We start from the raw sequence: 57,671 nt of genomic DNA, 5'->3' as shown, positions 1-57,671 counted from the left end.
GGGCCTGTTCCAGAAGCTGGAAGGCAAGGGTATCAAGGGCCTGGCCTACTGGGATAACGGCATGAAGGTGATGACGGCCAACCGGCCGCTGCACAAGGTGGCGGACTTCCGGGCGCTGAAGATGCGCATCCAGTCCTCCAAGGTGTTGGACGAGCAGTTCCGGGCATTGAAGGCCAATCCTCAGGTGCTGGCGTTTTCCGAGGTGTACCAGGCCATGCAGACCGGGGTGGTGGATGGCAGCGAGAACACGCCCTCCAATGTCTACACGCAGAAGATGCATGAGGTGCAGTCCAACCTGACCGTGTCCGATCATGGATATATCGGTTACGCCGTGATCGTCAACAAGAAGTTCTGGGAGGCCTTGCCGGCCGATGTGCGCGGCCAGCTCGAAGGGGCCATGAAGGAAGCCACGGTCTACGCCAATACCATCGCCCAGAAGGAAAATGACGATGCCCTGGCCGCCATCAAGGCCAGCGGCAAGACCAAGGTCTACACCCTTTCCGAACAGGAGAAGGCCGAGTGGCGCCGCGCACTGCTGCCGGTGCACAAGAGCATGGCCTCACGGGTGGGGCAGGACCTGATCGATGCGATCTACAAGGAAAGCGAAGCTGCCGGCGTCAAGATGAACTGATTGCATTGCCCCATCCCGTTCGGGATGGACCTGCGCACCGGGCGGCCTGCAGCAATGCAGGCCGTTTTGCTTGGGGGACGGTGATTCCGGCCAGTCTATTTCTTCTTGCGATTGACGACGTAGTTCTCGGCAGCCGTGACGGCATTCTGCAAGGCTTCCATCTTGGAGTTGCCTGGCTTGAAGTCGCCGAATTCGTGGGTGGTGCGATCCGGGAAGTCGATATGGACGAACGCCGTCCACTTGCCGTCAGTACGTAATACCGGGGTCAGCTTGATGGTGGCGTCGAGATACTTGCACGCTATTGCGCCTAGAGTGGTGGACATCTTGCTTTGAAGCGGGGCGGCAGCCGAATCAAGGGGGAGCCGACGCCTGCAGTTTGTGGTGGCGAATCAAGTCACGAATGATGCCACAGCCTGACCATTCCTGCCGTGCAGCAGAGCAGGCCTTTAAACCGTTTTACGAGTGATGCGGCGAGGGCAGGGCGCTCGTGGGGAATTACGCCCCGCCTCCGGCCTTGTTGGTCGGGGCTGCACGCCGCATCAATACGCGAGTCAGGCAGCTGCCAGCAGCAGGTCCAGGTTCTGTACGGCGGCGCCCGATGCCCCCTTGCCCAGATTGTCGAACACCGCGCACAGCAGGATGTGCCCTTCGGCCGGGTTGCCGAATACGCCCAGGGTCATGTCATTGCTGCCGTTGTGGCGGGTCGGATCAAGCTGGACCGTGGCGGCGCTCTGTTCGGCATCCAGTACCTTGACGTGGCGCGCCCCGGCGTAGTGGCGCTGCAGTGCGGCGCGCAACGACTCCAGGCTGGCACCAGCCGGCAGCAGGCGAGTCTGCAGTGCGATGGAGAGCACGATGCCCTGGCGGAAGGCGCCATAGGCGGGCAGGAAGATCGGCCGTTGCGTCAATCCGGCGTGCAGCTGCATTTCCGGCGGATGCTTGTGCTGCAGGCCCAGGCCGTACAGCACGAAGGGTGCGGCGCTGGCGGCCTCCGGTCCTTCGTATTGCTCTACCTGCGGCCGACCGCCACCGGAGTAACCGGAGACGGCGTGGATGCTCAGCGGGTAGTCGGCCGGTACCAGTCCGGCTTGTACCAGCGGGCGCAGCAGCGCGATGGCGCCGGTCGGATAGCAACCGGGGTTGCTGATGCGGTGGGCGTTGGCAATGGCCTGGGGCTGTTCCGGTGTCATCTCGGGGAAGCCATACACCCAGCCCGGGCTGGTGCGATGGGCCGAGCTGGCATCGATGACGCGCACGCGAGGGTTCTCGATCAGCGCCACGGCTTCGCGGGCCGCAGCGTCGGGCAGGCACAGCAGGGCGATGTCGGCGCTGTTGATGGCTTCGGCGCGCCGCTGCGCATCCTTGCGCTCGGCTGCCGGCAGGGTCAGGATGCGCAGGTCCTTGCGGTCGCGCAGGCGTTCGTGGATCAGGAGACCGGTGGTGCCTTGGTCGCCGTCGATGAAGATCAGAGGAGGGTTGCTCATGGTGTACTCCGGTCAGCTGCAAGCAGTGGGCGCGCCCGGATGGAAGCGGTGGCGAGGGACTTCGCCCTGGCCCTGGCATGGCGCGGGAATGCCGATGCCTTGCATGGTGCGACAAAACGTATAATTGGAAAAGTTGAATATCGCAAATAGATCGTTCAGTTTTACTGAAGGTGCGGTGTTCGTTCCTGTTGCTGTTTCCACTGTCGTTGCTGATGCCGGAGCCATTTCATGCGTGAACTCAACCTGGATCGTCTGCGTACCCTGGTCGCCATCGCCGACCTGGGTTCCTTCGCCGCTGCGGCGCGCACCCTGAACCTGGCACCGCCCACGGTGAGCCTGCACATCAGCGAACTGGAAGCGCGCATCGGCGCGCCCTTGCTGCTGCGCCAGCGCAGCCAGGTGCGGCCATCGGGCATCGGCGCCACGCTGGTGGCGCGGGCGCGGCAGTTGCTGGCGGCGGCCGATCAGGCGCTGGAAGAAGTGCAGCGGCAGGTGCAGGGCCTGGCCGGACGGGTGCGCCTGGGAGCCTCCACCGGCGCCATTGCCTATCTGTTGCCGCAGGTGCTGGAACGTCTGGGGCAGCAACATCCGGGCATCGATGTGCAGGTGCGCATCCTGACCTCGCAGGAGACGCTGGCGCAACTGGTGGAAGGGACGCTGGACATCGGCCTGGTGGCCCTGCCGCAGGCCCCGGTGGGCGGCCTGACGGTCAAGCCCTGGCGGCGCGACCCGGTGATGGCCTTCCTGCCAGCGGCGTGGCAGGTGCCAAGGGTGGTGACGCCGTCCTGGCTGGCGGCGCAGCCGCTGATCCTGAATGCGCCCGAGACGCGGCTCTCGCGCCTGACCACGGAATGGTTCGCCAGCGGCGGGGAGCATCCATTGCCGCGCATCGAACTCAATTTCAACGATGCCATCAAGAGCCTGGTGGCGGCCGGTTATGGCGCCACCCTGCTGCCGCACGAAGCCGGTGCCCAGGGCCGTGCTGTGCCGCCGGACCCGCGCATCGTGATGCGCCCGCTGCGCCCGGCGCTATGGCGGCCCTTGGGCATCGCCCATCGCGCCGGCCCGCCGGAACCAGCTACGCGCCACGTACTGGAGGCGCTGTGGGAGCTCAAGCAGCTCAGTGCGCGCTCCTGATGGGTGGTGTCAGTCCCCCGAGGGGGCGGTGGGTGTGGTCGGTGTAGCGGGTGTAGCTGGTGTAGCTGGTGCAGTCAGTGTCGACAATGCCTGCCGTTGCCGGCCCTCGCTATCGAAATTGTCGGGCTGCAGCCAGCAGTGGAAAGCCTGGTGCAGCTGCGGCCACTGGCCGTCGATGATGGAGAACCATGCGGTATCGCGACTGCGACCGCGATACACCACCGCTTGCCGGAAGATGCCCTCGAAACAGAAGCCCAGCCGCTGCGCCGCCCGGCGCGAAGGCCCATTGAGGCTGTCGCACTTCCATTCGTAGCGGCGATAACCGAGATCTTCGAAGACATGGCGCATCAGCAGATAATGCGCTTCGGTGGCCACGCGGCTGCGCTTGAGCCGCGGCGAGAAGGCGATGTGGCCGACTTCGATCACGCCGTGTGCCGGTTCGATGCGCATCAGGGCCATGCTGCCCAGGGCCCGTCCAGTGGCCTGGTCGATCACTACGTAATGCAGCGGGTCCTGGCTGGCCTGCATCAGTTCGGCCTGGTGCAGGTAGCTGGCCTCATCCGGGAAGGGGCCGCTCATCATGTAGGTCCAGTCGCGGCCATCGGTGGCCTCGGCGAAGGCGGCATACAGTGCTGCCCCGTGGCGGGCGACATCGATACGCTCCAGCCGGCAGTAGCGTCCCTGCAGGGTCTGTACGGACGGCCGAGGACGCGCCTGCCAGTCGGGCAGGGCGGGGCCGATGTCCTGCTGGTATTCGTTGCGGCGGGTGGCGGTGGAGTGGTTCACGTTGGCATCCAGGTGGGAGAGAGAAGCTCCACGATAGCGCTTTCGTGGCATCATCAGAAGTGCCAAAGACCACACATTTGATGGGGCCACGAAACCTGGCCGTGATGACTGCAATGACTGTGACGACATCTTCCGTTTCCCTGCTGAGCACGCCATTGGACCTGGACGCTGGCGCGGGCTCACGCCAGCAGCAACTGCTGGCCCGCTTCAAGCGCGCCATTCTCGATGGGCAACTGCCGCCGGGCAGTCGCCTGCCTGCCACCCGCAGCCTGTGCGCGGAGTTGCAGGTAGCGCGCAATACCGTGCTGGCGGTGTACGAACAACTGGTGGCCGAAGGCTATGCCCGCGCCGATCGCCAGGGGACCCGTGTAGCCGCGCTGGCGGGGACGGCGACCCGGTTCGTCCAGCCATCTCGCCCGGACAGCACACGCCAGTCGCACCGCGTGTCGACCATGACGCCCACGCGCGACGCCGGGGACCGGACCCTGCCGCTCACGCCGGGTATGCCGGCGCTGAACCGTTTTCCGCTCAATGCCTGGCTGCGCGCCCAGGAGCGAGCCCTGAAGCGGGCCGGGCCGATGGCGCTGGCGTATGGCGATCCGCTGGGCGAGCCGGCCCTGCGCGAGGCCATTGCGCAATATCTGCGGGTGGCGCGGGGTGTGCGCTGCGAGGCGGCCCAGGTGGTGCTGACCGAGGGCGCGCAGGGGGCCTTGTCCTTGTGTGTGCGTTTGTTCGCCAACCCCGGCGAGCGCGCCTGGCTGGAAGATCCGGGCTATGGCGGCGTACGCGCTGCCTTCCATGCCGGCGACCTGAAGATCCGGTCGATGCCGGTCGATGGCGAGGGCATCGTCATTCCTGCGCGCGCCTGGCGCAGTCCGCCGCGATTGGTGCATGTGACGCCATCCCATCAATATCCGACCGGCGCGGTGCTGTCCTTGCCGCGCCGGCTGGAACTGATCGCCCGGGCGCGCGAGTGCGGGGCCTGGATCATCGAGGACGACTACGACAGCGAGTTCCGGCACCGCGGCCACCCGGTGCCGGCCATGCAGGGGCTGGTGCCGGATGCCCCCGTGTTGTATGTGGGCACCTTCAGCAAGACCTTGTTCCCGGGGCTGCGCATCGGTTTCCTGGTGCTGCCGCAATCGGCGGGTGCGGGGGCCTGGCCGGCACTGGCGGAGTTGCTGCGCGGTGGGCATCGGCTGGAGCAGCTGGCGCTGGCCGAATTCATGGCCGGCGGCCAGTTCGCGCGTCATCTGGGCCGCATGCGGCGCCTCTATCGCGAACGCCAGCAGGCGCTGCGCGAGGCCTTGCAGGCACATCTGCCCGGGGTTGAGGTATGGGGCGGCGATAGCGGTCTGCACCTGACGGTGCGCTTGCCGCTGGACTGGCAGGATACCGTCGTCAGCACGGCGGCGCGGGCGGCGGGGATGAATGTGGGGGCCTTGTCTTCGTTTTCGGCACTGCCGCGCCAGGCTGCCAGCAATGGCCTGGTGATCGGGTATGGCAATACTTCTTCGGAGCAGTTTGCGCCGCTGATCCGGCGTCTGGCGCAGGTGTTGCGCCGCGCCGGCAAGGGATAGGTGATCAGAAGGGTTCTGGCTGATGCAGACGTTGCTGCACGCACTGGGTGACCAGTTCCATGTAATCGTTGGCACGTTGCGGCTTGGCGGCGTACCAGATGCGGCTGTCCTGTTCGCGGGCGAAATCGCTGGACAGGGGCGCAGCGGTAAACAAGACCAGGGGGATGTGCGCCAGCGTCTGGTAGACGCACAGCGTGCGCAGCAGCTCGTAGCCTTCGGTGCCGGGGAAGCTGCGCGGGTCCAGCAGAATCAGCGTAGGCAGGTCGCGGGCGCGGCACAGGGCTTGCGTAAGCAGGGAGGCATTGGCCAGTTCGGCATCGTCGAACCATTCGAACTGGCAGGGCAGCTGGTTGCGCCAGAGCGTGAAGCGGGCCATTTCGATGGCATCGAGGTCGGCATCGATGACGAGGATGCGGGGCAGGTGATGGGTCAGGGACATGGCGGCCTCCTTGGCGAGATGTGCTGGTATGGGCTCATCTTAGGAGGGGCCGGCGACCGTGGGTATCAGGGGCTTCCTGATGCCGGCTTGCCTGGATAGCGTGGATGCGCGAGGCCTGTGCGGGAGGACTGGCCTGAAGGTTGATCAGGCCTGGATGATCAGGTCGATGGAGCTGTCACTCAGGCCTGTTCGCTGGCGCTGCTCTCGAACTGGCGACTGTATTCGGCACGGCGTGCCTGGTCGGATTCGATCAGCAGGCGGTAGCGGGTTTCCGACACGCGCCGTTGCAGCACGGCCGCATAACGCTCGCGCTGCAGCCATTCGATGATCACCGAGGCGGTGACCACGATGATGGTGTAGACCAGGATCATGAAGACGTCCTTGTCGTTGAGGCCGTCCATCGTATAGAAGGGCTTGCGGAAGAAGAACATGGCCGTGGGGATGCTGATGGCCAGCAACCCCAGCGAATACACACAGCCGAACAGGTAGCTCATGACGATGCAGTTGACGGCGAAGAACACCATCGACAGCGCCTCGTCCACGAAGGGCGCCAGTGCATAGCGCAAGCCGAAGGCCGCAACGAATCCGAACGCGCTGACATACAGCGGGCGGAAGCCTTGCGGACGCCAGCTCTTGGCGTTCTTCAATTTGATCAGGCTCATGAGGGCTTTGGCAGGGTGGTGCGTCGTGTCCATCTTCGTTTACATTGCGCGGTCGCGCAATATGCTCATGTTAAGAATCCAGTCTTTCAAAAGGCTGACCAGGCTCGTTTTTTCAAGGCAAGGTCAGCCCTGTTGTATCGGCGCAGCAGGCCCTAGTGACGGCGATCCTTGAGCGGCGAGGAATGGCCCAGGTACTTGCGGCTCAGTTCGTTGCCGTGGATCTCGATGCTGCGCTTGATGAACATCACGGTCTCGTTGGTAACGATTTCGCGCTCATTGTCCACGGTGATGATGTGATAGCAATCGCCCAGCCAGATCACCTTGCGGACCTCGGCATTGATGTGTTGCAGGATCACCTCGGCATTGCGCGGGGAAGCGGTTTCGTCGTCGATGGAATGGATGATCAGGGTGTCGGTACGCACCAACGGCAGCGATTTGCGCACGAAGGCGATCATGCGCAGCGCGGCGCGCAGGTGGCGGGCCGGGATGGAAGCGGCGCCGACGGCGGCCACGCCATCCTTTTCCAGGGCGGCGGCGACGCGGCGGCGCATCTCGTAGTTCTTGATGCCGTAGGGTTCGCTTTCCTTGTAGGACCAGTTGCGAAAGCCCATCTCATAGACCACGGTCAATAGCTTCCAGTACCAGGGCACCGACCAGCCGTCGTATTGCAGCACCGGCGAGAGCAGCACCACGGAAAGCAGGTCCTTGCTGCGGGCGGCCACCGCCAGGGCTAGCGTGGCGCCCATGGAAAGGCCGCACAGCGAGACCGTCCTGAATTCTTCCTTGAGCCGGGCCACGCGGCTTTCGACCACGGCGCACCAGGCTTCCCAGTCGGGTGAGACGCGCGGATTGGTCAGCGCGGCGGAGTAGTTGTCGATGGTCAGCGGGATGACGGTGCAGCCGGCTTTCTTGAGCTGCTTGGGGATCGAGCCCATTTCGAGCTGGGAACCGCACAGGCCATGCAGCAGGATGACCGCATGATCCTTGTGGGGACCGCCGTGGCGGTCATCGTTGCGGGCCTCGGAGACCAGCGTGCTGCTGTCGGTGGATGACTGTGAGTCCATAAATCTTCAAACGCATTCGCGCCGGTCTGGCGCGTCTTGGCGAATCGTTCGCCCCCCGTTCAATACGAGTAAGCGGGCCGACGCTTGTCGCGTTCTGTTTTCCCGAGTACCAATTCCGCTGCCATCCTGGCGGTAAGTTTTTGCGGAAGTCTAACTGCCGGCGCCAAATGTTTCCAGCGTTTATCAAGAACATTCTTACTGTGCCGGCTGAGGGGAGCCAGGTCTTGCCAACCGGCAGGAATATTTCCGAATCATGACACGTTAACGTCATAACACTGCTGTTGGTGCACAACACTTGCCTTTTGGTTCACTATTATTTTCCAATGGGCAACAATAGTTGGCAAATGTACGAAGGTGCAGGTTTTTGACCGACAAGAAAAAGCCCCTCGCACCGGAGTGCGAAGGGCTGGCTGATGAGACGGAGTGATCAGGGGAGTCGGATCAGCCGCGACCTTCCAGATGGCCGTTGACCACGCGTACCTGGTCGCCGACGCGCCAGTTTTCATTGCTCTGGGGGAAGCTGCGGGTCTTGCCGTTTTCCATGCGCACGTCGACCACATAGCTGGTGGTGGCGCGCACGTTCTTTTCCACTTCATTGCCGGCATAGCCACCGCCGACCGCGCCGGCGATGGTGGCCAGGGTACGACCGGTACCGCCGCCGATCTGATTACCCAGCAGGCCGCCGACCACGGCACCACCGGCGATGCCGACGCCGCTGGTGGGGGCGGCATGGCGCACGGCGCGCACGCCGACCACTTCACCGCAGCTATTGCAGATCGCCGGGGCGCGCTGTACTGCGGGCGCTGCAGCCTGGGTCGGATAGGCCGATTGCTGCGGTTGATAGGACGGGGCGCGCTGGGCTTGCTGCTGTGCGGTCAGGGCATTGGCGGGTGCGCCGGGGGCTTGCGCGTTCTGATCCAGCGCCGCCAGTTGCTGCGGGGAATTCTCGCTCTTGGAGTTGGGCAGCAGGCCGGTCATGGCGGCCACGCCGATGAGGCTGACCAGGATCACGGCCACGGCGGCGCCAGCCATCAGCGGATGCAGGCGGCCGGAGGATGTCTTGGCGACGGCGTTGTTGCCGGTATTCAGGGGTTGTGTGTTGTTGGTTTCCATGATGACCTCTGTAGTTGTTCTGTTGTCGTTGAAGATTGGATGACTGGATTATGGAGTGGTCATCGGCCAAAAAAAATCCCGATTCTGTGTCAGTTGTAAAAACTTGTAATGTGGCAAAAACGGCCCGGGAGGCGGGTTTGCGGGATGACAACAGCCATCGCGCCACACAGGAGCGCAGCGGAAAGGGAAGATGGGCGCGGGGAGGGGAGCAAGCCAGGGGAGTGCGGCAGCAGCAGGCGGGCAGGATGCCTGTGAGGCAGAAATGGAAAGGGGACGGCGATGTCGCCGTCCCCTGGACGTCAATGCGGGGTGTCAGCCGACAGGCTTCAATCCTCGGCGATCAGTCTTCGCGACGCAGGTGCGGGAACAGGATCACGTCACGGATATTGGGCGAATCGGTGATCAGCATCATCAGACGGTCGATGCCGATGCCGCAGCCGCCGGCCGGGGGCATGCCGTATTCCAGGGCGCGGATGTAGTCGGCGTCGTAGTACATGGCTTCCTCGTCGCCGGCATCCTTGGCGGCCACCTGGGCCTGGAAGCGGGCGGCCTGGTCTTCGGCGTCGTTCAACTCGGAAAAACCGTTCGCAATTTCACGACCGGTGATGAACAGTTCGAAGCGCTCGGTAATGCCGGCCACCGTGTCCGATGCGCGCGCCAGCGGCGAGACTTCGACCGGGTAGTCGATGATGTAGGTCGGGTTCCACAGCTGCGACTCGGCGGTCTCTTCGAACAGCGCCAGTTGCAGAGCGCCGATGCCGGCGCCGGCCAGCGGGGCCTGGTCGGTCTTGACGCCGAACTTCTTCAGTTCGGTGCGCAGGAAGTCGATGTCGGCCAGTTGCTCGGCGGTGTAGTTGGGTGCGTACTTGAGGATGGCACCGGTGATGGTCAGGCGGTCGAAGGGCTTGGACAGGTCCAGCTCGCGGCCCTGGTAGGTCAGCACGGCGGTGCCGTGGGCATCGATGGCGGCCTGGCGGATCACCTGTTCGGTGAAGCCCATCAGCCACTGGTAATCCACGTAGGCGGCGTAGAACTCCATCATCGTGAATTCAGGGTTGTGACGCGGCGAGACGCCTTCATTGCGGAAGTTGCGGTTGATCTCGAAGACGCGCTCGAAACCGCCCACCACCAGGCGCTTCAAGTACAGCTCGGGGGCGATGCGCATGAACATCTGCATGTCCAGCGCGTTGTGGTGGGTGATGAAGGGCTTGGCCGCGGCGCCGCCCGGGATCGGGTGCAGCATCGGAGTTTCCACTTCCATGAAACCGTTGGTTTCCATGAAGCGGCGGATCGACGACATCGCGGCAGTACGGGCCTTGAAGGTACGGCGGGTCTCCTCGCTCATGATCAGGTCGACGTAGCGCTGGCGGTACTTCATTTCCTGATCGGCCAGGCCGTGGAACTTGTCGGGCAGCGGGCGCAGCGACTTGGTGATCAACTTCAACTTGGTGACCTTGACCGACAGCTCGCCGGTCTTGGTCTTGAACAGCGTGCCTTCGGCACCCAGGATGTCGCCCAGGTCGTAATGCTTGAAGGCGGCCATGGCTTCTTCGCCGGTGACGTCACGGGTCACGTAGAGCTGGATGCGGCCATCGGCGCGCACGCCAGAGGCATCCTGCAGGGTGGCGAAGGCCGCCTTGCCCATGACCCGCTTCAACATCATGCGGCCGGCCACGGTGACGGTCACCGGTTCGGCTTCCAGCGCTTCGTTCTCGAAGCCGTCGTATTGCGCGTGCAGATCCGCGGCATTGTTGGCCGGGCGGAAATCGTTGGGGAAGGCGATACCCTGCTCGCGGATGGCGGCCAGCTTGGCGCGGCGCTCGGCGATGATGCTGTTCTCGTCGGCTGCCGGCTGGGCGGCGGGGGTGTTTTGCGTGGTCATGGTTGGAATTCTTGAGGTTTGAACGGTAGCTCAGTCAGCAACCGGCCGCGCAAGGACTGCGCGGCCGGCGTGGATCAGACGCCCTGTTTCAGCGAGGCTGCGATGAAGTCGTCGATGTCGCCATCGAGCACGGCCTTGGTGTTGCCGGTTTCGAAGTTGGTGCGCAGGTCCTTGATGCGGGACTGGTCCAGCACATAGGAACGGATCTGGTGGCCCCACCCGACGTCGGTCTTGGAGTCTTCCAGCTTCTGCTGCTCGCTCATGCGCTTGCGCAGTTCCAGTTCGAACAGCTTGGCGCGCAGCATGTCCCAGGCTTCGGCACGGTTGCGGTGCTGGCTGCGGTCGTTCTGGCATTGCACGACGATGCCCGACGGGGCGTGCGTCAGGCGCACGGCGGAGTCGGTCTTGTTGATGTGCTGACCACCGGCGCCGGAGGCGCGGTAGGTATCGACGCGCACGTCGGCCGGGTTGATCTCGATCTCGAAGGAATCATCCACCTCAGGGTAGACGAAGAGGCTGGAGAACGAGGTATGGCGGCCATTGGACGAGTCGAACGGCGACTTGCGCACCAGGCGGTGCACGCCGGTCTCGGTACGCAGGAAGCCATAGGCGTAGTCGCCCTCGACCTTGATGGTGGCGGTCTTGATGCCGGCCACTTCACCGTCGGACTGTTCCATGATCTCGGCCTTGAAGCCCTTGCGCTCGCAATAGCGCAGATACTGGCGCAGCAGCATGGAGGCCCAGTCCTGGGCTTCGGTACCGCCGGCGCCGGCCTGGATGTCGATGAAGCAGTTGTTGGCGTCCATGGGGCCGCTGAACATGCGGCGGAATTCCATCTCTTCCACCAGCTTCTTCAGGTTCTCGGCATCGGCCTCGATGGCGACGATGGTGTCCTCGTCCTTTTCCTCGCGCGCCATCTCGAAGAGGTCGCGGGCATCGTTCAACTCGCTGTCGATCTTGATGAGAGTGTGGACGATCGCTTCCAGCGATTTCTTTTCCTTGCCGAGGTCCTGGGCCCGCTTCTGGTCGTTCCAGACGTTGGGGTCTTCCAGTTCGGCGTTGACTTGCTCGAGTTTCTCCGACTTTACATCGAAGTCAAAGATACCTCCGTAGCTCGGTGGCGCGGGTGGCCAGGTCGTCGAGCAGGGATTGGAGGGAATTGAGGCGTTCTGCTTCCATGATGGGTTCTTTTGCGATCAAACCTCACATTATACAAGAGGAGCAAGCGAGTTTCATCCCCGTCACGCGCCTGTCATTTTCGCTCGCTACCATCGGCGCGCTTGTTTTACTGACAAAAACCTGACGGTGGCGCACGGCGCTGCCCGATACCTGCCAGCCCCTACCGGAGAATCTTCGATGAGACAGCCTGCCGCCACGTCCCTCCCTTCCACCGTCGACCAGCCGCAAGCCGGTCGCCGCAGCCTGTTGAAGGCCATGACAGCCGCGCCGCTGCTGCCGCTGGCCGGTGGCCTGTCGGCCTCGGCCCTGCTGGCGGCATGCGCCACGCCCGGTGCCGGCAAGCCCTTCGCCTCGGCGCGTTTTACCGGCATGCCGGCACCCACCCTGGACAATCCGGCCGCCATGGCCTCCACCACCGTTGGTTCGGCCCTGGAGGTAACGTTTGCCGATGGCAGCAAGCAAAGCTACAAGCTGGCCTATCAGCCCTTCTTCATGACCGGCGACATGGTGCCGGACGGCCGTGGTGGCAGCATCCTGGCCGGCGGTTATCTGGACATCAACAACCAGCCCATCATCGACCGCTCGCTGCCCGGCCGTGAACGCCAGTTCTTCTCGGACTGCCCGGACGGCTCGTCGCTGCTGACCGTGCCGGGCGCCAAGGTGCCCGGCGTGAAGGGCAATGCGGTGTTTGCCGTGGTGCAATTCGAATACACCACCCGCGACCAGAAGCAGGCTGCCATGTATGGCCAGTTGCCTTCGCCCATCGCCGTGCTCACGCTGGACCAGGACCCGTCCTCGGGCAAGCTGTCGCTGGTGCAATACCACAACGTCGACACCTCCCAGGTCAATGGCCTGTGGATCACCTGCGGCGCCAGCCTGTCGCCCTGGAATACGCACCTGTCGTCGGAAGAATATGAACCGGACGCATCGGCCATTGCCTCCAACCCGCAATTCAAGACCTTCAGCAAGAATCTGTACGGTGATGAAAACCGCGCCAATCCCTACCACTACGGCCATCTGCCGGAAGTGACGGTCAACCCCGACGGCACCGGTTCCATCAAGAAACACTACTGCCTGGGTCGCATCTCGCACGAACTGGTGCAGGTCATGCCGGACCAGCGCACCGTCCTGATGGGCGACGATGCCACCAACGGCGGTCTGTTCATGTTCATCGCCGATCGCGCCGCCGACCTGTCCTCCGGTACGCTCTATGTGGCGCGCTGGGAGCAGGTCTCGGGTGTCGGTCCGGGTGCCGGCAAGCTGTCCTGGGTACGCCTGGGCAGCGCCACCAGTGCCGAAGTCAAGGCCATGGCCGAGCGCTACAAGGCTTCCGACATCATGGATATCCGCACCACCGACCCGGCCGACGGCTCCTTCTCCAGGATTCCTTTCAACGGCAAGTTCAACTGGGTGCGCGTCAAGCCGGGCATGCAGAAGGCTGCCGCCTTCCTGGAAACCCACCGCTACGCCGCTCTGGCCGGTGGCAGCCTGGGCTTCACCAAGATGGAAGGCACCACCGTCAATGCCCGCGACAAGATCGCCTATTCGGCCATGTCCTATGTCCAGACCTCGATGCTCAACGGCTCCGGCCACATCAAGGTCGAAGGCCCCAAGGCCGGTGCCGTGTATGCGCTGAACCTGCGCGGCGGCCAGCGCGATGCCGGCGGCAATGTGATCGACAGCGAATGGGTGGCCATCGACATGGCCCCGCCGGCGGCGCTGGTGGGCGTGGACCTGAAGACCCCGGATGCCCTGGGCAACCTGGCCGATCAGGAACACATCGCCAATCCGGACAACATCAAGTTCTCCGAGAAGCTGCGCACGCTCTTCATCGGCGAAGACAGCGGCATGCACGTCAACAACTTCCTGTGGGCCTACAACGTCGATACCAAGGCGCTCACCCGCGTGTTGTCCTGCCCGGCAGGGGCCGAATCGACCGGCCTGCATGCGGTCGATGAAATCAATGGCTGGACCTATGTCATGAGCAACTTCCAGCACGCCGGTGACTGGGAGAAGGGCTTGCACGACAAGGTCAAGGACAAGCTCGATGCGCTGGTGCGGGCCAACTACAAGGACCGCTTCGGCGCCACTGTCGGTTACTTGACCGGTCTGCCGTACTCGGCCAGGAGCTGAGGCGGGGTCCGCCGTCGCGGCGGGCCGGCACGGAACGCAATCTGCTAGGATCGGTCCTACCAGCTCGTTTCGTCCTGCCCGCCGATGACAAGAACAACGCTGCTTCCCCTGTTGCTTCCCTGTGCCGCCTTGCTGGCGGCCTGCGCCAGCTCTCCCGCGCCGCACGGCCAGGTCAAGGGGGCCGAGGCCAGCTCGCGCGAGATGGGCCAGTCCGACAGCAATCGCGTGGCCACCCTGGCCATGCGCGCCAATCTGGATAGCCTGTATCTGCTGATGTCCAAGCTGTATCGGCGCAACCCGGCCGAATGGAAGAAGACGGCGACCACCCGGGAAGAGGCCGAAAAGAAGGTGCGTGACGCCATCGAACAGCGCCAGCCCTGGCCGGAACTGCAGGGCAAACGCGACATCGCTGCCATGACGCTGGCCTTGGCGCCGGACTTCAAGGGGGATAGGGTGGCGGCCTTCATCGATGCCACCGCTGACATGATCATCGTCGCCCATGGCAACAAGATCGAGTTCTTCCTGGTCGACGGGCTGGATGCCCAGCATCTCTACAACGCCGCCCGCAACGTCGAAATCGCCGCCTGGGTGCTGGCCAGCCGGCGCAACGCTAGCGGTGCGCCGTTGCTGCTCTCCGACGAAATCGGCGGGGAAGTGCGCAACCTCAGTTTCGAGCGGGAGTTCGGCAAGATCGTCGGGCGCCTGGACCTGATGGCCGAATTCAGCACTGAGCGTTACCGCCGGGCCGGCATCAGCTATGTGCAGAACCTGCTGGGCGGGTCGTTCCTGCAGTTCCTCCCGGTGCGCTGAGGTCCGTCTCCGGGCCGATCGCGCGCGCCGGCGCGATCACGTAGCAGCCGCGCCCATTGCCCTTGGCGGCATACATGGCCTTGTCGGCGGCCTGCAGCAGGCTGTCGGCGTCGCAACTGCCGTCGCAGACCGCGATCCCTACCGATACGCCGAGCCGGTACTCGCCCTGCGCCAGGTGCAGCGGTTCGGAGACTGCCTTGATGCACTTTTCGGCCAGCACCTGCGCGCCATGTTCATACGGCTCGCCGAGATCGGTGATCAGCAGCACGAATTCATCGCCCCCCACCCGCGCCAGCGTATCGCCGTGCCTTGCCACCTGGTGCAGGCGCCGGGTGACCTCCTGCAGCACCAGGTCGCCGGCCTTGTGGCCGAGGGTGTCGTTGATCGGTTTGAAGCCGTCCAGATCCAGGAACAGCAGGGCCACGCCGTTGCGTTCGCGGCAGGCATGGGTGAGCGCGGCTTCCATGCGCTCGGCCAGCATCATGCGGTTGGGCAAGCCAGTGAGTACATCGTGGTGGGCCTGATGCTGCAGTTCGGCCTGGTGCAGCTTGAGCCGCGAGAGCAGGCCGTTGAAGGCCATGGTCAGGTGGCCTACCTCATCGCGCCGTTCGACCGGCAGCGGCGACAGTGGCAGCTCGCCGCGCGTCATGCGATCGGCCAGGGCGGCGGCCCGTCGCAGCGGGCGGAAGAACCACAGGTAAGCCAGCACCAGCAGCAACACGACCATGACCCCCTGTATCACGCCACCGCGTGCAATCAGGGCGCGGGTGCGCTCTACCGTGGGCAAGGCTGCGGCCAGCGGCATGGTCACCGCCACCAGCCAGGGCGTGCCCGGCACCGAGGCAAAGGCCTTGATCTCGTTGACACCATTGGCCGCGATGCCCACGCCATTGCCCCGGTAGCCCGCCAGGGCCTGGTCCATCAATTCGTCCCGGCCGGCCGACGGCAGCTGAGTCAATACCAGGGCCTCGTCGCTGGAGGCGATGATCATCCTCTGCTGCGGCGACACCAGCAGGAAACTGCCGGTCGGTCCCAGCCGTGCCTGTTGCAGATGGTCCAGGAAGCCCGGTGCATTGAGTTCGCTGCTACCGCCCAGCACGCCCACGATGCGGCCGCTGGCGTCGCGCAGCGGCGTGAGAATGGCGATGATGGGTTTGCCGCTGGCAGGGCTGTTCAGGGGCGGACACAGAACGGTCGCACCCTGCAGCACGCGCTCGTAATCGGGGTAGTTGGTCAGGGATAGCGCGCGCCGGCCATCCAGGGTCGGGTAGTCGACCACGATGGTGCCATTGCCGTCGGCCACGAACAGGCCCTGTGCGAACAGCGGAAGCAGTTGCTGGTGATCCTGCAGCCAGCTGCGCATGGCGGCGCGGTCGCCCAACAGTGCGCTGGGAAAGTGGCTGGCCAGGCGTTCCAGATAGCTGGCACGTTCCTGCACGCGATAACCGATGTCCTGCGCCAGGTAGCTGGCAATGGTGCTTTGCTGGTCGGCGGCGACCTGGGCCTGCTCCTTTTCGAGGAAGCCGATCAGGATGTTGTAGCGCAAGACCGCACTCACCAGAATCAGCAAGAGTCCGAACAGGGTGAGACGGGTCACCAGGCTGCAGTGAATGCGCTTGATCATCATCGGGTTGGTCTTGTTGTTATTGTCTGGAGCGGTCTCTAGCCCTTCCGTTTGGCAGGCTGAAAGTCGCTCCAAGCCAACATTGTGCCACTGCAACGCCACAATGTTGGCTTTTTTTTGTTCCCTTCTTGATGTCCTGTTTCCCTGCTGCAATCCTTGCGGGGCAAGGCTTTGCGCCCATTGGGGCAGGGGGCGAGACGATCAGGCTGGCTCGGCGTGTTCGACCATCAGTTGCACGGTGGTCTTGCCGTTGTACTCGTTGGCATCCAGCCGGAACGCCACCTGGGCGTGGTCGGGCAAAGCGTCGGTGTGGCCGAACCAGATGGCGTCGTACTTGCGGCCGTTTTTCTCCAGTTGCAGCTTGAGGTGCTTCTCCTTGAGGATGCGCTGGTTGAGCACCCGGAAGTGATCGCAGAAGACCGGTGGCGCAAAGCCCTGGCCCCAGACCTGCTGGTCCATCAGGCTGATGAATTCCACCGAATAATAGGCATCCTCCAGCACCCCATCGGTTTCGATGACACGCTCCAGCTGGTTCTGCGTGAGCCAGTCGCGGCCCACGGCCTCGAAGGCGTCGGCGAAGGCGTCGAAGGCCTCGGCATGGAGGGTCAGGCCGGCCGCCATGGCGTGGCCGCCGAACTTGGTCATCACCGAAGGTGCGTGCTTGGACACCAGGTCCAGCGCGTCGCGCAGGTGGAAGCCTGCAATCGACCGGCCCGAGCCCTTGATGAAACCTTTGTCGCCGGGCGCGAAGGTGATGGTGGGACGATAGAACTTGTCCTTCAGGCGCGAGGCCACGATGCCGATCACGCCCTGGTGCCAGGACGCATCGAAAACAGCAATGGTGCGGCGGTCGGCCGGGTTGAAGTCGTCCAGCAGCAAGAGGGCGGTGTCCTGCATGCCGGCTTCGATGTCGCGCCGCTCGCGGTTGATGGCGTCCAGTTGCTGGGCGATCGCCCAGGCCCGGCCTTCGTCGTCGGTGGTCAGGCATTCGATGCCCAGTGCCATGTCGGCCAGGCGACCTGCCGCATTCAGGCGCGGCCCCACGGCAAAGCCTAGGTCGAAGGGGGTGGCGCGGCGGGCTTCGCGCCCGGCCGCACGAAACAGTGCGGCTATGCCCGGATGCATCTTGCCGCTGCGCATGCGCTTCAAGCCCTGGGCCACCAGGATGCGGTTGTTGGCGTCCAGCTTGACCACGTCGGCCACCGTGCCCAGGGCCACCAGGTCCAGCAGGGTGTCCAGGCGCGGCTGGGTCTGTGCATCGAAGAGCCCACGCTTGCGCATCTCGGCGCGCAGCGCCAGCAGCACGTAGAACATCACGCCCACGCCAGCCAGGTTTTTGCTGGGGAAGCCGCATTGCGGCTGGTTCGGATTGACGATCACGCGCGCGTCCGGCAGGGCATCGCCGGGCAGGTGGTGATCGGTCACCACCACGTCGATGCCGCGCCGCTTGGCTTCGGCCACGCCGTCGATGCTGGCGATGCCGTTGTCGACGGTGACGATGATGTCGGGGTTCTTTTCGCGCACCGTCAGTTCGACGATTTCGGGGGTGAGCCCGTAACCGTATTCGAAGCGATTGGGCACGATGTAGTCCACCTGCGCGCCCAGCAGGCGCAGCCCGCGCAGGCCGACCGCGCAAGCAGTGGCGCCGTCGCAGTCATAGTCGGCCACGATCACCAGCTTCTTGCCGGCGGCAATGGCGTCGGCCAGGTAGCTGGCGGCAGCGTCGATGTGGAGCAGGCCGGCGGGTGGGAACAGCGCATTGAGTTCGCTGGCCAGTTCGCGCGCGGTGGACAGGCCGCGTGCCGCATAGACCCGCGCCAGGACCGGGTGGACGCCTTCGGCGATGAGTTGGTCGGCCTGGCCGGGATGATAGGGGCGGGTGGCGACGCGGATCATGCGCAACGCTCCGCCAGCAGCGCCAGCGAGGGCTTGCGCCAGAAGCGCCGCAAGGCGCCACGGGTGACGGCAACCTCGACCAGGCGGTCAGACCCGGTCAGGACCAGGTTGACGGCCCCCAGCGTATCGGCCCGCAGCGCCACCAGCAGCGGCGCCAGCCATTCGCGGTCCAGGTGTTCCAGGTGCTGCAGCCACAGGCCCCATTCCTCGGCCAGGGCCGCTTCGACCAGGGCATCAAGTACCAGCAGGCGGTGTCCGTCCCCGCGCAGGATGTCGTTCACCTGGCTCGCATTGGTATGGGCATGCGCATTGGCATGGGCCTGGTCGGCCTGCGCGCCATCGCCGAAGGCGCGCATCCAGCCGCGCAGGCCGAAGCGGGCGCCATAGCTATGCTGCGCGCTGGCACCGGCATCGGCGCCGCCCCAGATCCAGATGGAGTTGATGGCTTTCTGGCCACGCATTTCGCGTTGCTCGTTGAGTGCCTCGGCGAACCACTGCATCTGCACTTCGTTCTGCAGCTTGCGCCAGGCCAGTTCACCCGGGCCTTCCGGCATCCAGATGTCGACATTGCGGCCGCTGGCGGCGCTCGGTGTAGAGGTGCGCAGGCCTGCCCAGGCGTCGGCACGGATGAACCAGGTGCGGGCGTCGCCATACACCAGTTCATGGCCGATCTCGGTAAACAGCGGCAGGGCGGCGGCGAACAGGCGTTGCGATTCTTCCTCTTCCAGCTGCAGCTGGCCGATGTCGGTCAGCACCAGGTGGTCGCGGGCCACGTGGATGTGCGCCGGGTGCAGTACGAACCAGTGACCGGCGGCCGGTGCGTGGCCCAGGCCCTGCATCAATGCGGCGGCCGCACCGGGGCTGGAATCCTGCGGGGGCGGCGGCAAGCCGAAGCGGCGGGCCAGCCAGTGTTCATGCGGCAGCGCCCGCGAAAACGGGTCGTGCGACTGCAGCGGTGTCGCCTTGCCACGGCCCAGCAGCATGGCCAGGGAGGGGGCCTTGCTCTGACGCAGCAGGTCGCGGGCCAGCTCGGCCGGGGGCAGGACGAAGGGAACGAGGATGTCGAGTTGATTCATGGGGCGCTATTTTAGCGGCTGGCGGGCCGCTTGGCCTGGGCGTCCCCTGCACAAAGCTTCACTTATCTGACTTAAGGCCCTTAAAAAACCGCTCAAGACTTGTTCCAGGCCTGTTTGGCGCGCTGACGCACCAGCATGCGCACGCTCTCGGGCATGGGTGTGCGGGCGCCATTGGTCTCGGCCGACAGCCACAGGCTGTCTTCGAAATGGGGCAGCATGCGCGGGGTGATGAAGCGGCTGCGGATGGCGTTCACGTGGCGGTCGCCCTGGGCCGTCTGCTGGGTGATGTAGAAGCGTTGCGGCACGATCAGGTGCAGATATTCCTTGGCCCGGGTCATGGCCACATAGAGCAGGCGGCGCTCTTCGGCGATCTCGGCCTCGCTGCCGGTGGCCAGGTCGGAGGGGATGCAGCCGTCCACCACGTTCAGCACATGCACCGAACGCCATTCCTGGCCCTTGGCGGAGTGGATGGTGGAGAGCGTCAGGTAATCCTCGTCGCGATAGGGCGGCGCCGAAAAGTCGCTGCTGGATTCGGGCGGGTCCAGTGTCAGCTCGGTGAGGAATTTCTCGCGCGAGGCATAGCCCCGGGCCAGCGCGGCCAGTTGCTCGATGTCGGCGGCGCGGGCGTCGGCGTCCTCGTAGCGTTGTTCCAGCTGCGGTAGATACCAGTCGCGGGCGGCGTTGATGTCGGTCGGCCAGGCCGCGCTGGCGCGCCGCATCAGGGCATAGGTATCGGCGAAGGCCTGCCACTGCAGGGCGATATTGGCCGGGGCGCCGAAGTTGAGCAGGGCATCGGCCGGGTCGGCGGCGCCGGCCATCAGGTCCAGCACCTTGCGGGCGGTGGCCGGGCCGACCCCGGGAATCAGTTGCAGGGCACGCAGGCCGGCCATGCGGCCGCTGGGGTTGTGCGCCAGCCGTAGCAGCGAGAGCAGGTCCTTGATGTGGGTGCTCTCCAGGAACTTGAGCCCGCCGAACTTCACGAAGGGGATGTTGCGGCGGACCAGTTCCAGCTCCAGCGCGGCGCTATGGGTGGCGGTGCGGAACAGCACTGCCTGGGACTTGAGCGTCAGCCCTTCTTCGCGATGCGCCAGGATGCGGTTGGCGACCCAGCGCGCCTGTTCGGCTTCATCGGGGATGACCACCAGCTGCGGTTTCTGCGAGGAGGGTTTGTCACTCCACAGGTTCTTGAAGTGACGCTCAGGGGCATCGGCGATGACCGCATTGGACGCCTGCAGGATAGGCTGGGTGGAGCGGTAGTTCTGTTCCAGCGTCAGCAGCCGCGCCGGCTGGGTGAACAGCGAGGGCAGGTCGAGGATGTTGCGCACCGTGGCGCCGCGGAAGGAATAGATCGATTGGGCGTCGTCGCCGACGGCGGTCACACCGGCGCCATCGGGCTTCATGCGCTGCAGGATCTCGGCCTGCAGGCGGTTGGTGTCCTGGTATTCATCGACCAGCACGTGGTCGAAGCGGGCGCTGACGGATTGCGCGATTTCCGGGTCGGACAGCATGTCGGCCCAGAACAGCAACAGATCGTCGTAATCCAGCACGTGCTGGGCTTCCTTGGCATCCACATAGCGGGCGAAGAGTTCGCCCAGTGGCCGCTCCCACTCGCGGCACCAGGGGAAATGGACCTGCAGCACCTGGGCCAGGTCCTGGCGGGTGTTGACGGCCCGCGAATAGATCGCCAGGCAGGTGGCCTTGAGCGGAAAGCGCTTGTCGGTGGAAGACAGATCCATCTCGTGGCGCAGCAGGCCCATCAGGTCTTCCGAGTCACCCCGATCCTGGATGGTGAAGTCGTCTTCCAGGCCGATCACGCTGGCGTAGTCGCGCAGCAGGCGCGCGCCGATGGCGTGGAAGGTGCCGGACCAGGGCAGTTGCGGCGGGGCATCGCCAGCGGCCAGGCCCAGTACCTGGCGGATCACCTGGCCCACGCGGCGGCCCATGTCGCCGGCCGCGCGGCGCGAAAAGGTCAGCAGCAGGATGCGTTGCGGATCGGCGCCCTCCAGCACCAGCCGCGCTACCCGGTGCGCCAGGGTATTGGTCTTGCCCGAACCGGCGCCGGCCACGATCAACAGCGGCGTCTGCTGCGATGGCGACAGGCCGCTGCCATGCTCGACGGCGGCGCGCTGTTCGGCGTTGAGGCGGGCGAAGGGATCGCGCTCCTGCGCAGCGTCGTCGGCAGCGGCGCTCGGGTGGGCGGTCTGGGAGTGGGTGGGCGCGGAGGCCGGCGCCGGCGCTTCTCGGGTGAGATCTGGCAGCATGGGTGAGGGGCAGTTCAGGTGGAGACCGTGCAGGGCGGCCTTTAAAGGGCGGGCACAGGTGGATACTGTATATATAACCAGTTCATGATGCAACAGCCGGCGTGCAATGGAGATGAAACAGTTTGCACAGCAAGCCGCGAACCTCTGCCGTAGAAGTGAATCTATAGCCTGCACGCGGGAACGTGCGCAAGTGAAGGACTGGGGCCAGGGATGGGCCGGCTGTCCATTCTGTGGCAAACTTCGCGCTTTGTCTTCGCCCGTGTTGGCGTGCGGCGGGTCCGGTTTCGACGGGATTTCGCCGGCACATTTTGCAGGCCCTCTCCCGGAGCAATTTTGAGTCTGATTAAAAACCTGCCGTTCGAATGGCTGGTCGGTATCCGCTACACGCGGGCCGGCAAGCGCAGCGGTCGCAACAGTTTCATTTCCTTTATTTCCCTCATTTCCATGGCCGGCATCGGCCTGGGCGTGGCCGCACTGATCGTGGTGCTGTCGGTGATGAACGGTTTCCAGAAGGAAGTCCGTGACCGCATGCTCTCGGTGCTGGCGCATATCGAGGTGTTCGACGCCTCCGGCTCCATGAAGGACTGGCAGAGCGTGGCCAAGCAGACCTTCCAGAACAAGGAAGTGCTGGGTGCGGCGCCCTATGTGTCCGGCCAGGCCATGATGACGCGCGACGACAACCTGCGCGGCGTGCTGGTGCGCGGCGTGCTGCCGGAAGAAGAGCCCAAGGTCTCGGACGTGGCACGCCAGATCAAGCAGGGCAGCTTCGATTCCCTGAAGCCGGGGGCATTCGACATTGTCCTCGGCAGCGAGCTGGCGCGCGGCATGCGCGTCGGGCTGGGCGACAAGATCACCGTGATCGTGCCGCAAGGGCAGGTGACCCCGGCCGGAGTGCTGCCGCGCCTGAAGCAGTTCACCGTGACCGGCATCTTCGAGGCTGGCCATTACGAGTTCGATTCCTCGCTGGCCTTCATCCACCTGCAGGACGCCGAGACCCTGTTCCGCATGGATGCGCCCACCGGGGTGCGCCTGCGCATCCGCGACATGTTGCAGGCGCCGGAGGTGACCCAGGAGCTGGCGCGCACCCTCAGCGGTGACCTCTACCTGCGCGACTGGTCGCAGCAGAACAGCAACTGGTTCGCCGCCGTCAAGACCGAGAAACGCATGATGTTCATCATCCTCACCCTGATCATCGCGGTGGCGGCCTTCAATCTGGTCTCCACGCTGGTGATGACGGTCACCGACAAGCAGGCCGACATCGCCATCCTGCGCACGCTGGGGGCGTCGCCCGGTTCCATCATGAAGATCTTCGTGATCCAGGGCGCGCTGGTGGGCCTGATCGGGACCGCTGCCGGCGTCGCCCTGGGGGTGGCGGTGGCACTGAACATCGATGTGCTGGTGCCGGCCATCGAGCACGCCTTCCACGTGCAGTTCCTGCCCAAGAGTATCTATGTGATTTCCGAATTGCCCTCCGACCTCATCTGGTCGGACGTCTATATCATCGGCGGCGTGGCCGTGGTACTGGCTTTCCTGGCCACGCTGTACCCGAGCTGGTCGGCAGCCCGCGTCAAACCGGCGGAGGCGCTGCGCTATGAATGATTCCATCCTGAACCGCCAGGCCGTGCTGTCCGCACGCGGCCTGGGCAAGACCTTCACCCAGGGCAAGTATTCGGTGAAGGTGCTGGGCAATGTGGATATCGATGTCTACCACGGTGAGCAGGTCGCCATCGTCGGCGCTTCCGGCTCCGGCAAGTCGACCCTGCTGCACCTGCTGGGCGGGCTCGATACCCCCAGCGCCGGTACCGTCAGCCTGCAGGGCAAGGACTTTGCCAGCCTGGGCGAGAGCGAGCGCGGCGCGCTGCGCAACCAGTCGCTGGGCTTTGTCTACCAGTTCCACCACCTGCTGCCGGAATTCTCGGCGCTGGACAACGTGGCCATGCCGCTGATGATCCGCCGCGTCAAGCGCGCCCAGGCGCAGGAGCAGGCCCGCGAGATGCTGGAGAAGGTGGGCCTGGCCCAGCGCGTGACCCACGTGCCGGGCGAGCTCTCGGGTGGCGAGCGTCAGCGCGTGGCGCTGGCGCGCGCGCTGGTCACGCGACCGGCCTGCGTGCTGGCCGATGAGCCGACCGGCAACCTGGACCGCAGCACGGCCGACCGCACCTTCGAACTGATGATCGAACTCTCGCGCACGCTGGGCACGGCCTTCGTCATCGTCACCCACGACGGCGAACTGGCCGGTCGCTGCGGGCGCGTGCTGCGCCTGTCGGAGTTGGGTCTGCGTGCGGTGACGCAGCAGGGCTGACGCAATCCGGGTAAGCTTGCAGTTTTCCGCCGCCGTCTCCATGAAAGACGGCGGTGTGCTTTTGAACAGATGGAACATGGAGTCAGTGAACATGAATACCCGCCAATGGCTAGAGACCCTGGTCGCCTTCGATACCACCAGCCGCAATTCCAACCTGGAACTGATCACGACTGTGCGTGACAGTCTGGAAAAGCAGGGCATCTCCTCCTGGCTGGCGCACAACAAGGAGCAGACCAAGGCCAACCTGTTCGCGACCCTGCCGGCCACGGCTGGTCCCAATGCCGGCAGCACCGAAGGCGGCATCGTGCTCTCCGGCCACACTGACGTGGTGCCGGTGGATGGTCAGAAATGGGATACCGATCCTTTCAAGATCACCGAGAAGGATGGCAGCCTGTTCGGTCGCGGCACCTGCGACATGAAGGGTTTCATCGCCACCTCGCTGGCCCTGGTGCCGGAATTCCTGGCCATGCCGCGTACCAAGCCGATCCACCTGGCCTTTTCCTATGACGAGGAAATCGGCTGCATCGGCGCGCCGGTGATGCTGGAAGAGATCGTCAAGCGCGGTATCAAGGTGGACGGCTGCGTGGTCGGTGAACCCACCAGCATGAACGTGGTGGTAGCGCACAAGGGCATCAACGTATTCGCCTGCAAGGTGCACGGCAAGTCGGCGCACTCCTCGCTCACGCCACAGGGCTGCAATGCCATCGAGCATGCGGCGCGCCTGATCTGCGCCATCCGCGACTTTGCCGATGGCTACAAGGCCAATGGCCCCTACGACCAGTTCTTCGACGTGCCTTTCAGCACCATGACCACCAACCAGATCCGTGGCGGCATTGCGGTCAACACCATCCCCGAGCTGTGCGAATTCACCTATGAATTCCGCAACCTGCCGGGCATGAGCGTGGCCGACATCCAGGCCCAGATCGACAAGTACGTCGCCGAGGTGCTGCTGCCGAAGATGCGCAGCGAATTCCCGGAGGCCCGCATCGAAATCGACAACTTCGCCGGCAGCCCGGCGCTGGAAGCGGTGGAGCAGGCGGCCATCACCGAACTGGTGCGCGCCCTCACGGGAGACCGCGAGACCCGCAAGGTGGCCTATGGCACCGAAGCCGGGCTGTTCCAGCAGATCGGCATCCCCACCATCGTCTGCGGTCCTGGCGACATCGGCAATGCCCACAAGCCCAACGAGTTCGTGACGCTGGCCCAGATGGAGCGCTGCGAGCAGTTCCTGCGCAAGCTGGGCAAGTCGCTGCAGCCGGCCTGATCCGGCCTTTCCGTCCATTGAGGCAGGGGAGGACGTGAAGGGCACAAAGGACAGAAAGGACGCGAATGATCGCGTCCTTTTTTACGTCCGCATTCAGACTTGTTTCACCCGTGTATCCGAAGAAGTGCGGGGTAATTCTTTACGATTGTTAATGGCTGCAAGCGTGGCTTAGACGGTAAACTGCCGTCTCTGGCTCCGGGGCGTCCCGGAGTTGCTGTAAAAATAATAATGCGCTTCGGGGGAAGCAAGCCGGACAGGCAAGGGTGCGATCCCCGTGGTGTGTGTCGTCATCCGGAAGCGTTCTCCCGTGGGCGGGGTTTCCGATTTTTCGCCAGGCCAGCCAAACCATGTGGGTCGATACGCACTGTCATCTCGACGCCGGAGAATTCGGCGCCCGTTCCCCAGCCGTTGCCGACGAGGCCGCGCAGGCTGGGGTGCGGGCCATCGTGATCCCGGCCATCGCGCGCGTCAATTTCGACACGGTGGGGCGCCTGGCGCGGCAAGTCGGCAATGCGGTCTATGCGCTGGGCATCCATCCGCTGTATGTGCCCACGGCCCAGGAAGCTGACCTGCAGGTGCTGCGCGAGGCCATCGCCAGTGCGCTGGAAGACCCGCTGTTCGTGGGCATCGGCGAGATCGGGCTGGATTTCTTCGTGCCGGCCCTGAAGGAGGCGCCGCTGCGGGAGAAGCAGGAGTTCTTCTTTGCCGAACAGTTGAAGCTGGCGCGTGACTTCCAGCTGCCGGTGCTGCTGCACGTGCGCCGCTCGCAGGACATCATCTTGAAGCATCTGCGCCGCATCCGCGTTCCCGGCGGCATCGCCCATGCCTTCAACGGCAGCGACCAGCAGGCGCGCTCCTTCGTCGAGCTGGGACTGCACCTGGGCTTCGGCGGTGCCATGACCTTCCCGCGCTCGCTGCAGATTCGTCGCCTGGCGGCCGAATTGCCGTTGTCGTCCATCGTGCTGGAGACCGACGCGCCCGATATCTCGCCGGCCTGGCGCCATCCCGACATCAATACCCCCGACCAGATTCCGCGCATCGGCGAGGTCCTGGCCGAGCTGCGCCAGATGCCGCTGCACGAGATCGCGGCTGCCACCACCGCCAATGCCCAGGCCGCGCTGCCGCGGCTGGCGCACGCCGGGCTGGGCCTCTGATGCGCGCACTGATCATCGGTTTCGCACTGGGTGCAGGCCTGCTGCAACTGCAGTCGCAGTTGCCCGGCATCGAGTGGTATGTGATCGGGCTGGTGCTGGCGGGCTTGCTGGCCTTCACCGCCCGCCGCTTCTGGCAACCCTTCCTGCGCGTGCCGTTGCTGCTGACCTGTGGGGCCTGGCTGGGTTTCCTGTGGGCGGCTTCGTTTGCACTCTATTATCTGGATCGGGAGCTGCCAGCGGCCTGGGAAGGGCATGACGTCACCGTCATCGGTACCGTGGCCGATCTGCCTTCGCCGACGGGGCAGGGCCTGCGTTTCCGTTTCGATGTCGAACAGGTGGTGCTGCAGGGCGGGGTCAAGCCGCCCATCCCGCCACGGCTGGCCTTGAGCTGGTATGGCAACCAGCGCTACCAGGCGCCCACCGAGGATGGCGAACAGGCTGCGCCGGCGCGGCTGGCCTTGCCGGACCTGCAGCCGGGCGAGCGCTGGCGCCTGCAGGTGCGCTTGAAGCGTCCGCATGGCAATGCCAATCCGGATGGCTTCGACTATGAATTGTGGCTGCTGCAGGATGACGTGCGGGCCACCGGCTATGTGGTTGGGCGGCCGGCAGCGGCTTCCGCGCCTGCCTCGGCGGTGAATCGTCGTCTCGATACCTTCGTATGGACGCCCTGGCATGTGATCGATACCGCACGTGGCTGGTTGCGCGACCGCGTCGACCAGGCCTTGCCGGATGCGCCCTATGCGGGCGTGATCGCGGCGCTGGTCATGGGCGACCAGCGCGGCATCAGCCAGGCCGACTGGAATGTCTTCAACCGCACCGGCATCGGTCACCTGATGGCCATCTCCGGCTTGCACATCACCATGCTGGCAGCCTTGTGCGGCGGTCTGGCCAGCTGGCTGTGGCGGCGCTCCTTCTTCACTGGCGCGCAGTTGCCGCTGCGCCTGCCGGCGCAGAAGGTGGCGGTGATCGTCGGCATGCTGGTGGCCTTGCTGTATGTGTTGCTGGCCGGGTTTGGCGTGCCGGCGCAGCGTACGCTCTACATGCTGGTGGTGGTCGGCATTGCCTTCTGGCGCGGGCGCATCGTGCGGGTCTCGGTGGTGCTGTGCCTGGCGCTGGCGCTGGTAGTGCTGCTGGACCCGTGGTCACTAATGTGGCCGGGCTTCTGGCTGTCGTTCGGGGCGGTGGCCCTGCTGCTGTATGGCACGGTGGGGCGCATGCAGCCGCCGCAGGCGATGGCGGCCGCCGCGGCCAGCAAGCACTGGGGCGCGGCGCTGGTGCAGCGGATCAAGGAGGCCAGCCATGCGCAATACGTGGTCACGCTGGGTCTGGTGCCGCTGACGATGCTGCTGTTCGGGCAGTATTCCCTGGTCAGTCCCATTGCCAATGCCATCGCCATTCCGCTGGTGTCATTGGTGATCACGCCGCTGGCGCTGGTGGGTAGCGTGCTGCCGACCGTGCTGGCGCAGTTCGTGCTGCAGGTGCCGCACCTGCTGCTGGTGTGGCTGGCCGATCTCCTGCAGGCGCTCAGTGCCATGCCGTGGGCGGTCTGGCAGACGCCCTTGCCCAATGGCTGGGTGTTCGCCCTGGCTCTGGGCGGCACCTTGCTGGTGCTGGCGCCGCGCGGCTGGCCGGTACGCTGGCTGGGCTTGTTCGGCTGGCTGCCGCTGCTGCTCAATGCCCCCGTGGCACCGGCCGAAGGCAGCATGCGGGTGACCGCCTTCGATGTCGGGCAGGGCATGGCGGTGCTGGTGGAAACCCCGGGCCATCGCCTGCTGTATGACACCGGTCCCTATTACAGCGCCGAATCGGATGGTGCGACCCGGGTGATCCTGCCGTATCTGCGCGCGCGGGGTATCGATCATCTGGATCGGGTGGTGATCTCGCACAATGACAATGATCATTCGGGCGGGGCGGTGTCCCTGTTCAAGAACATGGCCGTGGACAGCGTGTATTCGTCGCTGGCGGAGGATAGCCCCATCCTGCGCGTAGCACCGCTGGCCACGCGCTGCGAGGCGGGTCAGTCGTGGAACTGGGACGGCATCGGCTTCACCATGCTGCATCCCACCCCAGCCAGCTATGAGAGCGACAAATGGCGTCCCAATGCGCGCAGTTGCGTGCTGAAGGTGCAGATCGGCCGGCAGTCGGTGCTGCTGGCCGGAGATATCGAGGCGGTGCAGGAAGACGAACTGCTCAACGGTCGCATGGCCGAGCGCCTGCCTTCGACGGTGCTGCTGGCGCCGCATCATGGCAGCGGCACCTCGTCCACCGAACCCTTCCTGCGGGCGGTGCGTCCGGAGCTGGCGGTGTTCCAGGTCGGGTACCGCAACCGCTTCAACCATCCCAGGCCGGATGTCTACGAGCGCTATGGCCGGCTGGGCATACGCCGTCTGCGGACCGACGAATCCGGCGCGCTGACCATGACCCTGGGCGACCAGTTGCAAGTGGAGCAATATCGCAAGCAGCACGCGCGCTACTGGTACGGCCGCTAGGCCTGCACTGAGGTGCATTTCGCGATGCGGGAAAATAGCACGCTCGCGGCCCTGGCCGTTTTGCTATGCTGCCGCCATTGTCTTGCATCCCGGTCTCCATGCACCTTCCCATCCTGCATTTTGCCCATGCCAACAGTTACCCGGCGGGTACCTATGGCATGTTCTTCGACCAGTTGCGTGCCCATTACGATGTGCGCGCCCTGGCCATCCATGCCCATGATCCGCGCTTTCCGGTCGATGACGGCTGGCGCACCCTGGCGCGGGAGCTGCGCGAGGAGCTGGAGCGCAGCTACCACGCGCCGGTGATCCTGGTCGGCCATTCCATGGGCGGCATCCTGTCACTGATGGCGGCCCGCAAACGCCCACAGCTGGTGCGCTGCGTGGTGCTGCTGGATTCGCCGATCGTGGCGGGCTGGCGGGCGCAGGTGTTGCGCCTGTCCAAGTTGTTCAAGTATGAGAGCCGCTACTCGCCCTCGGTGGCGTCGGCGCGGCGGCGCGAGCACTGGCCCGATATCGAGGCGGCCTACCAGCACTATGCGGCCAAGGCGCTGTTCGCGGCCTGGCCGCAGCAGGTGCTGCGTGACTACGTGGCACACGGCCTGGAGCCGCACGCCGGCGGGGGAGTGCGCCTGCGCTTCTCGCGCGAGACCGAAACGGCGGTCTATCGCACCATTCCCCATCATCTGGGACGTGTCCTGCGCCAGCCTTATCCGGTGCCGATCGGCTTCGTCGGCGGTGTCGATTCGGTGGAATGCCGGCTGGCCGGGCTGGAGGCCACGCGCCGGCTGGTGGGGCCGCACTTCCGCCAGATTCCCGGCGGCCATCTGTTCCCGATGGAGTCCCCCGTACAGGCCGCCCAGGCGACGCACGCCATGATAAGCGAGCTGTTGCAGGGCCGTCCGGGCTGAACCAAACTGCACATACAGAGTCAAGAAGCTGAACCCTGGCTGAAGCCGATGAGAGGCTTGCTCAGGGAACTATGTTTTCCTGCTGCAAGTTTGGCGAAGTCGCGACATCGGCGACACTTATCGCTGCCTGTCTTAAAAAACGAGCGCATTTTGGGGTATAATTTGAATTTCCCGCATGTGCCGTTCGGCACTCATCTGTAATGACCAAGTTTGTATTTGTCACTGGCGGCGTCGTGTCTTCCCTGGGTAAAGGGATTGCCGCCGCGTCCCTGGCTGCGATCCTCGAATCGCGCGGCCTCAAAGTCACCCTCCTCAAGCTCGATCCCTACATCAACGTCGACCCCGGCACGATGAGCCCGTTGCAGCACGGTGAAGTGTTCGTCACCGACGACGGCGCTGAGACCGACCTCGACCTGGGCCACTACGAGCGTTTCATCTCGGCCAAGATGAAGAAGGTGAACAACTTCACCACCGGCCAGGTGTATGAATCGGTGATCCGCAAGGAGCGCCGTGGCGAGTACCTGGGCAAGACCGTCCAGGTGATTCCGCACATCACCAACGAGATCCAGGAATTCATCCATCGTGGCGCCGAAGGCTTTGACGTGGCGCTGGTGGAAATCGGCGGCACCGTCGGTGACATCGAATCGCTGCCCTTCCTGGAGGCGGCGCGCCAGCTGAGCCTGCGCTCGGGCCGCAACGCCACCGCCTTCGTGCACCTGACCCTGGTCCCCTTCTTGGCCTCGGCCGGCGAACTCAAGACCAAGCCCACCCAGCACAGCGTGCAGAAGCTGCGCGAGATCGGCATCCTGCCCGACGCACTGCTGTGCCGTGCCGACCGCCGCATCCCGGACGACGAACGCGACAAGATCTCGCTGTTCTCCAACGTGCCGGCCGATGCCGTCATTTCGGTCTGGGATGCCGATACCATCTATAAGATTCCGCAGATGCTGCACGACCAGGGTCTGGATACCATCATCTGCGAAAAGCTGGGCCTGTCGCCCAAGGCGGCCGATCTGTCGATGTGGGACAAGCTGATCGATGCGCAGAACAATCCTTCGCACGAAGTCACCATCGGCATGGTCGGCAAGTATGTCGACCTGACCGAGTCCTACAAGTCGCTGACCGAAGCGCTGCGCCACGCCGGCATCCACACCGGCAGCCGCGTCAACATCGAGTATCTGGATTCGGAAGAGATCGAAGCCAACGGTACCGACGGTCTGGGCAAGTACGATGCCATTCTGGTGCCGGGCGGCTTCGGCAAGCGCGGTGTGGAAGGCAAGATCGCCGCCGCCCGCTATGCCCGTGAAAACAAGGTGCCTTACCTGGGCATCTGCCTGGGCATGCAAGTGGCGTTGCTGGAATACGCCCGCAACAAGGCCGGCCTGACCAAGGCCAACTCGACCGAGTTCGATCCGGACACCGAACAGCCGGTCGTGGCCCTGATCGACGAATGGCAGAACCACGACGGCAAGGTCGAGCGCCGCGATGCCAATTCCGACCTGGGCGGCACCATGCGCCTGGGTGCGCAGACCTGCGCCGTCAAGCCGGGTACCCTGGCCGCGGAAATCTACGGCGACAGCGTGACCGAGCGTCACCGCCATCGCTATGAGGCCAACAACTTCTACCTCGGTCGCGTGGAAGAGGCCGGCATGGTGGTCTCGGCCCGTACCCCGTCCGAAGATCTGTGCGAGATCATGGAATTGCCGCGCTCCGGCGAGAACGCTCACCCGTTCTATATCGGCGTGCAATACCACCCGGAGTTCAAGTCCACTCCGCGTGACGGCCATCCGCTGTTCATCTCGTACATCCGCGCGGCGCTGGCGCATCACGCGGCAATCAAAGGCCAGGCGTGACGGTCTGAACGTGTGCATGAAACGGCTGCCGTCGGGCGGCCGTTTCATCATGGGCGCCCCGGCCACCGGGCCTGCACCCGCCAACAATTTTTAAAACCTTGATGGAGATCTGAATGAGTGCAATCGTTGATATTATCGGCCGCGAAGTGATCGACTCCCGTGGCAATCCCACCGTGGAATGCGATGTGCTGCTGGAATCCGGCGTGCTGGGTCGCGCTGCCGTGCCTTCGGGCGCATCCACTGGTTCGCGCGAAGCGATCGAACTGCGTGACGGCGACAAGAGCCGCTACTTCGGCAAGGGCGTGCTGCAAGCCTGCGAAAACATCAACACCGAAATCTCGGAAGCCATCATGGGCCTGGACGCCAATGAGCAAGCCTTCCTGGATCGCACCCTGATCGACCTGGACGGTACCGAGAACAAGAGCCGCCTGGGCGCCAACGCCATGCTGGCCGTGTCCATGGCCGTGGCCAAGGCTGCCGCTGAAGAAGCCGGCCTGCCGCTGTATCGCTACTTCGGTGGCAGCGGTTCCATGCAGATGCCGGTGCCGATGATGAACGTCATCAACGGTGGCGCGCACGCCGACAACAACCTGGACATCCAGGAATTCATGATCATCCCGGTGGGCGCACCGAGCTTCCGTGAAGCCCTGCGCTACGGTGCCGAGGTGTTCCACACCCTGAAGAAGATCCTGCATGACCGCGGCCTGGCCACCTCGGTGGGCGACGAAGGCGGCTTCGCACCCAACGTCTCCAGCCACGAAGAAGCCATCAAGCTGATCATCGAAGCCATCGAGAAGGCTGGCTACGAGCCGGGTACCCAGATCGCCCTGGGCCTGGACTGCGCCGCTTCCGAGTACTACAAGGACGGCAACTACCACCTGGCCGGTGAAAACATGGTGCTGACCCCGGCCCAGAAGACGGGTCTCCTGGCCTCCTGGTGCGACAAGTACCCCATCATCAGCATCGAAGACGGCATGGCCGAGAACGACTGGGCTGGCTGGAAGCTCTTGACCGAAACCCTGGGCAAGAAGGTGCAGCTGGTGGGCGACGTCCTGTTCGTCACCAACACCAAGATCCTGAAGGAAGGCATCGACAAGGACATCGCCAATTCCATCCTGATCAAGATCAACCAGATCGGCACCCTGACCGAGACCTTCGCCGCCATCGAAATGGCCAAGCGCTCCGGCTACACCGCCGTGATCTCGCACCGTTCGGGCGAAACCGAAGACTCGACCATCGCCGATATCGCCGTCGGCATGAACGCACTGCAGATCAAGACCGGCTCCATGTCGCGTTCGGATCGCATGGCCAAGTACAACCAGCTGCTGCGTATCGAGGAAGACCTGGGCGATATCGCCAGCTACCCGGGCCGCGCTGCGTTCTACAACCTGAAGTAACACATTTGCGGCGCCCACCCTGAAGGCAGGCGCCGCAAAGAGAGCTCCCGGCTATGCGCCTGATCATCCTCTGCCTGTCCTTTCTGCTGGTGTTGATCCAGTACCCGCTCTGGCTGGGCAAGGGCGGCTGGTTCAAGGTCTGGGAGCTCGACCGTCAGGTCCAGCTGGCGCACAAGAAGAACGACGAACTCAAGGAGCGCAACGCCAAGCTCGCCTCCGAAGTGGACGACCTGAAGCAATCCAAGGGCGCCGTCGAAGAACGTGCGCGTTTCGAGCTGGGCATGATCAAGCAGAACGAAATCTTCGTGCAACTGCTCGATGGCAGTTCCGGCAAGCCCGCCAATGCCGCCAATCCGAATCCCTACATGCCTGGTTCCGGGCAACCCAACAGCGTCTCCATTCCCGCCAACGCACCTGCGGGTGGCGCGCGCGCGGCTACGCGCTGATGGTCTGATACGCTCCTGAATCTGCCTGCTGCTGCATGAGTCCCGACACTCCGCTGACCTGGTTCGGCCTCACCACCACGCCGCTGGAGCTGGTGTCTTTCGCCCTGGCCGTGCTGACGGTCTGGCTCAATATCGGCCAGAACCACTGGGCCTGGCTGTTTTCCATCCTGTCCTCGCTGCTGTATGCCGCCGTGTTTGCCGACGCGCGCCTGTATGGCGACGCCGGCCTGCAGTTCGTCTTCGTGGCGGTGTCGGTTTGGGGCTGGTATCAATGGTTGCGTGGCGGCGAGCAGCACCGGCCGCTGCAGGTGTCGACCTTGACGCGATCCGGCTGGGCCATGATGGCGACCGCCTGGCTGGCCGGGTGGTGGCTGCTGTCCTGGTTCCTGCAGCGCTACACCGATACCGACGTGCCGCACATGGATGGCTTCCTGACCGCCGGTAGCCTGGTGGGGCAGTTCCTGCTCTCGCGCAAGAAGCTGGAGAACTGGCTGGTGTGGATCGCGGTGGACGTGCTCTACGTCGGCCTGTACCTGTACAAGCACCTGACGTTGACGGCCATGCTCTATGCGCTGTTCGTGGTGATGGCCGCCGCCGGCTGGCGACGCTGGAAGCTGGCCGGCAGCGGCAGTCCGTACTGAGGCCGTACGGAGCTGCTGCGCCCGGCGCTGCGGCTAGACCAGCGGTGCGGCACCGGCGGGTGGTTCGGCAAAGATGATGCGGTTCTTGCCGGCGTTCTTGGCCTTGTAAAGCGCGACGTCGGCGCGCTTGAGCAGCTCTGCCTGGCTTTCACCCGGGTGGTAGACCGCCACGCCGGCACTGAAGGTGATCAGCAGGCGCTGGCTCTCGTGCATGAAGATGCGCTTGGTCAGTTCGCGCTGCACCCGCGTGATGATCTGTACCGCATCCTGCGGCGTGGTCTCGGGCATCAGTACCACGAATTCCTCGCCACCGAAGCGGGCGATCACATCCAGCTTGCGCAGCGTCTCCTTGATCACCTGCACCATGTGCACCAGCACTTCGTCACCAGTGGCATGGCCATGGGTGTCGTTGATGCGCTTGAAATCGTCCAGGTCCAGCAGGGCTACGCACAGCGGCGTGTCGCGCCGTACTGCATTGGCGATCTCGCGGTCCAGCGATTCGTCCATGCCACGGCGGTTCAGGCTGCCGGTCAACTGGTCCTCGCGCACTAGTTCGCCCATCTGCTGCAGCTGCTGCTCCAGGGTGTGGATGCGATCTTCGGCCTTTTCCACTTCCTGGCGCGCATCTTCCATGGCGTCGCGCGAGCGGGTCGCTTCTTCCTGCGCCTTCTGGGTTTCGCTCATGATCTCGCTGAGCACGCTGTTGAGGTCGGCGATGTTGCCGGCCTGGCTGATCTGCTGCGAGAAACCGCGAATCGTGCGCTGGTAGTTGTCGGTGGTGGAGACCATGGCCGAGAGCCGGTCCACGAAGGTCAGCATCATGTTCTTGACCACCACCTTTTCCTCGGACAGGGTGTTCTTCAGCAGACCCTGCTTGTAGATCACTTCCTTGAGGTTCTTGGTGGCGTCGGCCAGCGAGGTGCTGCTGAGCGGCCCGGCGATCAGGCTTTGTACCGTTTCGATCTGGCTGGACAACCAGGAGCCCTGTTCCAGCAGGCCGTTGATGTTTTCCAGCAGCAACTGGAACAGGCGCATCAGCAGGTCCTGCTGCTGGGCCATGTCATCGGTCTTGAGCTCGATCTGGAAGCTCAGTTGCTTGACGCGGGCGATGATGTCGTTCATCGCCTGTTCCGAGAAGGCGGTCTTCAGGTCCTGGCCGCTGTCGCGCGATTCGTTGGCCAGCTCCGGCGCGGTCGAGAGCAGCGAGGGCAGGTTGAATACCAGCACCCGAGCCAGCATTTCGCGCAGCATCTTTTCCTTCTTGCTGTCGCGGATGAACTGGCGCTCCAGATCGATGGGGACCAGCTCGCCGTGCGGCACCACGGGTGCGGCCGGAGCGATAGGGCGGCTCTGCCAGTTGGCGTCGGAGAATTCCAGCAGCTGGCGCTCGAATTCTGCCCAGTCGCCGTTGTCGCGGGCGCGTACCAGCCGCGTTCCCAGGAGACCATTTTCTCCCGGCTGGCGCGACAGCTTGGTGGCGAAATTTCCCAATACGGCTTCGGCTGTCACGCCAGGGGCATCCCCCTGGATTTCTTCATAGGCGATGCGGTACGCGTCGGGAGTGGGCGCGATGCGCCTGGCCCCCAGTCGCTGGAAAGCTTCTCGGGCGATCTCGACAGGCGTGAGCGTGGTCGGTTTCTTGGACATGCCGGCTGACTCTATTGTTGGTGTGTATGTCGGTTTGCGACAGGGAGTTCCTTACGGTATCGGCGCACAGGCGTATTGCTTGAGCACTGTTGCCGACCGGCGATCACCTGGCAGACGCCGACAGGTCCCCCTGCTGCCGACAGTCCGTTGTCAGCCTCCTGAATGGGAGGGACAAAATGACAACTAATTGTACGTCAGCGCCTTTTCGCGGCATGCATTTAATAGGGGGAGAAAAGGGCCGCATCAGCCAAAGCAGCTGCGGCTGTCTGTTTCTGTCTCTTTTATTCCACCAGATTGTTCTTGAGCGCGTAGTGGGTCAGTTCGGCGTTGTGACGCATCTTCATCTTGGCCAGTACCCGCGAGCGGTACATGCTGATGGTCTTGACCGAGAGTAGCAGCTCGGCGGCGATGTCGCTGACGGTCTTGCCGGAGGCGATCATGACCATGGTCTGGTATTCGCGGTCGGACAGGGTTTCGTGCAGGGGGGTGTCGTGATCGAAGCCGATCTGGGTGGCCAGTTCCTGCGCCAGTGAGGGACTGACGTACTTGCGGCCGGAAGCGGCCTGGCGGATGGCGGCCAGCAGTTCGGCGGGCGCCGCCTGCTTGTTGAGGAAGCCAGCGGCACCGGCCTTGAGGGCGCGGATGGCGTATTGATCTTCGCGGTGCACGGAGAGGATCAGCACCGGCAAATTGGGTTGCTCCTTGCGGATCTGCTTGAGGATGTCGATGCCGTTGCGGTCGGGGAGCACGATGTCCAGCAACATGACGTTGCCATCGCCTTCGCGCGCCAGCTTGATGGCTTCCAGGCCGTTGGCGGCATGCCCGGTCACGAGGATATCCTTGGTGCCGGCGCAGATCTGGCGCAGACCCTCGCGCACGATGGCGTGGTCATCAGCGATCAGGACCTTGATGGCGGCGGTGACTTTCTTGCTCATGGGCGGGCGCTTGGTTCCTCTGGAGGTGCTGCGGATGGCGCCGGCCGGGTAGGCTGCGCGAGGCCGTATTCTATAGCGTTCGCTCAGAGAGGGACAGGCATCCGGAGGACGATGCTGCTGCCGCCCTCGCTCCCTTTGCTGCCACCGCGTTCCAGCGCCAGGCTGGCACCCAGCGCCTGTGCGCGCTGTCGCATGTTGCGCAGGCCCTGTCCGTGCTGGCGCACGGCCTGCGGGACGAAGCCGATGCCGTTGTCGGTAATGGCCAGCAGCAGGGTGCCGTTCGCCAGGGTGAGCTTTACGTCGATCTGGCTGGCCTGTGCATGGCGCACGGCATTGTTGAGCGCCTCCCGGGCGATGCGCAGCAGGCTCAGCACCACGAACTCATCCTCCAGCGGCAGCGCGGAAGGACTGTCGAGGCGGCACGGCAGCCCGCTTTGCCGGGTCACCTGGCGGCACTGCCAGGCGAGGGCGTCAACCAGGCCGAATTCAACGATGGGGGGGCGCAGGTCATCGATGATCTGGTCCATGCTCTGGTGCGCCTGCGCCAGCAGTTCCCGGGCGTAGTCGGCATGGCCGAGGGCGGATCCGGTCTCGCCGCCTGCGCTCAGCTGCTCCCGCAACTGGCCCAGCGCCATGCCGATACCGACCAACTGGGCACCCAGCTCATCGTGCAGGTCGCGCGCGATGCGGGCGCGCTCTTGCTCGCGGATGCGCTGTTCGTGCGTCAGGTCGGTAGCGGCGTGGTCGGGCATGGGGCAGGGTGGGGTGGATCGAGTCGCCATCATAGCCGCCGGGCGAGATGCGGTCATCTCCAGCATGCTGTGCAAGGGTGCGGATCAGCTTAGTCGGAAGTGAAGGGGCAGGGAATTTCTTGGTAATTATTCTGCAAATCCAGGAAATTTCGCGGCGGGGGCTTCCCAAAGGCAAAAACTTGCTGCTATAATTTTGTTTTTCGCGGCTGTAGCTCAGCTGGATAGAGTACTTGGCTACGAACCAAGGGGTCGTGGGTTCGATTCCTGCCAGCCGCACCAGATATGAAGGGTCCATCGCAAGATGGACCCTTTTGTCTTTCTGGTCCCGCCTTTTTGCCTTCCTTCTGCTTTCTCCCCCGATTCTTCTCGCCTTCTTCCCTAGTCCGCTTTCTGGCTGTCAGTCGGGAGCCAGCGTGCGACGGTGTCACTGACGACCTGCATGAATTCACGGGCATCCACCGGCTTGACGATGTAGTCGCTGGCGCCTGCCGTGCGCGAGCGGGCGGCGTCGGTCTCATCGTAGGAAGTGGCGAACATGACCACCGGCAGCGCTTGTGTAAGCGGATGGGAGCGCAGCAGATGCAGCAATTCCAGCCCTTCCATGCGGGGCAGGCGTGGCTCGATGAAGATCATGATGGGAAGGGCTTCCGGCTGGCTTTGCGCCTGCGGGCTCAACAGCGACTCCATGGTGTGCTCGGCATCCTCGAACCAGCCGAAGGCGCAATCCAGCTTGCTGCGCCAGAGGCTGAAACGCGCCAGTTCCACCGACTCCGGACTGGGATCGACCATCAATATGCTGGGGCGGGACATGCGTATGAAAGGAGCTGGACCTGTGTTTTTTTAGATATGGCACTTTTTTGCCCGCCAAGTTTGACATACGGAGTTACATAAATCCATTGCTGTTTGCTCACCGTCCGCCGGCCCGCGCCGCTGGTGGGCCCTTGCGCGGTGGTCCGATCATTGGCGTCCAGTGCCAGCGTCCTCCGATCTAGCCTATTTTGCTTACGCCAAAATGACAGATCGGTACTTTTTACGCCCGGCGCTTGCCCTATGTCCCCGCTGCCCCCTCCCTGTCTGGCTCATTAAATTTCTGAATGCCAGATATGAGGTAATAAAATCTCGCACTGCAGCATTTTGACGTTGCCCCTCGGCTATATTTCCACCGTGCGTAAAAGTTACGTTGCCGCGGTAAGGGAATGCGGTATCGCGATGCTTCCGGTGCATCGCACAAAAACGGCTGGATGCCAACATAACAGGGGGTGCGATGAAAGATTCGCCAGGACGAAGCAGGAAGGCGCTGGTCATCGGGGGCGGGGCGCCCAACTCGACATTGATTGCCGGCGCGCTGGCGGCGTTTCTCGACCAGGGGGTGGAGTTCGACGTGATCTCCGCCTCGGGCGCGGGGGTGCTGATGGGGCTGCTGGCGACGGCGCCGCGCGATGTCTCGCCGCGTGAAGCACTGCTGCAATGGGCCGAGGTCGGGGTGGCCGACAGCATCTACAAGCTGTTCCCGGTCAACTACAAGGTGTTCAAGAAGCCAGGAGTGCAAGCCGAAACCTATCGTGAATCGATGCTGGGCCAACTGCCGCAGATACCGGGACTGGCCGGCAGTCCGTTTGCGGAGCTCCTGACCCGTCACTTCGCCGATGCGTCGGCCAAGTGGAACGACTGGATGCATCTGATGATGTCGGCCATGTCGCCCTCCGACCTGCATTCGGGCAGCCTGGGTCTGTGTGCCCATCTGCCCTTCCTGGAGCAGTCCATCGATTTCGGCGCTGTGCCGGGCATGCGCCCGGAATTCTTCATCAACGCCTACAACATCGACCGCCACCATATGCAGATCTGGAACAAGGACCAGATCACGCCGGCACACGTGCGGGCATCGCTGTCCTTTCCCTTCCTCTATGCGCCTACCGAAATCGACGGCGAAAACTACATCGAGGGCGCGGCACTGGATACGCTCAATTTCACCCCCTTCATTACCGACCCGGAGACTGGCGTGGCGCCAGCCGGCGAGGTCGATACTCTGGTGGTGCTGGATATCCTGGGCGAGGACCGACTCATCCGCAAGCCGCGCAATCTCTACGATGCCTGGGTGCGTTCCATCATCACGCCGCTGGTCAAGATTTCCAAGACCGAGCAGCGCCTGTTCGAGCTGGAGCACAACCGTGATCCGCAGACCGGCGCCCAGCGTCGTCAGGTGCTCAAGGTCGACCTGATGGGTGGGGTGCCGCAGCAACACTGGCCGCAGGTTCTGGACTGGTCGAGTTCGAACATGCAGTTGCTGTTCGATGTGGGCTATCGCGCCGGCCTGGATTTCTGCCGGCAGCATCACGACCTGCTCGACGCTACGGCACCGGAAGCGTCGCTGGCGGCCTGATCCACCGGGCTTCATCCATCTACGCTGCCACTCCTGTTTGCGTAGTTGACGTACCACCGTGCTTCGGCACCTTTTATTCTCATCGATGGATTTTCAATCATGACCATTACCAAGCGCCTCATCATCACTCTCTCGACGGCCCTGCTGGCGCTGCTGTTCGTCGGTGCCGGCGGCCTGTGGCAATTGCAACGCGCCCAGCAGCGGCTGGAGCTGATCCAGAACCACATCATCCCGGGCATGGATAGCCTGAACCTGCTCAAGGGCTACCTGGCCGATTCGCGCCTGGCCGGCTATCGCCTCTCGGTGTTTGCCAACCTGCCCGACAAGAGCGCCTTGCAAAAAGCGGTGGACGCCGCCAACAAGGCACTGGATGAAGAGTTCGCCCACTACGAGCGCGACCTGATCTTCGATGACAAGGATCGCGCTCTGATCCAGGCCGACAAGGCCAATATCGAGGCCTATCGCAAGGCGCTGGTGCCGTTCTTCGCTGCCGCCTATGCCAATGACATGGACGGCGTACGTGCCACGCTGCAAGCCGGCACGCCGCTGGCGATCTCGGCGGCGGCCGCCAAGAAGGGCTTCGACGACCACATCCTGATCGGTCGCAAGATGATTGATACCGTCAAGCAGGAGAGCGACGAGGCCTATGCCTTCGCCCTGCGCAGCATGATCGCGGTGATCGTGGTGGCGGTCCTGCTCACGGGCTTGCTGGGCATCCAGATGCTGCGTAGCGTGATCCGTAGCCTCGGCAAGATCCAGCAGACCTTTGAGCACGTCAGCCAGACCCTGGACCTGTCGCGTCCGGTGCCGGTGGAACGCATGGATGAAATCGGCCGTACCGCCGCCGCCTTCAACAAGCTGCTGGCGCGCATCGTCGACGTGGTGGCGACCACCCGCAGTTCGACCGACTCGGTCACCGTGGCGGCACGCCAGATCGCCGCCGGCAACGCCGACCTCTCGGCGCGCACCGAGCAGCAGGCCGCTGCACTGGAAGAAAGTGCCTCCAGCCTGGAACAATTGACCTCGGTGGTGCTGCAGAACACCCAGAACGCGCGCCAGGCCAATGAGCTGGCGCAATCGGCGTCGCATATCGCTTCCCAGGGTGGCGACGTGGTGCGCCAGGTGGTCGACACGATGAATTCCATCAATGATTCCTCGCGCAAGATCGTCGACATCATCGCCGTGATCGATGGCATTGCCTTCCAGACCAACATCCTGGCGCTCAACGCAGCGGTGGAAGCTGCTCGTGCCGGCGAGCAGGGACGCGGCTTTGCCGTGGTCGCATCGGAAGTGCGTTCGCTGGCCCAGCGCTCGGCGGCCGCGGCCAAGGAGATCAAGGAATTGATCGACGACTCCGTGGACAAGGTCGGCAGCGGCAGCAAGCTGGTGGAGCAGGCCGGTACCACCATGAGCGAGATCGTTGACAGCGTGCAGCGCGTGACCCAGATCGTCGGTGATATCGCCGATGCCAGCGAAGAGCAGAGCACCGGTATTTCCCAGGTCAACCAGGCGATCTCGCAGATGGATCAGGGCACCCAGCAGAATGCCGCCTTGGTGGAGGAGGCTGCCGCTGCAGCGCAAGCCCTGCAAGGGCAGGCCGAGAAACTGGAAAGCGTGGTGGCCGTGTTCAAGCTGGAACAGCGGGCTGCCGCCGGTCTGGGAGCCGCGACTGCGCCAGTGCGTTCGGTGGATGTCACGCCCAAGGCAGCACGCCTGCCGGCGACGCCGTCCCCGGTTGCCAGCCGGAAGATGGAGCCCGAGCTGGAAGAGTTCTGAGTCCCGATCCTGTCTGCGGGCCCTGAGCAAGGGGCCGCTTGCCTGCGCCAGACGCCGTCCGAGTCATTTCGGGCGGCGTTTTTGTTTGTCTTTCTGCCCACTCCAGTCAGCATTGCATTGGAAGAGTGCAGAGGTAGGCGAGCAAGACTGGCTCAAACGATGATATACTTAATGCTAATCATTATCATTTGACCACCAGGAGAATACGCAATGATCGGTTTCAAGAAACTTGCCGTCGCCGCAGTGCTGAGCATGTCCTTCGCCGGAGCCGCCTCGGCAGCTGAATACCCCATCGGCAAGCCGCAGATCCAGAACGGCTTCGAAGTCAACGCCGTCTACCTGCAGCCGGTGAAGATGGAACCGGACGGCATGATGCGCAAGGCCGAGGAATCCGACATCCACCTGGAAGCCGACATCCGCGCCGTGGCCAAGAATCCCAACGGTTTCGCCGAAGGTGACTGGATGCCTTACCTGGTCATCAAGTACGAACTGACCAAGGCCGGTTCCACCAAGTCCATCAAGGGTGACATGATGCCCATGGTCGCCAACGACGGCCCGCACTACGGCGACAACGTCAAGCTGGAAGGTCCGGGCAAGTACAAGCTGAAGCTGACCATCTCTTCGCCGCAGGCCAATGAGCATGCGCACTTCGGTCGCCACGTCGACAAGGAAACCGGCGTCGGTCCGTGGTTCAAGACCTTTGAACTGACCTATGACTTCACCTTCGCCGGCATCGGCAAGAAGGGCGGCTACTAAGCCCTCGTGGAGCGCGGGCCGCTGGCCCGTCTCCCGTGAATCGACTCCGGCCTGCTGCCGTGGCGGCGCGCCGGTTATATCGTTTTCAGGATTTTCGGAGTTTCGATGATTGCAAGCATTGTCCGTTCGTCCCTCCTGGCATTGACCCTGTTCGGCGCGGCCGTGCAGGCACAAGCCTCGGACCTGCCGACCTTCAAGCTGGAGATGCAGGACGGCAAGCTGATTCCGCCGCGCATCGAAGTGCCGGCCGGTCAGCGCATCAAGATCGAGGTGCACAACATCGGCAAGTCCGCCGCCGAGTTCGAGAGCGTGGAACTGCGCAAGGAAAAGGTGCTTGCCCCCGGCGCGCAATCCTTCGTGGTGATCGCGCCCTTGCGTCCGGGCGAGTACAAGTTTTTCGACGACTTCCATCTCAACATGCCGCAGGGCGTGATCGTCGCCAAGTAGGCGGCGGTGTTGCAGGGAGTCCAGGTTTCTAGGGAAGGGTAGTTCATGGGACAGGTCATGTTCATCGTCTGGCGCGAGAGCGTCGAGGCGCTTCTGGTGGTCGGTATTCTGTATGCCTGGCTGAAGAATGGTGACGTCAGCGCGCGCCGCGGCATTCCCTATCTGTGGGGCGGCGTGGCTGCCGGCGTGCTGCTGGCTGCCGGTCTGGGCGCGGCGCTGCTGGGATTCTCGGAACTGCTCTCGGGCGACGCCCAGACCTGGTTCCAGATCGCCATCGTGCTCATCGCGGCGGTGCTGATCGTGCAGATGGTGTTCTGGATGCGCAAGCACGGTCGCACGCTCAAGAAGGACATGGAAAGCTCCATGCAGTCCAGCTACGAGAGTGGCAACTGGTGGGGCGTGTTCGTGCTGGTGATGCTGGCCATTGCCCGCGAAGGCAGCGAGACCGCGGTGTTCCTGTACGGCATCGGCCTGGGCCAGCAGGAGGCCAGCACGGCCTCGCTTGTGCTGGCCGGCGTGATCGGTTTCGGCCTGGCCTTCCTGACCTTCTATCTGTTGCAGCTGGGCGGCAAGATCTTCTCCTGGCGCCGTTTCTTCCAGGTCACTGAAGTCATCCTGTTGCTGCTGGCAGCGGGTCTGCTGGTCACCGGCGTGGAAAAGCTGTTCGACGTGATCCTGGAAAGCTCGGACATGCTGGCCTCGGCCAACTGGACCATGACCTTGACCGCACCGGTGTGGGACACCTCCATGCTGCTGGATGATTCCACCACCCTGGGCAGCCTGGTCTCCACACTGACCGGTTACCGCGCCCGTCCGGCGCTGCTGTCGGTGATCGTCTATGTGGTTTACTGGGCTGTGGTATGCTCGGCCCTCTATCGAAAACCCCAGCCTCAGCCCAAGAGCAAGAGGCAAGAAGCAGTCTGAAGCCTGATGACGACCTGTACGCAATCGCCGACTCTGCTCACGCGTACCGGAGAATGGATGCGCCGCAATGGCGCATTCATCCGAGGCCTGCAATGGATCGTGGTGGCCGTGTATGCGCTGCTGATCCTGGTCCCGGTGTTCCTCCCTCTGCCTGACGAAACCGCCCACCTGTGGTCCAACCTGACCCTGATCGCCCAGTTCGCCTTCTGGGGCATCTGGTGGCCCTTTGTGCTGGTGAGCATGGTGCTGATGGGGCGCGTCTGGTGTGGCGTGCTCTGCCCTGAAGGTGCACTCACCGAATTCGCCAGCAAGCACGGCCGCGGCAAGGCCATTCCAAAATGGATACGCTGGGGCGGCTGGCCCTTCGTGGCGTTCGCCCTGACCACCGTCTACGGCCAGATGGTCAGCGTCTACCAGTATCCCAAGGCGGTACTGCTGGTGCTGGGCGGTTCCACCGTGGGGGCCATGATCGTCGGCTACCTCTATGGTCGCGACAAGCGCGTCTGGTGCAAGTACCTGTGCCCGGTCAACGGCGTCTTCGGCCTGCTGGCCAAGCTGGCGCCGCTTCACTACAAGGTCGATGAAGCGGCCTGGCGCGCCTCCTACCATCCCGAACACAAGATCATTCCCATCAACTGCGCGCCGCTGGTCCCGCTGCGCAACATGAAGGGCGCATCCGATTGCCATATGTGCGGTCGCTGCAGCGGCCACCGCGACGCCATCGCCCTGACCTTCCGTCCGCCGGCCGTGGAAGTGGTGCAGTTCGGCAAGACCCACAACAATCTCTGGGAAAGCGCACTGGTGCTGTACGGCCTGCTGGGTATCGCCATCGGCGCCTTCCACTGGACCGTGAGCCCCTGGTTCATCGCCATTAAGCAGGACATCGCCACCTGGCTGATCGACCGCGACATCATGTGGCCCTTCGGCACCCAGGCGCCGTGGTGGCTGCTGACCAACTACCCGCAGCAAAGCGATGTCTTCACCTGGCTGGATGGCGCCATGGTGGTCGGCTACATCCTCACTACCGGCCTCGTGCTGGGCAGCGGAGTGGCATTCCTGTTCGCCCTGGCCACACGGCTGCTGGGCAAATGGGAATGGGGCCGCTTCAACCACCTGGTGCAGGCCCTGATCCCGCTGGCCGGTTGCGGCGTCTTCATTGGCCTGTCGGCGACCACCATCAGCCTGTTGCGTGCCGAGCACTGGCCGGTGTACTGGGCCAATGACGTGCGCGCCGCCTTGCTGGCTGCCATGACCTTGTGGAGCCTGTGGCTGTGCTGGAAAGTGGTCGCGCGCCACGCCGACGGGTGGGGCCGGCAATGGCTGGCGATGCTGCCCTTGATCGGTGGCCTGGCCCTGGTCAATACCGCCTGGTGGCTGATGTTCTGGGGCTGGTAAGCAGGGACGCAGCAGCGAAGTCAACACCAAAGACGGCAGGTCTGCCCAGGCGGATCTGCCGTTTTTTTCGTGTTTTCGATGGCGAAGATGAGCAGGATCATGGTGTAGTTGGCGGTTGAAGCAGTACAATCGCTGCCTTTTCACGCTAATTGCCGGAGTTTTCATGAGCACCTTGCCCGCCTGTCCCCAATGCCAGTCCGAATTCACCTACGAGGACGGCAACCAGCTGGTCTGCCCGGAATGCGGCCATGAATGGAGCGCCCAGGCGACTCCCGCCGCCGAACAGGCCCGCGTCTGGCGCGATGCATCCGGCAACGTGCTGCAGGATGGCGATACGGTCACCGTCATCAAGGACCTGAAACTGAAGGGCGGTGGTGGCGTGGTCAAGATGGGGACCAAGGTCAAGAACATCCGCCTGGTCGAGGGCGACCACGATATCGACTGCAAGATCGACGGCTTCGGCTCCATGGGCCTGAAGACCGAATTCGTGCGCAAGGCCTGAGCCGCATCGCCTCCTGCGGTACTGCAAGGGACGGCGCCTCTCACGTAAAATGGCGGTTTGCCCGCGCCCCGGCACGGGTCATACCATTACAACAGAATCGATACCGCCATGGCCCGTCCCCGCTTCCTGCCCGACAACATGACCCTGATGCTGCTGGCCGTCGTGCTCACAGCATCCTTCCTTCCCTGTACCGGCCAGGTGGCCGAGGCCTTCGATGGCCTGACCACCTTCATGATCGGCCTGCTGTTCTTCATGCATGGCGCCAAGCTCTCGCGTGAGGCGGTGGTAGCCGGCTTCACCCACTGGAAGCTGCATGTGACGGTATTGCTCTGCACCTTCGCACTGTTTCCGCTGATCGGCCTGTTGTTGAAGCCCGTGCTGCTGCAGTTCATCACGCCCGAGCTGTACCTGGGCCTGCTGTTCCTGTGCGTGCTGCCTTCCACCGTACAGTCTTCCATCGCCTTTACCTCGGTGGCGCGCGGCAACGTGCCGGCGGCCATCTGCGCTGCCTCCGCCTCCAACCTGCTGGGCATTTTCCTCACGCCGCTATTAGTGGGCGTGCTGGTGGTGGCGCATGACAGCGGCGGACACTCCTCGCTGGATTCGATCCTGAAAATCGTTTATCAATTGTTGCTGCCCTTCGTAGCCGGCCAGATCGCCCGTCCCTGGATCGGCCGCTGGATCGAGCGCAACAAGTCCTGGCTCAAGTTCGTCGACCAGAGCTCCATCCTGCTGGTGGTCTACGTGGCCTTCAGCGAAGCCGTGGTGCAAGGGTTGTGGCACCAGGTGCCGGTGTCCATGCTGGTGGCGCTGCTGGTGATCAATGCCGTGCTGCTGGCCATCATCATGGGCATCACCACCTTCGGCAGCCGCCGCCTCGGGTTCAACAAGGAAGACGAGATCACCATCGTCTTCTGCGGCTCCAAGAAGAGCCTTGCCTCGGGCGTACCGATGGCCAAGGTGCTGTTCTCCAGCGGCGCCATCGGCATGGTGCTGCTGCCGGTGATGCTGTTCCACCAGATCCAGTTGATGGTGTGTGCGGTGATGGCGGCGCGCTACGGTGCCCGCGAGGAGCAGGTGCAAGCGGCCGTGGCCACTGAAAGCAGCGGCGACTGAAAATTGCTTGCTCGTTTGAGCGATGTGATGACACAAAAAAACCGGCGCGTCGCCGGTTTTTTGTTGCTCGCGCCAAGCAGGCGTCAGGGCGCCGGATTCGGCTGCGCGCGATGGATCGCCTCGATCCCTGCCAGCACTTCCTCACTCAACTCCAACTGGGCACTGTCGATATTGCTGCGCAGCTGGTCCAGCGTGGTGGCGCCAATGATGTTGGAGGTCAGGAAGGAACGGCTGTTCACATAGGCCAGAGCCATCTGCGCCGGGTCCAGGCCGTGCTTGCGGGCCAGGGCGACGTACTCGGCCGTGGCGCGTTCGGCTTGCGGATTGGTATAGCGCACAAAGCGCTCGAACAGCGTCAGGCGGCCTCCGGCAGGGCGGGCGCCGTCAAGATACTTGCCGCTCAACATGCCGAAGGCCAGCGGCGAATAGGCCAGCAGACCGACCTGTTCGCGATGGGCGAACTCGGCCAGGTTGATCTCGAAACTGCGGTTGAGCAGGTTGTAGGGATTCTGGATCGTGACAATGCGCTCCAGCCCGTGCTGCTCGGCCGCGCGCAGGAATTGAGCCACGCCCCAGGCGGTTTCGTTGGACAGGCCGATGGTGCGGATCTTGCCCGCCTTCACGAATTCGCTCAGGACCTTGAGCGTCTCCTCGACCGGTACCGTGCTCTCGTCGTCCACGTGCTGGTAGCCGAGCTGGCCGAAGCTGTTCACACTACGGTCCGGCCAGTGCAGCTGGTACAGGTCCACGTGATCCAGTTGCAGGCGCTCCAGGCTGCCATGCAAGGCCTCGGTCAAGCCCTTGCGGTCCAGGTTGTTGATGCCGCCGCGGATATGACGCGGGTTGTGCGGCTTGCGTGCCGGGCCGGTGCATTTGGTGGCGATGAGCAGACGGTCGCGCTGGCCGGACTTCTTGAGCCAGGTACCGAGATAGCGCTCGGTCAGGCCCTGCGTTTCCGGCTTGGGTGGCACCGGATACATCTCGGCGGCATCGATCAGGTTGATGCCGCGTTCAACGGCCAGATCGAGTTGCGAGTGGGCCTCGGCTTCGCTGTTCTGTTCACCCCAGGTCATGGTCCCCAGGGTGATCTGGCTGACCTTGATGTCGGTGCGGCCGAGTTGGCGGTACTGCATATTGGTTCTCCTTGTAATTGGCCGACTGCGGCGCCGACTTCAGCGTCGATCGCAGATGGGGGCCTGCTTCAGCCGGCGGGCGCGGGATCGGGTAGTATATCTGCGCCCGACCTGCCTTGCAGGGCAGGGCCGCAGCGGCGCCAAGACCGTCTGCGTGATGCCGGTGCAGCCGCTCACAGTCTGCTGTTCCGGTCCACATCGCCCAATCTCCACATCCAGACATGTCATCCACCAGTACCACCGAGCAGCCCGACCAGGCCGGCGACGACCAGCAGCCTTTGCGTCACCACACCCCCTTCAAATTGTTCTGGTGCGCCAGCGTGGCCTCCACCATCGCGCTGCAGATGCAGATCGTGGCGGTCGGCTGGCAGGTCTACCAGCTCACGCACAGCGCCTTCGACCTGGGTATCGTCGGACTGGTGCAGTTCATTCCCTCGCTGTTCCTGGTGTTCGTGGTCGGCCATGTGGCCGATCGCCATGACCGGCGCAATGTGGCCCGCATCAGCGCGCTGGTGGAGGCCCTGGCTGCGGCCACGCTGGCCTTGGGCAGCATCGGAGGCTGGCTCAATCGCGAGATGATCTTCGCCATCGTCGCCGTCATCGGTGCCGGTCGCGCATTCTCCAAGCCGACCATGTCGGCCCTGCTGCCCAGCCTGATGTCGCCCCGCGCCTTGCCGGGCGCGGTGGCCGGCTCGGCGTCGGCCACCCAGTTCGCCATCATCATCGGCCCGGCGCTGGGCGGCCTGCTCTACGTGGCCGGACCGGCCGTGGTGTACGCCAGCAGTTGCGCCCTGTTCGCCCTGTGCAGCCTGCTGCTGTCCTTGATCCGGCGACCCGCGTCAGCCACTGCATCTGCTGCGGCTGCCGCCAAGCCGACCGGTGCCAGCCTGTCATCGGTATTCGCCGGCCTGGCCTTCATTCGCAGTAAGCCGGCCATCTTCGGCGCCATTTCGCTGGACATGTTTGCCGTTCTGCTGGGCGGCGCCACCGCCTTGCTGCCGGTCTATGCCAATGACATCCTGCATACCGGTGCCGCCGGCCTGGGCCTGCTGCGCTCGGCGCCTGCGGCCGGTGCGCTGGTGGTGGCCCTGTGGCTGGCGCGCCGGCCCCTGGGCGGTCGCGTGGGCCGCACCATGTTCATTGCTGTCGCGGTGTTCGGGATGGCGACCATCGTCTTTGGCCTCTCACACTGGTTCCCGCTGTCGCTGGCCGCGCTGGCGGTGCTGGGCGCGGCCGACATGATCAGCGTGGTGGTGCGCTCGTCCTTCGTCCAGCTGGAGACACCGGACGCCATGCGCGGCCGGGTGTCGGCCGTCAATTCGGTCTTCATCGGCACCTCCAACCAGCTGGGGGAGTTCGAATCGGGGCTGACCGCAGCCTGGTTCGGTGCGGTGCCGGCGGTGCTGATCGGGGGCATCGGCACGGTGATCATCGTGCTGTTGTGGATTCGCCTGTTCCCCTCGCTGTACCAGGTCGACCGGCTCAGTTCGCGATCTTCGCAGTGAGGGCAGAGGCAAGAGCCGGGGGGAGGGCAGGGGCAGCGCTCAGGGCGGGCTGCCTTCGATGACCAGGGCCTGCGCCGCCTGCCGCAGCGCCTGCTGCTGCGTCAGCAGCATCTGCAGGAACTGCACATAGGGAACCGGCTTGCTGAAGTAATAGCCCTGGTATTCGTCCGAACCGAATTCGCGCAGAGCCTGCAACTGCTTTTCGGTCTCCACGCCTTCGGTCACCACCTTCAGGTTCAAGGCATGGCTCATGGCGATGATGGCCTGCACGATGGCGCTGCTGTTGGCGTCATCGGGGATGTCGTTGATGAAGGACTTGTCGATCTTCAGGGTATTGACCGGGAAGCGCTTCAGGTAAGCCAGTGACGAGTAGCCGGTGCCGAAGTCGTCGATGGAGATGGTGAAGCCCTCGGCGCGGATGCCATCCATGATGGCAATGGCCTGGTCGCGATTGTGCATCACCATGCTTTCGGTGATCTCGAATTCCAGGCAGGCCGGTGGTGTGCCGTGGCGCGCCACCACCGACTTGATGTCGTCGAGCAGGTGTTCGTCGCCGAACTGGCTGCCGGTGAGGTTGATGGAGATGCGTCCGCATTCCAGGTTGCGCTCCAGCATCAGGCCGATGTCGCGGCAGGCCACGTCCAGCACCTCCAGTCCGATCTGGTCGATCAGGCGCGTCTCTTCTGCCAGCGGGATGAATTCGCCCGGGGGCAACAGACCGCGTACCGGGTGCTGCCAGCGCACCAGCGCCTCGGCGCCGACGATGCTGCCGCTGGCCAGGTTGATCTTGGGCTGGTAGTGCACCACGAATTCGGCGCGCTCGATGGCGCGGCGCAGCTCGGCTTCCAGGGCGATGCGCTCCACCGTATTGGTGTTGACCTCGTCGGAGAAGAAGCGATAGTCGTCCTTGCCATGGTGCTTGGCACGGTACATGGCGATATCGGCGTTCTTGATCAGGGTCTGCGCATTGTCGCCATCGCCGGGATAGGTGGCGATGCCGATACTGGCCGACAGCATGGCTTCCTGGCCATCGATGATGAAGGGCTTGCGTGCCTCGGAGAGCAGCTTCTGCGCGATCTCGCCCAGTTGCAGCGGATCGTCGAAGTCATCCACCAGCACGATGAACTCGTCCCCGCCCACCCGGGCCAGGATGTCCAGTTCGCGCAGGCTGTTGCGGAAGCGCTGGGCGATTTCCTGCAGCACCGCCTCGCCAGCCTCGTGACCGAAGGTATCGTTGATGTTCTTGAAACGGTCCAGGTCCATCAGCAGCACCGCTACCATGCCATTGCGGTGTTCTGCGTGGGTGATGGCATTGGAAACGTGCTGGGTGCACAGGAAGCGGTTGGGCAGGCCCGTCAGTTCATCGTAGTGCGCCAGGTGGCGGATGCGTTCGTCGGCGCGACGGCTTTCGATGGCCACGCTGGCCAGGTCGGCCGCGATATTGGCCAGTTGCAGGTATTCATTGCTGGGGGCCTGGTTTTCCTTGAGCAGGGCGGCAAACACGCCCAGCAATTGCCCCTCTTTACCGATGATGGGCCAGGCGCCGCAGGAGGGATAGACCTCCACATCGATCAGCACCCGCAGGTGTTCGCTCACCGGATCGCGCGCGATATCCGTGACGATGCAGGGCCCGCGTCGCAGCGCCGCCTCCGCGCCGACGCCGCAACCGTGCCGGATCGGCATGCCCTGCAGCGCCCGCAACAGGCGGGGCGGATAACGCCGGCTCAAGACGGTGGTGAAATGCGAAGCCTGCTCGTTGACCAGCATCACGCAACTGGCGCCGTAGGGAATCTGGGCATCGGCAAAGCCGACGATTTCGTTGAGGATGCCATCCAGGTCTTCATCGGCCATGACCATGTGCAGCACCCGGTTCTGCTCGCTTTGCAGCAGTTCGGCGCGCTTGCGGGCACTGATGTCACGCAGGATGGCGAAGATCGCATAGCCGCGCTCGAACTCGGCCCGGTTCAGCGTGACGTCGGTGTGGATGATCTTGTTGCGTCGTACGGTCACCCACTCGAACTGCTGTGGCTGGCCGGAGAGCACGCGCCCGACCAGCTCATCGATATCCGGCTGCTCTGCCGTCCTGGCCTTTTGGCGTGAGAACAGGCCGACCTTGCGGCCGATGATGCGCTCCTTGTCCGGCACGCCGAAAAAGCGCAGTGCGGCGGCATTGCAGTCCAGGTAGCGCAGCTCCGACGAAATCAGCACGATGGGATCGCTGCCCTCCTCATAGAGTTTGCGATAGCGATATTCACTGGCCGACAATGCGTGGTCCAGGCGCCGCTGGTAGCGGTAGTAGACCAGGAAGGAAATCAGCGCGATCAGGATGAAACCGAGTATCCCCGTGGTCAGCAGGATGCGGTTCTCGGTACGGCTGCGCCAGGGCGCCAGCACGTCTTCCATGCGGCGCGCGTAGACCGCCACCAGCGACCACTTGTCCAGCCGCTTGTAGGAGAACAGCAGCGATTCGCCGGTCAGGTGGGAGATTTCCTCGAAGGCCCCTTCCTCGGCGCCGGCCCGGATGCGCCCCATGCTCTTGGCGTCGGCCAGGCTCACGTTCAGCCAGCGTTCCTCGTAGGGGGAGCGCAGCATCATCGAGCCGCTCTCCGAACGCAGCGAGACGATGGCCTCGAAGTTGGTGATGCGCTTGTAGAAATCGAAGAAGGTGGCGGCCCGCAATTCGGCCACCAGCAAGCCGATCGGCCGGGCGCTGCGATCGAACAGGTTCATCGCCACCGGCAACACCAGTTCGCGGTTGTAGCGGCTGCGCATGAGCTGGCCGACGAACAGGGTGGGGCGCGCCGGATTGCCGTCGACAAAGGTCAGCTTGCGATCCTCGGGAATGCTGGTGGTATCGAAGGCGCGCAGCGAACTGGCGCGGGTATTGCCGTTGCGATCCACATAACGCAGCACCATCACCGTAGGCAGGCGCTGCTGCATCTCCGAGAGCAGGTGGTACAGGGCCTGGTCGTCGTCCAGCAGGTCGGGGCCGGCACCCTGGATGTGCTCGGCGGTATTCCACAGCATCTTGTCGAGGTCGCCGAAGACGCGCTCGGCATGCTCTTGCACGCTGCGCACGGCGGCCATCGAACTGGCGCGTTCGGAATCGATGGTCAACTGCCGGTCCTGGCGGATTTCCCACCATGTCTGTACCACGATGAACGACCCGACGAAGCCGACGAACAGCAGCAAGGTCTTCAGGGTATACCCCGTGCGTCCCGGTGATTTGTTCTGTTTTCCCATGTGACCAACTATCACATCACCTGTCGTTAGGCAGCTTGGTGCTGCTCATCCATTCGTCCGACGCCTGCCGGACGACCGTTCGACAGCTCTCTCACGCAAGGCGCATTTTTCCTGCCGTTGACGTCCTGTGCCAAGCTGCTGGCACAACACATCGCCGCAGGCGGTCACCATAGTGACCGTTGCTTACGCCAAAATTACGTGGATGCCCCCACTTGCTGATACGAAGGATGACAGTATGCCATCCCGTCTGATGCTGCGCTTGATGCGTCTTGTCGTATTGCGTACAACCAGATGATGGTCGGCAGATGCGCATGGTTGGAACAGGGCCATCTGCGCTCGCTACCCTGGATGTCGTTATTGCTCCGGCCCTGCTCTTGCCTTGTCCTTGCTTGTCCCTGCCTTGCCCTGTCGTGCTTGAGGCGCTGCGGCGCGCTGGCCGTCCCCTGCTATCGTTTGTTTTGTAGCAACCTTAACCCAAGCCAAAGGCTTTGTCATTATCGTGGCGGCGATGCCGCAACGCGACAGCAGGTTTTTCATGTCAGGCGGAAATTTTCACTTGTTCTGACATCAAGATGACTCGTAAAAATTCAGTACCGCGATGCGGCAACTGCATTTTCGTTTGCAATGCGATAATACTGCGTCCGGGATCACAGCATCTCAGTACGCCAGTACCTCAGCAGCTGAGTGCAACCCTGATCGCCGCCGCAGTTGAGGCTGAGCAAGATGCACCCATCCCAGGTTACCTCCACGCATTCCCCATTACCAGATAAAGGACCCATCCCTATGAAGACAAGAGCAGCGGTAGCATGGCAGGCAGGCAAGCCCTTGACCATCGAGGAAGTCGAACTCGGCGGCCCCAAGGCCGGCGAAGTCCTGGTCGAGATCAAGGCCACCGGCATCTGCCATACCGACTACTACACGCTCTCCGGCGCCGACCCGGAGGGCATCTTCCCCGCCATCCTCGGCCATGAAGGCGCGGGCGTGGTGGTCGACGTCGGCCCGGGCGTGAAGTCGCTCAAGAAGGACGACCACGTCATCCCCCTGTACACCCCGGAATGCCGCGAGTGCAAGTTCTGCCTCTCGCAGAAGACCAACCTGTGCCAGGCCATCCGCGCCACCCAGGGCCGCGGCCTGATGCCCGACGCCACCAGCCGCTTCTCGCTGGACGGCAAGCCCCTGTTCCACTACATGGGCACCTCGACCTTCTCCAACTACATCGTGGTCCCGGAAATCGCCCTGGCCAAGATCCGTTCCGATGCCCCCTTCGACAAGGTCTGCTACATCGGCTGTGGCGTCACCACCGGTGTGGGCGCTGTGCTGTTCACCGCCAAGGTGGAGGCGGGTGCCAACGTGGTGGTGTTCGGCCTGGGCGGCATTGGCTTGAACGTGATCCAGGCAGCCAAGATGGTCGGCGCCAACAAGATCATCGGCGTGGACCTGAACCCGGCGCGTGAAGCCATGGCCCGCAAGTTCGGCATGACCGACTTCATCAATCCCAAGGACGTCCCCAACGTGGTCGATGCCATCATTGGTCTCACCGACGGCGGCGCCGACTACAGCTTCGAGTGCATCGGCAACACCACCACCATGCGCCAGTCGCTGGAGTGCTGCCACAAGGGCTGGGGTCAGTCCATCATCATCGGCGTGGCAGCAGCCGGCCAGGAAATCTCCACCCGTCCGTTCCAGCTGGTGACCGGCCGTGTCTGGAAGGGCTCGGCCTTCGGCGGCGCGCGCGGTCGTACTGACGTGCCCAAGATCGTCGACTGGTACATGGAAGGCAAGCTCAACATCGACGACCTGATCACGCACAAGCTGCCCCTGGAGCGCATCAACGAAGGCTTCGACCTGATGAAGAGCGGTGAATCGATCCGCTCTGTGGTCGAGTTCTGAGGAGCGCGCGATGCTGGAGAAACTCTCCGAGCACGGCTGTTTCGGCGGCGTGCAGGGCTATTACCGCCATGCCTCGCCGGCCATCGGCCTGGACATGCGGTTCTCGGTCTTCGTGCCACCGCAGGCCCGCACCGGCGGCAAGCTGCCGGTGCTGTTCTACCTGGCCGGACTGACCTGTACCGAAGAAACCTTCATGATCAAGGCTGGTGCGCAACGCGTCGCGGCCGAGCTGGGCATGATCCTGGTGAGCTCGGACACCAGCCCGCGCGGAGCAGGCGTTGCGGGTGAAAGCGACAGCTGGGATTTCGGCGTAGGGGCGGGTTTCTACCTCGACGCCACCCAGGCGCCGTGGGATCGGCATTACCGCATGGAGAGCTATGTGGTGGACGACCTGCGCCAGGCCGTGCTGGAGAATTTCCCGGCCGACCCGCAACGCATGGGCATCTTCGGCCATTCCATGGGTGGGCATGGCGCGCTCACGCTGGCCTTGCGTCATCGCGAGCTCTACCGCTCGGTCTCCGCCTTTGCGCCGATTGCGGCGCCACTGCACTGCCCCTGGGGCCAGAAGGCCTTCGGCAACTACCTCGGCCCGGATCAGGAAAGCTGGCAGCAGCATGACGCCAGCGAACTGATGCGCAAGCTCTACGCTCCCTTCCCGCAGGGCATCCTGATCGACCAGGGCCTGGCCGACAAATTCCTGCTGGAGCAACTGCTGCCAGAACGCATCGAGGCCGCCTGCCGCGAGGCTTCACAACCGTTGACGCTGCGCCGGCATGAGGGTTACGACCACGGGTATTACTTCATCCAGAGCTTTGTGGAAGATCATCTGCGCTTCCACCATCGCATCCTGACAGAGTAAATTCCGGCATGGCGCGTGATGGCGTTGAATGAAGTGGAGGGCTGACCGACAGGTCAGCCCTTTTTGTTTCAGGATGAGCAGAAGGAAAGACAAGCTCGTCAGGGACAGCCCGCTTGCTGGCAAATGTCGATGAGGGTCTGGCTGGGCAAGGATGAATTTCAGTCCACCAGACCATCGACGAAGAAGAGTCCTGCGTTCTTCCGCGTGTTCAGCAAATAGGCATATCTGACCTTCTGGAAGCTTCCGCTACGTCCGAGTCCATCGAAATGATCAGCTACGCAGAGATACTCCTCCCGGCCCTCTCGTATCAGAGACCAGCCCGCCAGCTCAAGACGGACTTCCGGTTTCTGCCTGGACCTGGTCTGCACCAACGTGGTGGACCTTCGGATAGGGTGAAGTCTTCCGTCATACAGGATGGCTCCGCCGCGCCGGGAGGTGGCGTAACCCACTTCCTTGCCGCGAAAGACGACGTACTCGGTCGAATAACCGGGCCGATAATCGGGCTGAAAGAAAATCTCGGTCGTTTCGATTTCTAGCTGCGAAATAGGTGGCAGCGCCTTCGCATGGAGGCAACTCTTGATGATGTTTTCCGACGGAACGGCGGCAGCTGAGACAGGATCTGAGATCGAGAGCAGAGAGAGTGAGAATAGAAGCAGCCTCACTTATGTTCCTTTGCCTTTGTGTATTTCAGATAATCTGGATTTTGCTTCCAAAAAATTGTTCCTCCGTGAGCCGCGGTCGATTGATAAATATGGTCGTACCGGTAGATTTCTTCCTTTTGAATGGAGGACTTCCCGTCTACAGTTTTTTTGGTTGTCTTGTATTTTATGACCAACTTCGAGGATTCCTTGAGGGAGTAGATGTTGTGTGAGGAGTGTGTAAATCGGATGCCATTCTTCACCTTGAAGTGTGTTTCATAGTTCTTTTTGATATCTGCTCCGTCCCAGAACCATGCGCCGTTTGATCTGTCTGGACCGTTCGCTAGCGCATTCTCCGCCGCTGCGACCGCAACCTTCATCGCCGGGTCTATCAGAACCTGTGCATCCGTGGCACCTTTGAATTTCTGAAATCGCGGGTTCCCGTCACCTACGACATAACTGAAACTCGACTCTCCACGAACCAATTCAGCCATTGACGAATAGCGTCGCGCATCCCGTTGTCTTTTTAGAATGCTGGCAAGCGCATACATCTCATCGGCGTTGTTCTGGGTAGATGATTCCCCATAAGCAATAGCGGCTAGAAGTCGGACCTCTGGATCGATGGGTTTCTGGTTTGTTTCTGTCGTCTTTTCGTTCATGGCTGCCCCCCTTCTTTGGCTAGCCATAGCACCATGCTTGAGTTTTCGCCGGTAAAGACTGTGCTCCTTCCTTCTGAGAAACTGGCCTGATGTGCCATGAGTTTCTCGTTTTGATACACGTCAAAGCGATAGCCTTCGATTGGAGTGCCATCTTCCCCCTCCAAGCTGTACCAGTGTTCGGTGATCTCGTCGCGAGATTCGTGTGGCGATTTCTGAGCGGTGGCTGCCCTGCTGCCGGTACCGATTCGAACGCTTGACTGGCTCGCTTGCAGTTCGGCGCCGCACGATGTCTTCATGCCCTCCACAGCGACGGGTTTGCCGAGGTAGCTGACGTTCTCTGCGCCTTGAACGATCGGGAAACTGCCCTTGCACTTTGGGCATAAGACCATATGGCCTACGCCGGCTGCGTTCTTGCCGAGCACATTGAGTGTCGCGAATCCCTCCAACACGGTGCCGCCGTGCGAAGTCGAGTCGCCCTTGCGAATGATGGCGTTTGCCATGATTTTCTCCATTCCGAAAAACGAAGAAAATAATCCGTGCCGTCAAATAGTCCCATCGCTAAACGACGATTTGTAGGGAGCGATCTGCGGCTCGTTCTTCCCGGGATCTATTTTTTGATTGCGTAACCGGCGGGCGGCAGACGAAAAAAACGGCCCAATCAGGGCCGTCGGTGCCGCGTTTGCAATGAGGTCAAGCCAAGAGGGCCATTTTAGACAAACGCATCCGTCACCACATGCTCCCCCAGCATGAAGGCATCGGCCACATGGCGCAGCGGTGCCACGTCCACATCCGAGGACTTGTTCCGGATCAGTTGGCAGAAATGGGCGTACAGCGAAGGATATTCGCCTTCCACCGGCAGCTCGCACGGCGCCTGGTCGATCCACAATTCATGCCCACCCTTCT

Annotated in this window: 49 protein-coding genes and 1 tRNA gene (2 of these 50 running past the window's edge); 27 read left to right on the top strand and 23 right to left on the bottom strand. The window is 63.4% G+C overall.

Annotated features, from left to right (window positions below):
- On the top strand, positions 1-631 hold the 3' portion of the coding sequence (locus HWE04_RS04955; RefSeq protein WP_006464036.1) for a TRAP transporter substrate-binding protein. Its footprint begins 395 nt before the window's first position; 631 of the gene's 1,026 nt are visible here — the last part of the coding sequence; the start codon falls outside the window, past its left edge; its stop codon occupies positions 629-631.
- 95 nt (positions 632-726) lie between these two features.
- Here HWE04_RS04955 and HWE04_RS04950 read toward each other — a convergent pair whose 3' ends face one another.
- Positions 727-954: a hypothetical protein gene (locus HWE04_RS04950; protein ID WP_006464035.1), complete on the bottom strand. Its 228-nt coding sequence runs from the start codon at positions 952-954 to the stop codon at positions 727-729.
- A gap of 228 nt (positions 955-1,182) precedes the next feature.
- Positions 1,183-2,115 (bottom strand): N-acetyl-gamma-glutamyl-phosphate reductase, encoded by a 933-nt coding sequence (argC, locus tag HWE04_RS04945; protein ID WP_241811693.1) that lies wholly within the window; start codon positions 2,113-2,115, stop codon positions 1,183-1,185.
- A gap of 228 nt (positions 2,116-2,343) precedes the next feature.
- Between argC and HWE04_RS04940 the strand changes: the two genes are divergently transcribed.
- Positions 2,344-3,252, top strand: a complete 909-nt coding sequence (locus HWE04_RS04940; protein ID WP_006464033.1) for a LysR family transcriptional regulator — start codon at positions 2,344-2,346, stop codon at positions 3,250-3,252.
- A gap of 9 nt (positions 3,253-3,261) precedes the next feature.
- Here HWE04_RS04940 and HWE04_RS04935 read toward each other — a convergent pair whose 3' ends face one another.
- A complete protein-coding gene (locus HWE04_RS04935; RefSeq protein ID WP_241811692.1) occupies positions 3,262-4,092 on the bottom strand; it encodes a GNAT family N-acetyltransferase in 831 nt (276 codons plus the stop codon).
- A gap of 50 nt (positions 4,093-4,142) precedes the next feature.
- Here HWE04_RS04935 and pdxR point away from each other — a divergent pair, with 50 nt between their 5' ends.
- Complete coding sequence (gene pdxR, locus HWE04_RS04930) at positions 4,143-5,618, top strand: MocR-like pyridoxine biosynthesis transcription factor PdxR (protein ID WP_241811691.1); 1,476 nt, start codon at positions 4,143-4,145, stop codon at positions 5,616-5,618.
- 4 nt (positions 5,619-5,622) lie between these two features.
- Here pdxR and HWE04_RS04925 read toward each other — a convergent pair whose 3' ends face one another.
- From HWE04_RS04925 to prfB, 6 genes are all read right to left on the bottom strand, one after another.
- Positions 5,623-6,057, bottom strand: coding sequence for a response regulator (locus HWE04_RS04925; RefSeq protein WP_006464030.1), 435 nt, complete (start codon positions 6,055-6,057; stop codon positions 5,623-5,625).
- 179 nt (positions 6,058-6,236) lie between these two features.
- Entirely contained in the window at positions 6,237-6,719 is a 483-nt protein-coding gene (locus tag HWE04_RS04920) for a DUF4118 domain-containing protein (protein ID WP_241811690.1), read from the bottom strand.
- Positions 6,720-6,871: 152 nt separating this feature from the next.
- Positions 6,872-7,783 (bottom strand): alpha/beta hydrolase, encoded by a 912-nt coding sequence (locus tag HWE04_RS04915; RefSeq protein WP_006464028.1) that lies wholly within the window; start codon positions 7,781-7,783, stop codon positions 6,872-6,874.
- Between the two features lie 441 nt (positions 7,784-8,224).
- Positions 8,225-8,896 carry a glycine zipper 2TM domain-containing protein gene (locus HWE04_RS04910; protein WP_006464027.1) on the bottom strand — a complete coding sequence of 224 codons (672 nt, stop codon included), beginning with the start codon at positions 8,894-8,896 and terminating at the stop codon, positions 8,225-8,227.
- Between the two features lie 340 nt (positions 8,897-9,236).
- On the bottom strand, positions 9,237-10,778 hold the full coding sequence (gene lysS, locus HWE04_RS04905; protein ID WP_241811689.1) for a lysine--tRNA ligase: 1,542 nt from the start codon (positions 10,776-10,778) through the stop codon (positions 9,237-9,239).
- 74 nt (positions 10,779-10,852) lie between these two features.
- Positions 10,853-11,957, bottom strand: a protein-coding gene (gene prfB, locus HWE04_RS04900) for a peptide chain release factor 2 (RefSeq protein ID WP_241811688.1) whose coding sequence is annotated in 2 segments (ribosomal slippage) — positions 10,853-11,875 and positions 11,877-11,957 — 1,104 coding nt in all. Because the reading frame shifts where the segments join, the coding sequence is not laid out codon by codon here.
- 177 nt (positions 11,958-12,134) lie between these two features.
- Between prfB and HWE04_RS04895 the strand changes: the two genes are divergently transcribed.
- Together HWE04_RS04895 and HWE04_RS04890 are read left to right on the top strand one after the other, a co-directional pair.
- Complete coding sequence (locus HWE04_RS04895; protein WP_241811687.1) at positions 12,135-14,090, top strand: PhoX family protein; 1,956 nt, start codon at positions 12,135-12,137, stop codon at positions 14,088-14,090.
- 84 nt (positions 14,091-14,174) lie between these two features.
- Entirely contained in the window at positions 14,175-14,900 is a 726-nt protein-coding gene (locus HWE04_RS04890; protein ID WP_077236753.1) for a hypothetical protein, read from the top strand.
- Here HWE04_RS04890 and HWE04_RS04885 read toward each other — a convergent pair.
- From HWE04_RS04885 to HWE04_RS04870, 4 genes are all read right to left on the bottom strand, one after another.
- Positions 14,842-16,527, bottom strand: a complete 1,686-nt coding sequence (locus tag HWE04_RS04885) for a diguanylate cyclase domain-containing protein (RefSeq protein WP_077236754.1) — start codon at positions 16,525-16,527, stop codon at positions 14,842-14,844. The genes HWE04_RS04890 and HWE04_RS04885 overlap by 59 nt on opposite strands.
- 198 nt (positions 16,528-16,725) lie before the next feature.
- On the bottom strand, positions 16,726-18,420 hold the full coding sequence (recJ, locus tag HWE04_RS04880) for a single-stranded-DNA-specific exonuclease RecJ (protein ID WP_241811686.1): 1,695 nt from the start codon (positions 18,418-18,420) through the stop codon (positions 16,726-16,728).
- The gene (locus tag HWE04_RS04875; RefSeq protein ID WP_241811685.1) at positions 18,417-19,496 is read right to left on the bottom strand and encodes a hypothetical protein; all 1,080 of its coding nucleotides are present in this window, start codon (positions 19,494-19,496) and stop codon (positions 18,417-18,419) included. Before HWE04_RS04875 ends, recJ begins: the two co-directional genes overlap by 4 nt.
- A gap of 92 nt (positions 19,497-19,588) precedes the next feature.
- Positions 19,589-21,757 (bottom strand): ATP-dependent helicase, encoded by a 2,169-nt coding sequence (locus HWE04_RS04870; RefSeq protein WP_241811684.1) that lies wholly within the window; start codon positions 21,755-21,757, stop codon positions 19,589-19,591.
- Positions 21,758-22,090: 333 nt separating this feature from the next.
- Here HWE04_RS04870 and HWE04_RS04865 point away from each other — a divergent pair, with 333 nt between their 5' ends.
- The 10 genes from HWE04_RS04865 to pnuC all read left to right on the top strand — a co-directional run bounded on the left by HWE04_RS04865 (position 22,091) and on the right by pnuC (position 34,211).
- Complete coding sequence (locus HWE04_RS04865; protein ID WP_102662073.1) at positions 22,091-23,356, top strand: lipoprotein-releasing ABC transporter permease subunit; 1,266 nt, start codon at positions 22,091-22,093, stop codon at positions 23,354-23,356.
- Positions 23,349-24,059, top strand: a complete 711-nt coding sequence (gene lolD, locus HWE04_RS04860) for a lipoprotein-releasing ABC transporter ATP-binding protein LolD (RefSeq protein WP_006464016.1) — start codon at positions 23,349-23,351, stop codon at positions 24,057-24,059. Before HWE04_RS04865 ends, lolD begins: the two co-directional genes overlap by 8 nt.
- A 91-nt stretch (positions 24,060-24,150) precedes the next feature.
- Complete coding sequence (argE, locus tag HWE04_RS04855; RefSeq protein ID WP_077236873.1) at positions 24,151-25,323, top strand: acetylornithine deacetylase; 1,173 nt, start codon at positions 24,151-24,153, stop codon at positions 25,321-25,323.
- A gap of 347 nt (positions 25,324-25,670) precedes the next feature.
- The gene (locus HWE04_RS04850) at positions 25,671-26,477 is read left to right on the top strand and encodes a TatD family hydrolase (RefSeq protein WP_241811683.1); all 807 of its coding nucleotides are present in this window, start codon (positions 25,671-25,673) and stop codon (positions 26,475-26,477) included.
- On the top strand, positions 26,477-28,966 hold the full coding sequence (locus HWE04_RS04845) for a DNA internalization-related competence protein ComEC/Rec2 (RefSeq protein ID WP_241811682.1): 2,490 nt from the start codon (positions 26,477-26,479) through the stop codon (positions 28,964-28,966). Before HWE04_RS04850 ends, HWE04_RS04845 begins: the two co-directional genes overlap by 1 nt.
- A 98-nt stretch (positions 28,967-29,064) precedes the next feature.
- Complete coding sequence (locus tag HWE04_RS04840) at positions 29,065-29,874, top strand: alpha/beta fold hydrolase (RefSeq protein WP_241811681.1); 810 nt, start codon at positions 29,065-29,067, stop codon at positions 29,872-29,874.
- Between the two features lie 200 nt (positions 29,875-30,074).
- Positions 30,075-31,727, top strand: coding sequence for a CTP synthase (locus HWE04_RS04835; RefSeq protein WP_006464011.1), 1,653 nt, complete (start codon positions 30,075-30,077; stop codon positions 31,725-31,727).
- Positions 31,728-31,840: 113 nt separating this feature from the next.
- A complete protein-coding gene (gene eno / locus HWE04_RS04830) occupies positions 31,841-33,124 on the top strand; it encodes a phosphopyruvate hydratase (protein WP_241811680.1) in 1,284 nt (427 codons plus the stop codon).
- Positions 33,125-33,177: 53 nt separating this feature from the next.
- Positions 33,178-33,570, top strand: coding sequence for a cell division protein FtsB (gene ftsB / locus HWE04_RS04825; protein WP_077236762.1), 393 nt, complete (start codon positions 33,178-33,180; stop codon positions 33,568-33,570).
- A gap of 35 nt (positions 33,571-33,605) precedes the next feature.
- On the top strand, positions 33,606-34,211 hold the full coding sequence (pnuC, locus tag HWE04_RS04820) for a nicotinamide riboside transporter PnuC (protein WP_006464008.1): 606 nt from the start codon (positions 33,606-33,608) through the stop codon (positions 34,209-34,211).
- 33 nt (positions 34,212-34,244) lie between these two features.
- Here pnuC and HWE04_RS04815 read toward each other — a convergent pair whose 3' ends face one another.
- The 3 genes from HWE04_RS04815 to HWE04_RS04805 form a co-directional block, all read right to left on the bottom strand.
- The gene (locus HWE04_RS04815) at positions 34,245-35,858 is read right to left on the bottom strand and encodes a GGDEF domain-containing protein (RefSeq protein ID WP_234293786.1); all 1,614 of its coding nucleotides are present in this window, start codon (positions 35,856-35,858) and stop codon (positions 34,245-34,247) included.
- A gap of 281 nt (positions 35,859-36,139) precedes the next feature.
- Entirely contained in the window at positions 36,140-36,793 is a 654-nt protein-coding gene (locus tag HWE04_RS04810; RefSeq protein WP_241811679.1) for a response regulator, read from the bottom strand.
- A gap of 83 nt (positions 36,794-36,876) precedes the next feature.
- On the bottom strand, positions 36,877-37,545 hold the full coding sequence (locus tag HWE04_RS04805) for a sensor histidine kinase (protein WP_241811678.1): 669 nt from the start codon (positions 37,543-37,545) through the stop codon (positions 36,877-36,879).
- Positions 37,546-37,747: 202 nt separating this feature from the next.
- On the opposite strand from HWE04_RS04805, the gene HWE04_RS04800 reads away from it, so the two are divergent.
- Positions 37,748-37,824, top strand: a tRNA-Arg gene (locus HWE04_RS04800).
- 99 nt (positions 37,825-37,923) lie between these two features.
- Here the strand turns inward: HWE04_RS04800 and HWE04_RS04795 are convergent.
- Entirely contained in the window at positions 37,924-38,334 is a 411-nt protein-coding gene (locus HWE04_RS04795; protein WP_241811677.1) for a response regulator, read from the bottom strand.
- 475 nt (positions 38,335-38,809) lie between these two features.
- Here HWE04_RS04795 and HWE04_RS04790 point away from each other — a divergent pair, with 475 nt between their 5' ends.
- The 8 genes from HWE04_RS04790 to HWE04_RS04755 all read left to right on the top strand — a co-directional run bounded on the left by HWE04_RS04790 (position 38,810) and on the right by HWE04_RS04755 (position 46,841).
- Complete coding sequence (locus tag HWE04_RS04790) at positions 38,810-39,925, top strand: patatin-like phospholipase family protein (protein WP_039875735.1); 1,116 nt, start codon at positions 38,810-38,812, stop codon at positions 39,923-39,925.
- 99 nt (positions 39,926-40,024) lie between these two features.
- Positions 40,025-41,701, top strand: a complete 1,677-nt coding sequence (locus HWE04_RS04785; protein ID WP_006464002.1) for a methyl-accepting chemotaxis protein — start codon at positions 40,025-40,027, stop codon at positions 41,699-41,701.
- Between the two features lie 210 nt (positions 41,702-41,911).
- On the top strand, positions 41,912-42,457 hold the full coding sequence (locus HWE04_RS04780; RefSeq protein WP_006464001.1) for an iron transporter: 546 nt from the start codon (positions 41,912-41,914) through the stop codon (positions 42,455-42,457).
- Between the two features lie 105 nt (positions 42,458-42,562).
- The gene (locus HWE04_RS04775; protein WP_006464000.1) at positions 42,563-42,904 is read left to right on the top strand and encodes a cupredoxin domain-containing protein; all 342 of its coding nucleotides are present in this window, start codon (positions 42,563-42,565) and stop codon (positions 42,902-42,904) included.
- A 45-nt stretch (positions 42,905-42,949) separates the two neighbouring features.
- On the top strand, positions 42,950-43,828 hold the full coding sequence (locus tag HWE04_RS04770) for an FTR1 family iron permease (RefSeq protein WP_241811676.1): 879 nt from the start codon (positions 42,950-42,952) through the stop codon (positions 43,826-43,828).
- A gap of 57 nt (positions 43,829-43,885) precedes the next feature.
- Positions 43,886-45,223 (top strand): 4Fe-4S binding protein, encoded by a 1,338-nt coding sequence (locus tag HWE04_RS04765; RefSeq protein WP_006463998.1) that lies wholly within the window; start codon positions 43,886-43,888, stop codon positions 45,221-45,223.
- Between the two features lie 163 nt (positions 45,224-45,386).
- Entirely contained in the window at positions 45,387-45,725 is a 339-nt protein-coding gene (locus HWE04_RS04760) for a zinc ribbon domain-containing protein YjdM (RefSeq protein ID WP_006463997.1), read from the top strand.
- A 108-nt stretch (positions 45,726-45,833) separates the two neighbouring features.
- Positions 45,834-46,841: a bile acid:sodium symporter family protein gene (locus HWE04_RS04755; protein WP_241811675.1), complete on the top strand. Its 1,008-nt coding sequence runs from the start codon at positions 45,834-45,836 to the stop codon at positions 46,839-46,841.
- Between the two features lie 83 nt (positions 46,842-46,924).
- Here the strand turns inward: HWE04_RS04755 and HWE04_RS04750 are convergent, their stop codons facing one another.
- Positions 46,925-47,974 carry an NADP(H)-dependent aldo-keto reductase gene (locus HWE04_RS04750; RefSeq protein WP_077236775.1) on the bottom strand — a complete coding sequence of 350 codons (1,050 nt, stop codon included), beginning with the start codon at positions 47,972-47,974 and terminating at the stop codon, positions 46,925-46,927.
- Positions 47,975-48,195: 221 nt separating this feature from the next.
- Here HWE04_RS04750 and HWE04_RS04745 point away from each other — a divergent pair, with 221 nt between their 5' ends.
- On the top strand, positions 48,196-49,479 hold the full coding sequence (locus HWE04_RS04745; RefSeq protein ID WP_077236776.1) for an MFS transporter: 1,284 nt from the start codon (positions 48,196-48,198) through the stop codon (positions 49,477-49,479).
- 39 nt (positions 49,480-49,518) lie between these two features.
- Here the strand turns inward: HWE04_RS04745 and HWE04_RS04740 are convergent, their stop codons facing one another.
- A complete protein-coding gene (locus HWE04_RS04740) occupies positions 49,519-52,722 on the bottom strand; it encodes an EAL domain-containing protein (protein ID WP_241811674.1) in 3,204 nt (1,067 codons plus the stop codon).
- Positions 52,723-53,505: 783 nt separating this feature from the next.
- Here HWE04_RS04740 and HWE04_RS04735 point away from each other — a divergent pair.
- The gene (locus HWE04_RS04735; protein ID WP_006463992.1) at positions 53,506-54,612 is read left to right on the top strand and encodes an S-(hydroxymethyl)glutathione dehydrogenase/class III alcohol dehydrogenase; all 1,107 of its coding nucleotides are present in this window, start codon (positions 53,506-53,508) and stop codon (positions 54,610-54,612) included.
- A gap of 10 nt (positions 54,613-54,622) precedes the next feature.
- Complete coding sequence (fghA, locus tag HWE04_RS04730; RefSeq protein WP_241811673.1) at positions 54,623-55,471, top strand: S-formylglutathione hydrolase; 849 nt, start codon at positions 54,623-54,625, stop codon at positions 55,469-55,471.
- 158 nt (positions 55,472-55,629) lie between these two features.
- Here the strand turns inward: fghA and HWE04_RS04725 are convergent, their stop codons facing one another.
- The 4 genes from HWE04_RS04725 to HWE04_RS04710 form a co-directional block, all read right to left on the bottom strand.
- Entirely contained in the window at positions 55,630-56,133 is a 504-nt protein-coding gene (locus HWE04_RS04725) for a hypothetical protein (RefSeq protein ID WP_077236780.1), read from the bottom strand.
- Positions 56,130-56,768 carry a hypothetical protein gene (locus HWE04_RS04720; RefSeq protein WP_241811672.1) on the bottom strand — a complete coding sequence of 213 codons (639 nt, stop codon included), beginning with the start codon at positions 56,766-56,768 and terminating at the stop codon, positions 56,130-56,132. The genes HWE04_RS04725 and HWE04_RS04720 overlap by 4 nt, the downstream gene beginning before the upstream one ends.
- Positions 56,765-57,268: a PAAR domain-containing protein gene (locus HWE04_RS04715; protein ID WP_077236782.1), complete on the bottom strand. Its 504-nt coding sequence runs from the start codon at positions 57,266-57,268 to the stop codon at positions 56,765-56,767. The genes HWE04_RS04720 and HWE04_RS04715 overlap by 4 nt, the downstream gene beginning before the upstream one ends.
- Positions 57,269-57,477: 209 nt before the next feature.
- Positions 57,478-57,671, bottom strand: the 3' end of a protein-coding gene (locus HWE04_RS04710) for a Gfo/Idh/MocA family protein (RefSeq protein ID WP_241811671.1). The gene runs 730 nt beyond the window's last position; the window shows 194 of its 924 coding nt (coding positions 731-924); its start codon lies off the right edge, out of view; its stop codon occupies positions 57,478-57,480.

The organism is Herbaspirillum sp. C7C2 (genome assembly GCF_022627865.1).
Taxonomy (GTDB): domain Bacteria; phylum Pseudomonadota; class Gammaproteobacteria; order Burkholderiales; family Burkholderiaceae_D; genus Herbaspirillum; species Herbaspirillum frisingense.
This window is presented reverse-complemented; position numbering and strand designations above follow the sequence as displayed.

Coding starts and splice junctions, on each gene's coding strand:
- HWE04_RS04750 (WP_077236775.1), bottom strand. CDS start 47,974: ATGCAGTACCGCCAACTCGGCCGCACCGACATCAAGGTCAGCCAGATC.
- HWE04_RS04735 (WP_006463992.1), top strand. CDS start 53,506: ATGAAGACAAGAGCAGCGGTAGCATGGCAGGCAGGCAAGCCCTTGACC.
- HWE04_RS04950 (WP_006464035.1), bottom strand. CDS start 954: ATGTCCACCACTCTAGGCGCAATAGCGTGCAAGTATCTCGACGCCACC.
- HWE04_RS04850 (WP_241811683.1), top strand. CDS start 25,671: ATGTGGGTCGATACGCACTGTCATCTCGACGCCGGAGAATTCGGCGCC.
- HWE04_RS04885 (WP_077236754.1), bottom strand. CDS start 16,527: ATGATGATCAAGCGCATTCACTGCAGCCTGGTGACCCGTCTCACCCTG.
- HWE04_RS04810 (WP_241811679.1), bottom strand. CDS start 36,793: ATGAGCAAGAAAGTCACCGCCGCCATCAAGGTCCTGATCGCTGATGAC.
- ftsB (WP_077236762.1), top strand. CDS start 33,178: ATGCGCCTGATCATCCTCTGCCTGTCCTTTCTGCTGGTGTTGATCCAG.
- HWE04_RS04935 (WP_241811692.1), bottom strand. CDS start 4,092: ATGATGCCACGAAAGCGCTATCGTGGAGCTTCTCTCTCCCACCTGGAT.
- pnuC (WP_006464008.1), top strand. CDS start 33,606: ATGAGTCCCGACACTCCGCTGACCTGGTTCGGCCTCACCACCACGCCG.
- lolD (WP_006464016.1), top strand. CDS start 23,349: ATGAATGATTCCATCCTGAACCGCCAGGCCGTGCTGTCCGCACGCGGC.
- HWE04_RS04805 (WP_241811678.1), bottom strand. CDS start 37,545: ATGCCCGACCACGCCGCTACCGACCTGACGCACGAACAGCGCATCCGC.
- HWE04_RS04920 (WP_241811690.1), bottom strand. CDS start 6,719: ATGAGCCTGATCAAATTGAAGAACGCCAAGAGCTGGCGTCCGCAAGGC.
- HWE04_RS04870 (WP_241811684.1), bottom strand. CDS start 21,757: ATGCTGCCAGATCTCACCCGAGAAGCGCCGGCGCCGGCCTCCGCGCCC.
- HWE04_RS04815 (WP_234293786.1), bottom strand. CDS start 35,858: ATGTCCAAGAAACCGACCACGCTCACGCCTGTCGAGATCGCCCGAGAA.
- pdxR (WP_241811691.1), top strand. CDS start 4,143: ATGACTGCAATGACTGTGACGACATCTTCCGTTTCCCTGCTGAGCACG.
- HWE04_RS04775 (WP_006464000.1), top strand. CDS start 42,563: ATGATTGCAAGCATTGTCCGTTCGTCCCTCCTGGCATTGACCCTGTTC.
- HWE04_RS04895 (WP_241811687.1), top strand. CDS start 12,135: ATGAGACAGCCTGCCGCCACGTCCCTCCCTTCCACCGTCGACCAGCCG.
- argE (WP_077236873.1), top strand. CDS start 24,151: ATGAATACCCGCCAATGGCTAGAGACCCTGGTCGCCTTCGATACCACC.
- HWE04_RS04780 (WP_006464001.1), top strand. CDS start 41,912: ATGATCGGTTTCAAGAAACTTGCCGTCGCCGCAGTGCTGAGCATGTCC.
- HWE04_RS04765 (WP_006463998.1), top strand. CDS start 43,886: ATGCGCCGCAATGGCGCATTCATCCGAGGCCTGCAATGGATCGTGGTG.
- lysS (WP_241811689.1), bottom strand. CDS start 10,778: ATGACCACGCAAAACACCCCCGCCGCCCAGCCGGCAGCCGACGAGAAC.
- HWE04_RS04755 (WP_241811675.1), top strand. CDS start 45,834: ATGGCCCGTCCCCGCTTCCTGCCCGACAACATGACCCTGATGCTGCTG.
- HWE04_RS04840 (WP_241811681.1), top strand. CDS start 29,065: ATGCACCTTCCCATCCTGCATTTTGCCCATGCCAACAGTTACCCGGCG.
- HWE04_RS04785 (WP_006464002.1), top strand. CDS start 40,025: ATGACCATTACCAAGCGCCTCATCATCACTCTCTCGACGGCCCTGCTG.
- argC (WP_241811693.1), bottom strand. CDS start 2,115: ATGAGCAACCCTCCTCTGATCTTCATCGACGGCGACCAAGGCACCACC.
- HWE04_RS04790 (WP_039875735.1), top strand. CDS start 38,810: ATGAAAGATTCGCCAGGACGAAGCAGGAAGGCGCTGGTCATCGGGGGC.
- HWE04_RS04910 (WP_006464027.1), bottom strand. CDS start 8,896: ATGGAAACCAACAACACACAACCCCTGAATACCGGCAACAACGCCGTC.
- HWE04_RS04845 (WP_241811682.1), top strand. CDS start 26,477: ATGCGCGCACTGATCATCGGTTTCGCACTGGGTGCAGGCCTGCTGCAA.
- HWE04_RS04835 (WP_006464011.1), top strand. CDS start 30,075: ATGACCAAGTTTGTATTTGTCACTGGCGGCGTCGTGTCTTCCCTGGGT.
- HWE04_RS04915 (WP_006464028.1), bottom strand. CDS start 7,783: ATGGACTCACAGTCATCCACCGACAGCAGCACGCTGGTCTCCGAGGCC.
- HWE04_RS04760 (WP_006463997.1), top strand. CDS start 45,387: ATGAGCACCTTGCCCGCCTGTCCCCAATGCCAGTCCGAATTCACCTAC.
- HWE04_RS04745 (WP_077236776.1), top strand. CDS start 48,196: ATGTCATCCACCAGTACCACCGAGCAGCCCGACCAGGCCGGCGACGAC.
- HWE04_RS04925 (WP_006464030.1), bottom strand. CDS start 6,057: ATGTCCCTGACCCATCACCTGCCCCGCATCCTCGTCATCGATGCCGAC.
- HWE04_RS04715 (WP_077236782.1), bottom strand. CDS start 57,268: ATGGCAAACGCCATCATTCGCAAGGGCGACTCGACTTCGCACGGCGGC.
- HWE04_RS04795 (WP_241811677.1), bottom strand. CDS start 38,334: ATGGTCGATCCCAGTCCGGAGTCGGTGGAACTGGCGCGTTTCAGCCTC.
- eno (WP_241811680.1), top strand. CDS start 31,841: ATGAGTGCAATCGTTGATATTATCGGCCGCGAAGTGATCGACTCCCGT.
- recJ (WP_241811686.1), bottom strand. CDS start 18,420: ATGATCCGCGTCGCCACCCGCCCCTATCATCCCGGCCAGGCCGACCAA.
- HWE04_RS04940 (WP_006464033.1), top strand. CDS start 2,344: ATGCGTGAACTCAACCTGGATCGTCTGCGTACCCTGGTCGCCATCGCC.
- fghA (WP_241811673.1), top strand. CDS start 54,623: ATGCTGGAGAAACTCTCCGAGCACGGCTGTTTCGGCGGCGTGCAGGGC.
- HWE04_RS04720 (WP_241811672.1), bottom strand. CDS start 56,768: ATGAACGAAAAGACGACAGAAACAAACCAGAAACCCATCGATCCAGAG.
- HWE04_RS04890 (WP_077236753.1), top strand. CDS start 14,175: ATGACAAGAACAACGCTGCTTCCCCTGTTGCTTCCCTGTGCCGCCTTG.
- HWE04_RS04875 (WP_241811685.1), bottom strand. CDS start 19,496: ATGAATCAACTCGACATCCTCGTTCCCTTCGTCCTGCCCCCGGCCGAG.
- HWE04_RS04740 (WP_241811674.1), bottom strand. CDS start 52,722: ATGGGAAAACAGAACAAATCACCGGGACGCACGGGGTATACCCTGAAG.
- HWE04_RS04770 (WP_241811676.1), top strand. CDS start 42,950: ATGGGACAGGTCATGTTCATCGTCTGGCGCGAGAGCGTCGAGGCGCTT.